Consider the following 50,996-nt stretch of genomic DNA (forward strand, 5'->3'; position numbering starts at 1 on the left):
ACGTGCCGCCGAGGTCAGGGAGGGGTTGTGAACGACCTCGAAGGCGAGGCCGAGCAGCGGCCCGCTCCGACCGTCGCCGCCTACCCGCTGGGGCCGGGCCTGGCCTCGGTGGCCCCGGTCGAGATCCCCAAGCGGCGGCTGCATCCGCTCACGCCGCTGCTGGAGAGCTTCCGGCTGCTGATGGTGGTCGTGCTGGCCTCGTCGTGGCAGATGTACATCCAGGAGAACGGCCGCATCGCGCTGGTCATCGTGATCCTCGCCGGCGGGTTCGGCGCGGTCAGCGGCCTCCTGTCGTGGCTGTTCACCGGGTATCGGGTGGTCGGCGGCGAACTCCAGATCGCCGAGGGCGTCCTGATCCGCAAGAGCCGCACGCTGCCGCTGGAGCGGCTCCAGGGCATCGAGGTGGCGCAGCCGCTGCGGGCCCGGCTGTTCGGGCTCGCGCAGCTGCGGATCGAGGTCGCCGGGGCCTCCGAGACCGAGGCGCCCCTGTCGTACCTGCGCATCGGCGAGGCCCGGGAGCTGCGGGAGGAGCTGCTGGCGATCGCCGGTCGCGGCGCGCGGGCCGAAGCCGGCGAGGCCGAGGACGACGAGGCCGCCGAGCCCGGCCCGCCGATCGCGCACGTGCCGACCAAGCGGCTCATCATCGGCTCGGCGCTCGAGGCGCTGCCGGCGAACGTCCTGGTCTTCGGGATCATCTTCGCCGTCATGGTCGGCGGCAACGCGGCCCTGCAAGCCTCGGGGGTCGAGACCGAGGTCTGGATCGCGGCCGCACCTATCCTGTTCGGCCTGGCCAGTTCGCTGATCCAGACGATCTCCTCGATCCTGCGCGACTGGAACTTCACGCTCTCGCGCGCCGACGGGCGGCTGCGGGTCGAGCGGGGCCTGACCGAGAAGAGCAGCAACATCGTCCCGCTCCAGCGGGTCACGGCAGTCAGCATGGACCTGCCGGTGATGTGGCGGCCCAAGCGGTGGCGGCGGGTGCAGGTCTCGACCGCCTCGCTCGCGCAGCAGAGCGCGGAGGCGATGCTGCGCGGCAACGGCCTGCTGCCGGTGGGCACCGTGGACGAGGCCGTGCGCGTGGCCGAGACCGCGCTGCCGGGCATCGCCTGGAGCGAGGTCGAGTCGGTCCTGACCCGCCCGCCGCGGCGGGCCCGCTGGCGCACGCCGCTGAGCTGGCGAGTCCGCGGGGCCGGTCTCGGCGGGGCGTTCTTCGCGGTCCGCTCCGGCCTGTTGAAGACGACCACGGTGGCCGTCCCGTACGCGCGCATCCAGCAGGTGCAGGTCAAGCAGGGACCGCTGCAACGGCTCCAGCGGCTGGCGACCGTACGGGCCCGGACCGTAGGAAGCCTCGAGCAGAACGCGGTGGCGGTGCACCGAGACGAGGCCGAGGCGGTCGCGCTCGCGGCCGAGCTGCGGGCGCGCGCCGACGCGGCGGCCGCGGCCGAGGAGCCACGGCTCAGCTAGAGGCGGTGTTCAAGGACCCCCGGTGTCTAGAGGCGGCAGGCGTCGATGTTGGAGGCCAGGATGCCGCGCGCGCCCAGTTCGTAGAGCGCGTCCATGACCCGGTGCAGGTCGCTGCGCTCGGTCATGGACTGCACGGCCATCCAGCCTTCCCGATGAAGCGGGGAGACCGTCGGCGACTCGATGCCGGGGGTCAGCTCGACGGCGCGTTCGAGCAGTTCGGCGCGCACGTCGTAGGCGAGCATGACGTAGGAGCGGGCCACCAGGACGCCGCGCAGGCGCCGCAGGAGCTGGCCGACCGGCCCGGTGGCGCCGTTGCCGGTCTTGCGGACCAGGGTGGCCTCGGACTTCATCAGCGGGTCGCCGAACACGGCGAGCCCGGCCTGCTTGAGGGTGGTGCCGGTCTCGACGACGTCGGCGATCGCGTCGGCCACGCCCAGGGCGATGGCGTTCTCGACCGCCCCGGCGAGCTCGATGATCTCGGCATCGACGCCGTGGGTGTCCAGGTCGCGGCGGACCACCCCCGGGTAGGAGGTGGCGATGCGGCGCCCGTCGAGTCCGGCGACCGAGTCGACGGTGCCGGGGCGGGCGGCGTAGCGGAAGGTCGAGCGCCCGAAGCCGAGGGCGAGGACTTCCTCGACCTCGACGCCGGAGTTGATGGCGAGGTCGCGGCCGGTGATACCGAGGTCGAGGTCGCCGGAGGCTACGTAGGTGGCGATGTCGCCGGGGCGCAGGTAGAAGAATTCGACGTCGTTGCCTTCGTCGATGACCTGGAGGTCGCGGCCGGACCGGCGTTGGCGGTAGCCGGCCTCGGTGAGCATGTCGATCGCGCCTTGGGACAGGGCGCCCTTGTTGGGCACGGCGATGCGGAGCATGTGGCTGGAGCCTTTCGGAGAGCGGACTAGAGGTACTTGTAGACGTCGTCGAGGCTGATCCCGCGGGCGATCATCATCACCTGCAGGTGGTAGAGAAGCTGGGAGATCTCCTCGGCGGCGGCGTCGTCCGACTCGTACTCGGCTGCCATCCAGACCTCCGCGGCCTCCTCCACGATCTTCTTGCCGATGGAATGCACCCCGGCGTCGAGGGCGGCGACGGTGCCGGAGCCCTCGGGGCGGGCGAGTGCTTTCTCGGAGAGTTCGGCGTAGAGCTGCTCGAAGGTCTTCACGTGCGGAATTCTACGTGTCCAGCGGGCGGGAACCGAGCCGCTACGCCCCAGCTCACGGCGGCGCACACCCTGAGATCTGCGTCGCACCGGGCCGGAGTGGCGGGCGGACCGATTTGTCGGAACTCAACTGGTTCACATGCTGGACATTAATTGGGTCGCATGCTCTAATTAACAAATCGATATTCCTGAATCGGGAATGCCGCAGATCGTCACGAAACGCGAACAGAAAGCAGTGCCCTCATGCGACGCAGATCTCTCCTTACCGCCGCGATCGCCGCCCCCCTCGCCACGGCCGGGGCCGTCGGCGGACTTCAGAGCGCCGCCCAAGCCGCCGCCTGGTCCTCCAGCGACCGGTGGGGCCAGTGGCAGGACGGCCCCTACACGCTCTACAACAACATCTGGGGCTCGGGCTACGGATACCAGTCGATCTGGGCGAACTCCTACAACAACTGGGGCGTGTGGGCCGACCACCCCAACACCGGCGGCATCAAGTCCTACCCGAACGTGTCATACACGCTGGGCCGCAACATATCCAACATGGGGAACGTCTCCAGCTCGGCGAACGTGTCCGTCCCGTCCGGCTGGGGCACGGCCTACAACACCGCCTACGACGTGTGGGGCAACGGCCACGACCACGAGATCATGATCTGGACGAACTGGACTTCGAACGTCGGCCCGATCGGCGGCTTCCAGACCAACGTCAACCTCGGCGGCCGAGGCTGGAGCTACTACCAGGGCAGCAACGGCGCGAATCCCGTCTACAGCTTCCTGGCCCACAGCCAGACCACGGACGGATGGGTCGACATCGCCGCCCACTGCCGGTGGCTGCGCGACACCGGCCGCATCGGCAACGTCCGCATCGACCAGATCCAATTCGGCTGGGAGATCACCTCCTCGGCCGGCGGCCACAACTTCAACGTCAACAGCTACTCCCTGTGGACGTGATCACCGGCCGCGTCCGCGGGCCGCGGCTCTCCCGCCTCACCGGGAGGCCGCGGCCCATTTCCTAGGTGAGTCGTCGAGTCAGGTGGACGGCCACTTCTTCGCCGGCTTCGCTCTTGCCGATGGCCTTGCACAGCGCGGCCCTGACCGGGAGCCAGTGCGGGCCCCCGCCCGAGGGCATGAGCGTCGCCGCGAACTCGTGGCCGTCCATCGTCCCTTCGACCTTGACGGCCCTGCGCGTGCCGAGCAGCTCAGCTGAGCCGGGCACCGTCAGGAACGTCGGGAACGCGCCGTCCTTCTCGATGGGGGCGGTGAAGGCGTGGTCGATCGCCGCTGGGAACTCACTCATGGGAGCTTCCTTTCTGTCGTCACCGATACGACGACCCGAGCGGCGCAGATTCATCGCACGGCCCGCAACGGCCGGGTCGCGCGGACCTTGCGCGCGTGTGTCCACTGCGGCATGATCGTTTCGATCCCGCCCCTCCCGACCGAAGGCCGCCATGACGACACTCCCGACGCTCCGGCCGCTCGCGCGCGGCCACCTCGTGGCCGCCTCGGCGGTGCTCGTCGCGGCGCTGGCGGCCACCAACGGCCGCTACGACTACCACCGCGACGAGCTGTACTTCCGCATGCTGGAACCGGCCTGGGGATACGTGGACCAGCCGCCGCTGACGCCGCTTCTGGCCCAAGGATCGATCGCGGTCTTCGGCGACAGTCTCTGGGCCGTCCGCGTCCCGGCCGTGCTGTGCATGGTCGCGGTGCTGTGGCTGGCCGCGCTGCTGGCGCGCGAGTTCGGCGGCGGCGAGGGGGCGCAGGCGCTGTGCGCTTGGGGCCTGTGCTTCGCGGGGGTGGCGGCCGCGTTCGGGCACCTGATGTCCACGGCCACCGTCGACCTGCCGATCTGGCTGGCGGTGATGCTGTTCGCGGTCCGGGCGCTGCTGCGCGAGCGGCCGCACTGGTGGCTCGCAGCCGGAGCGGCCGCGGGAATCGGGCTCTACAACAAGCACCTGGTGGTGCTGCTGGTCGCGTGCCTGGGGGTCGCGCTACTGGCCGTCGGGCCGCGGCGGGCCTTCGCCCGGTGGCAGCTGTGGGCGGGCATCGGCCTGATGCTCCTGATCGGGTCACCGAACCTGGTCTACCAGGTGGCCAACGACTGGCCGCAGCTCGAGATGGCCCGAGCGGTGGCCGACGACGGCGGCACCGAGGCCCGGATCCTGCTGCTGCCGTTCCAGCTGCTCCTGCTGGGTCTGTTCCTGGTGCCGATCTGGGTCGCCGGGATCGCGGCGCTGCTGCGCCGGCCCGAATGGCGGCCGGTTCGCGCCCTCGCCGTGGCCTACCCGGTCATGCTCGTCGTCGTGCTCGTCACCGGCGGCCAGATGTACTACCCGCTGGGCCTGCTGATCGCCCTCTACGCCGCCGGATGCGTCCCGGCCGCCGCGTGGGCGCGCACGGCCGACCGGCGCCGGACCCTGATCGTGGGCGTGGCGGCCAACTCGGCGGTCTCGGCGGTGATCGCGCTGCCGCTGCTGCCGGTCGGCGTCGTCGGCCACACGCCGATCCCGGCGATGAACTCCACGATCCCCGACCAGGTCGGATGGCAGACCTACGTCGACCAGATCGAAGCGGTCTACGCCTCGCTCCCTCCCGAGGAGCAGGCCGCGGCGATCATCCTGACCTCGAACTACGGCGAGGCCGGGGCGGTCGACCGGTACGGGGAGAACCTGCCGGAGGTCTACAGCGGGCACAACGAGCTGCACGACTACGGCCCGCCGCCGCATGACGCGACCGTCGTCGTGGGCGTCCAAGCGCCGCCGCTGCCGACGCCGCTGCTCCATCGGTACTTCGGCAGTTGCGAGGCCGTCGCGTACATGGACAACGAGGTGGGCGTCGACAACGAGGAGCAGGACCAGATGATCGTCGTCTGCCGCGACCCGGGCCGGGAGTGGGCCCAGATGTGGCCGGACTTCCGGCACTACGACTGAGCCCGCCCGCTCCTAGCCGAGGGAACGGATCGCCAGGGCCGCGCCGAGCGCGGCGATGACGGCCTCGTAGCCCTTGTCCTCGGTCGAGTCCGCGAACCCGGCCCGCGCGCGGGCCTGCTCCTGGTCGTCGACGGTCAGCACCCCGTGGGCGACCGGCGTCGACTCGTCCAGCGCCACGCGGGTCAGCCCCTCGGTCACCGACTTGCAAACGTACTCGAAGTGGGCGGTGCCGCCGCGGATGACCGTGCCGAGCGCGACCACCGCGTCGCAGCGGCGGGCCAGCGCCTGGGCGACCACCGGCAGCTCGACCGACCCGGCCACGCGGATCACCGTCGGCTCGACGGCCTTGGCGTCGGCGGCGGCGTCCAGGGCGCGGGCCAGCATCTGGTCGACGATCTCGGCGTTCCAGTCGGTGGCGACGATGCCGAGGGTCAGCCCCGAGGCGTCGGGGACCTTGATCTCGGGTGCTCCGTGTCCGGCCATCTCAGGCGGCCTCCGCGACGATCTTGGACGGCAGGCCCTCCAGCAGGTGGCCCATGCGGTCGCGCTTGGTGGTCAGGTAGGCGAGGTTGTCGGGCGTGATGTGGGTCGGCCCGACGACCCGGTCGATGACCTCGAGGCCCTGGCCTTCGATGCCGGAGCGCTTGTCCGGGTTGTTGGTCAGCAGCCGCATCGACTTGACGCCCAGGTCGGCCAGGATCTGCGCCCCGATCGCCCAGTCGCGGGCATCGGCGGGCAGGCCGAGCTCCAGGTTGGCGTCGACGGTGTCGCGCCCGGCGTCCTGGAGCTGGTAGGCCTGGAGCTTGTGGACCAGGCCGATGCCGCGTCCCTCGTGGCCGCGCATGTAGAGCACCACGCCGCGGCCCTCGGCCTCGACCGCGCTCAGGGCTGCCTGGAGCTGCGGACCGCAGTCGCAGCGCAGCGACCCGAAGGCGTCGCCGGTGAGGCACTCGGAGTGGACCCGGACCAGGACGTCGCTGCCGTCGCCGATGTCGCCCTTGACGATGGCGACGTGCTCGTTGCCGTCGTACACCGAGCGGTAGCCGACGGCGGTGAACTCGCCGGCCTCCAGCGGCAGGCGGGCCTCGGCCAGGCGCTTGACGTGGGTCTCGTTGCGCCGCCGCCAGGCGGCCAGCGCGGCGACGGTGATGAGCTTGAGGTCGTGCTCGTCGGCGAAGGCGCGCAGGTCGGGCAGCCGCATCATGGTGCCGTCGTCGTGCATCATCTCGCTGAGCACGCCGACCGGCTCCTTGCCGGCGAGGCGGGCGAGGTCCACGGCGGCCTCGGTGTGGCCGGTGCGGACCAGGACGCCGCCGTCCTTGGCGCGCAGCGGGACGACGTGTCCGGGCCGGGTGAGGTCGTCGGCGGTGGTCTCGGTGCCGGCCAGGACGTTGATGGTGCGGGCCCGGTCGGCGGCCGAGATGCCGGTGGCGATGCCGTGCCTGGCGTCGACGGTGACGGTGTAGGCGGTGCCGCGCGGGTCCTGGTTCTGCCCGTGCGCCGGGGGCAGTTGGAGCCGGTCGGCCCGCTCGGCGGGCATCGGCACGCAGATGTAGCCGCCGGTGTGGCGGATGGTGAAGGCCACCAGTTCAGGGGTGGCGTCCTCGGCGGCGAAGATGAGGTCGCCCTCGTTCTCGCGGCCCTCGTCGTCGGCGACGATCACGGGCTTGCCCGCCGCGATGTCGGCGATGGCGTCCTCGACGCCGTCCAGTCGGATGTCGCTCATCGGGCTTCCCCGTTTCCGTTCGCGCTCAGGAGCTTTTCGATGTGTTTGGCGGTGACGTCGACCTCGATGTGGACGGGGTCGCCGACCTGCTTGCGGCCCAGGGTGGTCGCTTCGAGGGTGGCGGGGATGAGGCCGACGGTGAAGTCGTCGCCGTCGATGGCGGTGACGGTGAGGGAGGTGCCGTCGATGGTGATCGATCCCTTTTCGACGACGTACTTGGCCAGGCCCTCGGGCAGACGGAAGGAGACTTCCTCCCATTCGGCGGCGGGGGTCCGGGCGGTGATCTCGGCGACGCCGTCGACGTGGCCCTGGACGAGGTGCCCGCCGAGGCGGGTGGTGAGGGTGGCGGCGCGTTCGAGGTTCACCCGGTCGCCGGGCGCGAGGTCGCCGACGGCGGTGCGCCGGTAGGTCTCGGCCATCACGTCGGCGGTGAGTACGTCGCCGTCGATCATCACGACGGTCAGGCAGCAGCCGTTGACGCTGATCGAGTCGCCGAGGGCGACATCGGAGGTGACGAGCGGGCCGCGGACGGACAGGCTCGATTCTCCGGTCTTGACGACCTCGCCGAGCTCCTCGACGATTCCGGTGAACATCGGGTGGTTCCCCCTACCTGCTGCTGTATCGGTGCGCACGCAGGCGGGGTGAGAGAATGCACGCGGGGCCGGGCGGTCTCCCGTGGCTCCGCGACGCGTCTGCTCCCATCCGGACTCTGACCGTCGGTCCCGGATTCTCACCGGGTCAACCGTCCGCTGGCTGCGGACGGGTCGCGGACTTGCGGCTCTGGAGCCGCTCACCGCCGGTTCGGAATTTCACCGACCCCGCTGACGCGCGATTGCTATCCAGAATTCTGCCACGGCCGCAAGTGAGAGGTCTCTATTCCGTGAGTGTTGTCTCACTCGGCGGGCTCGGGCGACCAGAAGACCGGGCGTCGGCCGCTCCCGGGCGGCCTGCCTTCGGCGAAGGCCACAAAGGGGCCCGAATGGGATTTCGCGACCGATTTGAGCGCGGTGGCCTCGGCGACCGCCTCGTAGGCGTCGGTGAAGCGCCTCCGCGTCGACAGCGCCACGCCGATCGAGAGGGTCGGGAGCCGGGAGCGGGTGACGCGCCGGTCGCGGTCGGCGTGCTCGATGTAGCCGCGCTCGACGTCGAGCGGGTCGCACAGCTCGCGGACCCGGACGGCGAAGTGGTCGTTGAGGAAGCCGGTGACGGCCTTGGCGTGCTCGGGGGCGCACAGGATGGTGAAGTCGTCGCCGCCGACGTGGCCCAGGAAGACCGGGGCGGCCCCGGCGTCGCCGGCGGCGGCGTAGACGCATTCGGCCAGGCCCTTGATGAACTCGTCGCCGCGCACGAAGCCGTAGACGTCGTTGACGGCCTTGAAATGGTCGATGTCGATGTAGCACAGAGCGAACGGGTGGCCGCGTTTGATCCAGGAGTTGAGTTCGCGCAGGATGCGGTCGTTGCCGGGCATGCCGGTCAGGGGCGACGACTCGCGGACCTCGCGGTGGCGGCGGATGGCCGAGTCGATGCGGGCCGAGACCTCGGCCGGGTCGAACGGCTTGGCGACGTAGTCGTCGGCCCCGGCCTTGAGCCCGGCGATCTTGTCGGCCGAGGTGGGCCTGGCGCACAGCAGGATGATCGGCAGGCTCGCGGTGGCGGGGTCGGCCCGCAGCTGCCGGGTCAGGGCGAGTCCGTCGATGAACGGCAGGTCGGCTTCGAGCAGCACGATCCCGGGGCGGCGGAGCGCGATTCCGGCCAGCGCCTGGTAGCCGTCGCGGGCCAGGGCCGTGTCGAAGCCGTCGGCGCGCAGCCGGGCGGCCAGGAATTCGGCCATCTCGGGGTCGGAGTCGGCTATGAGGACCAGTTCGGGGGGCGAGTTCGGCCCGCCGCCGGGGCGGTTCCGAGGCGAGGGGGGTGATGAGGACGGGGACATGCCGCGCTCATCGGGCGGCTTCGGCCAGGGCTCGCAGCCTCCGGCAGGCCTCGGCCGGATCGTCGGCGCCGAAGACGGCGGTTCCGGCCACGAAGGAGTCGGCTCCGGCCTCGGCTGCGGCGGCGATGGTGTCGTCGGCGATGCCGCCGTCGACTTCGATGCGCAGTTCCAGGTGGCCGCCGCGGGCGTGGTTGCGGGCGGTGCGGACCTTTTCGAGCATCTCGGGGATGAACGACTGGCCGCCGAATCCGGCCTTGATGGTCATGATCAGGAGCGTGTCGAACTCGGGCAGGAGGTCCAGGTACTCCTCGACGGGCGTGTCGCGGTCTATGGCGAGCCCGGCCTTGGCTCCGGCGGCCCGCAGCCGCTTGGCCAGGGTGACCGGGTCGGCGCTGGCCTCGGCGTGGAAGGTGACGTTGTAGGCGCCCAGTTCGGCGTAGCCGACCGCCCACCGCTCGGGGTCCTCGATCATCAGGTGGCAGTCGAGGGGGACGTCGGTGGCGGCCTTGAGGGACTTCACCACGGGCGGCCCGATGGTCAGGTTGGGGACGAAATGGTTGTCCATGACGTCGACGTGGAGCCAGTCGACGTCGTCGGCGACTCGGGCCCCGGCCTCGGCCAGCCGGGCGAAGTCGGCCGCCAGCAGGCTCGGAGCGATGACGGTGTCGGGCTGTGCCGCTTCGATCTGTGCCACACGCACAGTGTAGGTCGCACCACGGCGACACAGGCCCGACACCGGACGGGAAGTGAACTAAGCGGTGCATTCGACTGCGGGAACGGCGCTTTGGCCGCTGCCGATGAAGCCGAACGCGTTGCGGGTCTCATTCGATGAGATCGAGCCGTTCCAGCCGACGTCGTCGGCGGTCACGGTCGATCCGCTCTGGGACAGGTCGACGTTCCAGGAGCTGGAGACCGACTGGCCGGAGGGCCAGTCCCAGGTGAGGGTCCAGCTGTCGATGGACGCGGAACCGGCGGTGATGTGCACGTCGGCCTGCCAGCCCGAGCCCCAGTCGTTGACCACGACGAGCTCGGCGGTGCAGGCCGCACCCGGGTCGCCGGTGGGGTCGTCGGAGGACGGGTCGTCGGGAACGTCGTCGGTCGTGCCGGGGTCGGTCGGGTCGATGTCGCCGGGCCAGTCGGATCCGGCGTTCTGGGCCAGCTCGTAGGCGAGGTCGGGGATGAACTGGCCGGCCGAGCCGGCGCAGCCGTCGGCCTCGCCGGGCAGTTTGACCCACAGGAGGGCGTCGATGCCGTTCAGGCCGGGGCTGGTGGTCGGGTATTGGCCGATCGCGCGCCCGGGCGGGTCGCACCACTCGGCGTCGGAGGTCGGGCCGTTGCCGTTGCGGCTGGTGTCGATGACCGCGCCCTTGTCGGAACCGACGATGTTCTGGATCTGGTGGGCGTAGGAGGTCGACTCCTCGGTGGTGCGGTAGTTCGAGGTGTTCAGCGCGAAGCCGTCGGCGTACTGGATGCCGGCGCCTTGGAGGCGGCTGGCGGCCTCCCCGGGTTCGAGCCAGTCGGAGTTGCCGATGTCGAGGTAGACGTGTGCCTGGGAGGAGGCGCCCTTGAGCGCCTGGACGGCGTAGATCAACGACTGGTCGCGTTCGCTGCCCGCGCACGGGTGCGGGAGGGTGTCCGGTTCGACGATGATGTAGGCCGGGCCGGAGAGCCCGGCGGCGAACTGGTCGATCCAGTCGCGGTAGGCGCTATGGCTGGGCGCGCCGCCGCCGGAGTGGCCTCCGCAGTCGCGGTCGGGGATGTTGTAGACGACCATGACGGGCGCGGCCCCGTCCGCGGCGGCCTGGGAGACGACCGAGGCGACCTGACTCTGGATCTCGCCGGGGTTGTGGACTGCGAACCAGGTTCCGGCGGGGGTCTGGGCGATGCGCTCGTCGATCAGGGTGGCCCGGGAGTCGCCGGGATTCTCGGCCACCCAGTCGGCCGCTTGAGTGTTCGGGTTGGTCCACAGGGTCTCGCCCTGGGCGGACGCGTTCGGGGCCAGCAGGAGACCGGCGGTCAGGGCCGCGCCGGCGGCGCCGGCCAGCGCGGCGATCGCGGTGAGTCTGCGTCTTGGCTTCATCGTTACGCTCCTTCGAGGTCGACTCCACCGGTGAGGGCGGTGAAATTTATGTTCGTCGATTTATCGATGGTAGCGGTCCCATGCGATGATGTCGAGAGCAGGGTCGATCATTCGTCAGACGAATAACGTCAGGTAGTGCGGCGCAGCAGTGCCAGGAACATCGCGTCGGTGCCGTGCCGGTGGGGCCACAGCTGCGCGAACTCCCCTCGTTCGGCCTCGGGCACCACCGCGGTGATCGAGGCCGGTTCGACCGATTCGACCTCCGGGCGGCCCAGCGCCGCCGAGACGACCTCGACGGTCTCCTCGACTACCGGCGAGCAGGTCACGTACGCGATCACGCCGCCGGGCCGGACCAGTTCGACCGCCGCCGACAGCAGCTCGCGCTGGAGGACGGCGAGGCCGTCGATGTCGCCGCGGCGCTTGCGCCAGCGGGCCTCGGGGCGCCGCCGCAGCGCGCCCAGTCCCGAGCAGGGAGCGTCGACCAGCACCCGGTCGGCGCTGCCGGGGACGCCGAAGTCGCGGCCGTCGGCGGTGTGGACGGTGACCGGCAGGCCCTTGGCGGCCTTCGCGACCAGTTCGGCGCGGTGGGCCTGGACCTCGACCGCGTCGACGGCCGCGCCGCGCTGGGCGGCCAGGGCGCCGAGCAGCGCGGTCTTGCCGCCGGGGCCGGCGCACAGGTCGACCCAGGTCCGGTCCGGACCGCGCAGCGGCGCGTCGGCGAGCGCGGCGGCCACGAGCTGGCTGCCTTCGTCCTGGACGCTCGCGCGCCCGGTGGCGACGGCCTTGATGCGACCGGGGTCGCCGCCGTGCAGGTACACCGCGTACGGCGACCAGCGCCCGGCCTCCCCTCGGGCCTTGGCGGCCAGGTCGTCGCGGTCGATGCGCCCGGGTTTGGCGCACAGGTGGACCGGTGCGGCGTCGTTGTTCGCCGCCAGGGCCGCCGGAGTCTCGTCGGGGCCGAGGATCGACTCGAACTCCTCGACTATCCACTTCGGGTGGTTGTGGCGCAGAGCGAGGTCGGCGATGCGGTCGCCGGTGGACAGGCGGTCGATCCAGCTTTCGAGGTCGCGCGCGGCGACCTTGCGCAGCACCGCGTTGGTCAGGCCCGACACGCGCGGGCTGACGGCGGCCTTGACCAGGCCCACGGTGGTCGAGACGGCCGCGTGGGTGGGGATGCGCGTGTAAAGCAGCTGGTAGGCGCCCAGGCAGAGCGCGTCGACCAGGTCGGCCTGGAGCCGGTCGAGGTCGCGGCCGGAGGCGGCCTCGAGGATCGCCTCCAGGGTGCCGAGGCTGCGGAGGGTGCCGTAGGTCAGCTCGGTGGCCAGCGCGGAGTCCCGGCCGTCGAGGCCGGTGTTGGCCAGCAGTTTCGGCAGGACGATGTTGGCGTAGGCGTCTTCGGCGGTGACGGCTCGGATGACGTCGAAGGCGACGTGTCTGGGATTGGGCCGAGTCATTCGAACCGCGCTTCGGCGGTCTGGTGGCCGCGGCCCCAGGCGGCGGCGTCCATGCGTTTCTTTCCGGCGGGCTGGACCTGGTCGAGGCGGACCGGGTCGGTGGCGGTGCCGACGTGGACGCTGCGTTTGCCGATGGCGACCCGGCCCGGTTCCAGGTCGGGTCCGTCGGGGTCGACGGCGACCGGGCCGAGACGCAGGCGGGCGCCGTCGAACTCGGTCCACGCCCCCGGTGCGGGGGTGACGGCGCGGATGCGGCGGTCGACGGCGAAGGCCGGTTCGTTCCAGCGGACGCGGGCGTCCTCGACGGTGATCTTGGAGGCGTGGGAGACCCCGTCCTCGCTCTGCGGGCGCCCTTCGAGGAGGCCCGCGGCCAGGCCGTCGACGACTTCGACGGTGAGGCGGGCTCCGGCATCGGCGAGGCGTTCGAGGAGGTCGCCGGCGGTGTCGCGGGCGCCGATCGGTTCGGTCAGGCTCCCGTAGACCGGGCCGGTGTCGAGGCCCTGCTCGAGCTGGAAGACGCAGGCGCCGGTCATCTCGTCCCCGGCCAGGATCGCGTGCTGGACGGGCGCGGCGCCCCTCCAGGCCGGCAGCAGTGAGAAGTGCAGGTTGATCCAGCCCAGGCGCGGGATGTCGAGCGCGGCGGGCGGGACGAGCGCGCCGTAGGCGACCACCGGCACCAGGTCGACGTCGAGTTCGCGCAGGCGGTCAAGGAACTCCGGTTCGCGCGGCTTGGCGGGGGTGAGGACCTCGATGCCGTGCTCGTCGGCCCAGGCGGCGACGGGCGAGCGGGAAATCCTCCTCCCCCGGCCGGTCGGCGCGTCGGGCCTGGTCAGTACGGCGACCAGTTCGTGGTCGGAGGCGTGCAGCGCTTCCAGTGTCGGAAGCGCGACCTCCGGTGTTCCGGCGAAGACGATCCTCATTGTTTGAAGAACACACCCCTGCTCTGCTGCTGTTCGGTGTGGACGCTGGTGCGTCCGGCGGTGTACCAGTCCTGCTTTTCGAGGTCGGCGAGCATCTCGGCGCGTTGAGCGGGGTCGAGCCGGTCGATGTAGAGGCGGCCGTCGAGGTGGTCGGTCTCGTGCTGGATCATGCGGGCGAAGAAGCCCTCGCCGGGGAGTTCGGTCGGGTTCCCGTGCTGGTCGACGCCGCGGGCGACGGCCCTCATGCGCCGGGTGGTCGGGTAGTACATACCGCCGGGCAGGGACAGGCAGCCTTCGAGTTCGCCTTCTTGGAGCTCCTCGTCGGGCAGTTCGACGACGGGGTTGACGAGGTGGCCGCGGCGGCCTTCGAGGTCGTAGACGAACAGGCGCAGGCCGACGCCGATCTGGGGTGCGGCGATGGCGGCGCCCTGCTGGTCGTCGAGGGTCTCGTGCATGTCGGCGATGAGGGCGCGCAGGGCCGAGTCGAACTCGGTGACTTCGGCGCAGCGGGTGCGCAGCACCGGATCGCCGTACAGGCGCACTGGCTGGATGGACACTGTGGCCTACTTCCGTTTCAGGACTTGAAGAACACGCCGCCGGTGTCGTGGGGCGAGACTTTCACCTTGACGTCCTCGTTGTACCAGTCCTGCGCCTGGATCTCGGCCATGGCAGTCTTACGCCGGTCGGGGTCGAGTCGGTCGATGAAGATGATGCCCTCGAGGTGGTCGGTCTCGTGCTGGAGGCAGCGGGCCATCAGGCCGGTGCCGACGATCTGGAGGGGGTCGCCGTACTCGTTGAAGCCCTTGGCGATGACGTTCTGGCGGCGGACGGTGTCGAAGTACAGGCCCGGCAGCGAGAGGCAGCCTTCGGGGCCGTCCTGCTCCTCCTCGTCGGGGAACTCCAGCACGGGGTTGACGATGTGCCCTACGACGTCGTCGACGTCGAAGGTGAACACCCGCTTGCCGACGCCCAGCTGGGGGGCGGCGAGCCCGGCGCCGCCCTGGTCGCGCATGGTGTCCAGCAGGTCCCCCACGAGCTTCCGCAGCTCCTTGTCATAGGTGTCGACCTCTTCGGCCGGTGTGCGCAGCACCGGGTCGCCGAAGATGCGGATGGGCTGGATCGTCACTGTGCTGACCTCTCAAAGCTCGAACTGGCCGTTCACCAGTGTCCCACTCCTCGGCGGCCCCTCGTGACCGGTCGGTGCGGGTTGTGGCGTGCGGCCGCGGCGCGGGCCCGGCGGCCAGCAGCAGCGCCGCGACGGCGCAGACGACCGCGCACACCACCAGCACGGCCACTGCGACCGGTATCTGAGGCCCCGGCACCGTCATCGGTCAGCCCGCCTTCGGCCGGAGCGGGATGGTGCGGAGCGTGAGCGCGTAGGCGGCGATCAGGACCGCTATGAGGGCGGCCGAGCCGCCGGCCCAGGCCGCGAGGGACCAGCTGTCGGCGTCGATGGTCAGCTCGAAGAACTCGATGGTGAGCGTGCCGGCGTAGATCGCGCCGGCCGGGAGGATCACGACTCCCAGCACTGCCGCGGGGTTGCCTCCGTAGCGGGTACCCAGGGCGCCGATGGCGGCCCCGGCGAAGAAGTAGATCGGGGTGACCACGAGGTAGCGCAGCCCGGCGGCGATCGCGCCGCCCCAGGATTCCTCGGGTGAGCCGATCGCCGTCATCAGCGCGTGTTCGCCGATGAATCCGGCCGTGGCCAGGGCGGCCATCGCGGCGGTCACCAGGAGCCCGTGGATGGCATAGCCCTTGATGTACTCGCTCCGTGTCACCCCTTGGGACAGGTGGAGGCTCAGGTTGGTGTGCAGCTTCAGACCGGCGGTGACGGCGACGAACCACATGAGGATGTTGATCGTCAGCGGCCACCAGCCGCCGGGCTCGGCCTCGGGGAAGCGCAGGTCGGCCAGGATCGTCAGTACGACGAAGGTCGGGACGACCCAGCGGAGCATGCGGGCGGATGAGGCGAACAGGCGCGCCCCGAGGCGGAGCGGGCGATGGCGCAGCGGTGTTCCCATGTCAGGCCTTCTTCGCTCGTACGGGCGTCTCGAGGAGGATCGCGCGGCCGATCCAGGCGAGCGCGGCGATGACGACGACCATCGCCGCCGCGGCCACCGGCGAGGACGCGTCGCCGGAGAGGCCGGTGAGCCACCGGAACCAGCCGGGCCCCCACGGATCGGCGCGGGTCAGGGCGAAGTCCAGGGAGAACACGACCGGGGCCACCGGGACGAGGATGAGCCAGCCGCCGTCCCAGCGGTAGCACGCGGCCCCGATCAGGGCTCCGCCCGCGAAGAACAGCAGGTAGGACAGCGGGTAGGTGACGCCGTGGGTGAGGACGGCGCCGAGGGAGTCGAGCGCGAGGTCCCTGTCGCCGCGCTGGATGGCCTGGTTCCAGTCGAACAGGCCGTACCAGAGGTGCTCCAGGATGAAGCCAGCCAGGGCGAGTGCGCCGAGGATCAGCGACCACACCGGGCCGAACAGCCCCATCGAGGTGGCGAACTCGCGGCGTGTCAGGCCCTGGGCGAGTGCGTTGGGGAACATTGTGTAGAGGAACGTCCCGGCGACGATCGCGGAGAAGATCTTCCCCGAGTAGGCCGCGAACTCCCACGCGGAGACCTCGATCTCGGTCGAGCTGAACTGGAAGACGGCCGGCGGTGTCACCATCGCCAGGACGATGATGACGGCGAACCACCACTTGAAGTACTTGTGGGCCTCCCAGGCGACGCCGAATCCGATGGAATAGCGCCGGGTGGGGAGCTTGAGGTTGGTGTCGGCAGGCATGTCAGGCTCCGGTGCGGTCAGGCTCGGTGAGGTGGATGAACAGGTCTTGGAGGCCGACCGGTCCGAGCTCGATGCCGGAGGCGGCGGCCCGCTCGCGGCTCTGGGCGTCGAGCTCGGTGCCGACGGTGACGGACTTGGTGCCGCCCAGGCGCTGCTCGGCGAGGACCTCGAGCCCGGCGACGACCTCGTCGACGGCCCCGGCCGGGCCGGTCAGGGTCGCGCCGACGCCTTGGAGGGTCTCGATCGGTTCGTGCCGCAGGATGCCGCCGCGGTCGAGGATGACGACCTCTTCGAGGTAGTTGGCGACCTCGTCGATCAGGTGGGTCGACAGGATCACGGTGTGGGGCCGTTCGAGGTACTCGGCCAGGAGGGCCTTGTAGAAGCCGTCGCGGGTCGGCGCGTCCATGCCGAGGTGGACCTCGTCGTACATGGTCAGTTCGGCGCGGGCGGCCAGGCCGCAGATCGCGGCCAGGACCGAGCGCTTGCCGCGGGACAGGTCGCGGATCTTGCGGTCGAGCGGCAGTTCGAACTTCTCGGCCAGTTCGAGGGCGTAGTCGAGGTCGAAGTCGGGCCGGATCTCGCCGCTCTTCATCGCGGCCTCGACCTTGTCGGTGTCGTCGAAGTCGCCGCCTTCGCGGACGAGGGCGACGCGTGAGACGACTTCGGCGTTCTCCCAGACCGGTCGGCCGTCGACCAGCACTTCGCCGGCGGTGGGCCGGCGGAAGGCCGCGAGCAGGCTCAGCAGGGTGGTCTTGCCGGCGCCGTTGCGGCCGAGCAGACCGTAGATCTTGTCGGCCTCGAGGTCGAGGTCGACATCGGAGAGGGCTTCGGTGTCGCCGTATTTCAGCGTCACGTCGCGCAGTGTGACGGAGAAGCTCATTTGAGGGCGCCTTCCTGTGCTCGGAGGTAGTCGATGATCTCGGGCAGGGAGATACCCGCCTGCCGGGCGTCGGCGATCAGGGGCTTGAGGACGTCTTCGAAGAATCGGGCGCGGAAGTCGCCGACCAGTTTGTCTCGAGCGTCCTCGGCGACGAACATGCCGACGCCGCGCTGCTTGTAGAGGACGCCCTCGTCGACCAGGTCCCTGAACGCCTTCTGCGCTGTGGCGGGGTTGATCTGGTAGAACGCCGCGTATTGGTTCGTCGACATGATCTTCCCTCCCGGCTGGAGCGTCCCGCCCAGGATCTCGGCCTTGATCTGGTCGGCGATCTGCCGATAGATCGGCGTGCCGTCATCGAACATCTCGCCTCCTTGGTTCATTGGTTCAGAGGTTCATTACTTGACTAATGAACCATAGCACAGAGTCGTCACGATTCGTCAACCTCAGAACTTGGAGGGAACCTCGGTCGCTAAGCGCCGAGGCGGGGCATGGTTCGGCCGCCGGTGTGAATGAAGCCGGGGCGGCCGTCGCCGTCGAGGTCGAGGAACTCCGAGTGTCCGTTCACGGTGCCGTCGGCGGATACCGAGGCGAACACCTCGCCTTCGACACGGCGGAGTTCGGACGTGGACGGCTCGACTGACACGCCCTGCCGCTCGATCATGGCGGCGCCGTCGCCTCGCATCGAGAAGGTCGACTCCAACCTGCCGTCGTCTGTCACCGACACCTCGAGCCGCTGATTGTGGGTGCCGTAGACACCGGCATACGCTTCGAGATCCCCGACCGGTTCGGTCCGATCCGGAAGCGGTCGGTCCGGGTCCGGCTCAAGGTTCGCGGCTTGGTCGATCCAGGGATGGATCAGTTCGCGCAGGAGGCCCATGAAGTCCCCGCCGTTGGTCAGCACGGCGACGGCCGTGCGGTGCTCGGGAACCAGCACAAGGATCGCGGCGATCCCGAGCGTGTCACCGCCATGAAGGGCCACCGCGCCTTCGTGGTTGAGGGCCCAGGCCAGCCCGACCTCATTAGGTCGGTGCGGCGAAGCGGGAAACGCAACCTGTCCCGTGCGCATCTGCTTGGCGGCGGCCTCCGACAGCACCCGCTTCCCGCCGGGCCCAAGGCCGTCCGACAGATGCATGCGCGCGAAGTCGAGCAGCGCCCGCGCCGACATCGCCAATTGGTTCCCCGCCGCCGGATTCGACTCCGGCATGGTCGCCCATCGAGGCGTGGGGCGCAGGCCTCGGTCGCCGTAGGCCGCGTGGCCGATGGCAGCGTCAAAGCTCAGCGCTTCCTCGGCGTTGAAGGCGATCTCCTCGATTCCCAGCGGCTCGGCCAGGTGCCGGCGCAGCGCCGAAGCGAAGGGCATGCCGCGTTCGACTTCGATCAGTCGGCCCAGGACGGCCATACCCGCGCTGCAGTACGAGTAGTGCTTGCCCGGATCCAGGTGCTGAGGGGCCTGCGAGACCAGGTCCTCGACCAGGCGCCGCAGTGCGTCGTCCCCCGCGGTGGTCGACTTCCAGATGTCGCCTTCGAAACCGCCGGTGTGGGTCAGCAGATGGCGGATCGTGATCGTCGCGCTCGCCTCGGGATCGGCGGTGCGGAACTGCGGCAAGTGGGTCCGGACCGGATCGTCGAGATCCACAAGCCCCTCGTCGACCAGCTGCATGACCAGCGTCGCCGTCCAGACCTTGGTGATCGATTGGATCTGGAACACCGAATCCGGCCTCACCGCGGTCCCGGTCCGCCGGTTCAGCACACCGGCCGCGAACTCGGCGGTCTCGTCGCCGACCGCGACCGCCACGGAGACACCGGGGATGTCATGTTTAAGGACGAGTCGGGCCAGGTCGGCTTGAAGGTCGCTGCGCACCTGCGCGATCGAGAGCATAATTCGCGACGCTACACCAGGCCGGCCTCGTAGGCAGCGATGACCGCCTGGGTGCGGTCGCGGACGCCCAACTTGGTGTAGACGCTGCTCAGGTGAGTCTTGACGGTCTCGCGGCCGAGGAAGATCTCGGCGGCGATCTCGGCGTTCGACAGGCCCTTGGCCGCCAGCACCAGGACTTCGCGCTCGCGGGAGCTGAGCTCGTCGATGCCCCGCGGGGTCTTGGAAGAGCGCGCCGCGTCGGCCAGCCTCCTGATCGCCTCGGGAAACAGCAGGGCGTCGGTGCGGGCCACCAGGCGGACGGCGCTGAGCAGGTCCTCGACCTGGGTGCGCTTGAGCAGGAAGCCGTCGGCGCCGGCCCGGAGCGCCTGCCAGACGTAGTCGTCGTTGTCGAAGGTGGTCACCACCAGGATCTTCGGCGGCGAGGCGAGCTCGTTGACGATCCGCTCGGTGGCCTCGATGCCGTCGACTTTGGGCATGCGGACGTCCATCAGGAGCACGTCGGCCCGGCCCGCGCGGGCGATGTTGAGCGCGTCGACGCCGTCGGCGCCCTGGGCCGAGACCTCCAGGTCGGGTTCGGCCCCGATGATGGCGGCGAATCCGGTGCGGATCAGCTCCTCGTCATCGATCAGTGCTATGCGCAGCGGCGCCGTCATCGGTGGGCCTCTCTGTGGTGCCGTCGGTGGTCTCTTCGAGCGGGATGGTCGCGCGCACGATCCACCGGTCGCCTTCGCGTCCGGCCTCGACGGTGCCGCCCAGCACCGCGGCCCGCTCCCGCATGCCGATCAGGCCGCGGCCGCCGCGGCTCGACCGGCCCGAACGCGAGGCCGGGCTGTCGACGGTGATGCGGGCCAGGTCCTCGGCGATGTCGACGGTGATGGTCGCACAGGGCCGGTCGGCGTGGCGCAGCACGTTGGTGAGGGCCTCTTGCACGATCCGGTAGGACTCCCGGGAGGGCAGGCCGCGAACGGCCGCGAGGCCGCCGTCTACGCGCAGTTCGGCCTCGACGCCGCTCTCGACCGCCAGGGCCTCCAGGTCGTCCAGGCCCGGCTGCGGGGCGCGACCGGGTTCGCGGTCCTCCCGCAGCGCGCCGATGACGGTGTCGAGCTCGGACAGGGCGCTGCGGGCGGTGTCGCCGACGGCGGCCATGGCCTGGGCGGCGAAGCGCGGATCGGACTCGACCACGCGGGAGGCGGCCTCGGACTGGACGACCACCACCGACAGTGCGTGGCCGACCGAGTCGTGCAGCTCGCGGGCGATCCGGTTGCGCGCCGCCAGCCGGGCCGTCTCGGCGCGGGAGGCCACGAGCCGGTCCTCGGCGCTGGGTCCGAGCAGGCGCGGCGCGAGCCGCCGCATGCCCCGGCAGGTCCCGACGATCGCCCACACGACCACGAGCAGGATCGCCGGGCCGATCAGGAGCCCCCACTGGACCGGCCAGGACTCGGGCAGCATGTTGCCCGAGTCGGATCCGATCACGCCGGCGACCATGAGGTAGACGACGAACGGGATCATCGAGAGCGTCAGGCCGCTGAGCACGCCGCCGACGGCCACATGCACGGTGAACCAGGTGCCGGTGCGCCAGCGGGCGTTCCAGGAGCCGTCCTCGGCGGGCGATTCGAAGTCGGCGCCCAGGAGCCGCCGGGCCGCGGTCCGCTCGACCTCCAGGTCGGGCAGCAGCAGCGAGGAGACCGCCACCAGCGGCAGGACTCCGAGGAAGACCAGCGGGTGGGTGACGCCGGTGAGACCGTCGCTCGGCTGGAACGAGTTGTAGACCAGCCCGCCCAGCATCATGTAGGGCATGAGCAGCGCGCCGCCGAGGATCACCCATATCCACCCGCGGTAGGTGGCGGGGGTCCAGAGCGGGGCGAGCAGTCGCATGCGGCCATTCTGCCAGCGCGGACGGACCGCCACTCTCCCTCCGGAGGGCCGGGGCGCTCCCCCGAAAGGGGGATCAGGCGCCCTCGTATGCCTCGCGCATGGTCTGGACGTCGATCTTCTTCATCTTGTACATGGCCTGGATCGCCCGGACGGCGGCTTCCTTGTCGGGGCCGCCCACGTACCGGTAGGCCTCGGTCGGCCAGATCTGCCAGTTGACGCCCCACTTGTCGGAGACCCAGCCGCACTCGATCTCCTTGCCGCCGCCGGACAGGAACGCATCCCACAGGCGGTCGACCTCTTCCTGGCTCTCGCAGTTGACCAGCAGCGACATCGCGTGGTCGTGCTTGGCCGAGTCGTCGCCGTTGATGGCGGTGAACGACTGCCCGAACAGCTCGAAGTCCACCACCATCGCCGCGCCCGGGGTGCCGTGGGCGTCTTCGACGTAGGGAATGGTGCCGGTGACCTTCGCGTTCGCGAACAGGGAGCAGTAGAAATCGACGGCCTCTTCGGCATCGCCGTCGAACCAGATGTTGGTGACGATCTTCTGCATGACCTCGCCTCTCAGTGCGGGTTGGGGACCTTCTGATTGCACCAGTTGAGACGAGGGGCCGCGCCGGAATTCATCGCTCGGCGGCCGGGACCTCGCGGCCGCGGCGACGCAGGAGTTCGGCGAAGCGGAAGGCGTTGCGGATGGCCGCGCCGCCGTGGTCGTTGTTGAAGTAGACGTAGCAGTCGGCGCGTTTCGGCAGCCGGTCGTCGAGCCGGCCGCACCAGGTGTTCAGCGCCCGGTCTCCGTATTGGGTGGCGGGTTCGGCGGTGCCCTCGTGGAGGCGCAGGTAGCCCCAGGAGGCGGTGCGCCACGGCGGCGTCTGCTCGCGGCTGCGGGTGTCGGCCCAGCACAGGGCCGCGTCGTGGTCGGACAGGACGGAGCGGACTTCGTCGGTCCACCAGGACTCGTGCCGAGCCTCGACGGCGACGCGCGCACGTTCCGGGAAGCGGTCGAGGCAGGCCGACAGGAGGTCGGGGTCGGCCTTGAGGTTCGGCGGGAGCTGGAGCAGGATCGGCCCGAGGCGGTCGACGAGCCCGTCGACGGCGCCCATGAGGCGTTGTACCGGTTCTTCGGGGTCCTTGAGGCGTTTGATGTGGGTGAGGAACCGGCTGGCCTTGACGGCCATCGAGAATCCTTCGGGCACCTCGGAGCGCCAGGAAGTGAATGTCTTCGGTTTCGGGAGGCGGTAGAAGGTCCCGTTGTTCTCGACGGTGGCGAACCGGGAGGAGTAATGCTCCAGCCAGCGCCGTTGGGCGAGGCGCTCTGGATAGAGGACGCCTCGCCAATCCTTGTACTGCCAGCCGGAGGTCCCCACGAACACGGTCATGGTGTGGGGGTTTCCAGCAGGCCGGACTTCATGCCCGGAAGAGCCGGAAAGGGTGGAACGGGCTAATCGGTGAAGTCGAACTCGTTGTCCCTGGCTCCGGCGAGGAACGCATCCCATTCGGCGCGGGTGTAGACGATCACGGAGGTGTCGGGGTGCTGAGAGTGACGGAGAGCGACCCGACCAGAGCCGTCGGACAGAGGACCGACCTCGACGCATTGACCGCCGTTGCTAGAGCTACGGGTGCTCTTCTGCCATTGGATACCGGCCAGTTCCTCGGGGGTGAGGTGCTGATCAGTGGCCATGAACCGCTCCCTTGCTGGTGCCTGTGGTTGGGTTTTGTCCGTGCTGCGCTCTTGATTCACTGAGTGAAGTCGAACTCGCCGTCCTTGGCTCCGGCCAGGAACGCTTCCCACTCAGCGCGGGTGTAGACAACCGTCGCACCCTCCGGGTGATGGGAGTGGCGCACCGCAACCCGGCCCGAGCCATCCGACAGCGGCCCAGCCTCCACGCACTGACCGCCGTTGTCAGAGCTGCGGGAACTGATGTGCCAGCGGGTTCCAGCTAGCTCCTCCTGTGAGAGCCGCTGTTCGGTGCTCATTGAATCTCCTTCAGTCGGTCAGCAATCAACTGCCTTGAATCTTCCGGGCTGAGAGCCCCTTCAATCAGATCATTCCACACCTCGCTGTAACGCTGAACGGTTGGTGCCTCGATGAACAGCGGACCTGCGAGCGTGTCTACGTAGGCGACCTGAGGGTAGGGCTCCGGCATCTCGAACAGCGTGAAGCTGCCCTGATGGCCGGTGTGCGGTGCATGTTCAATCGGCATGATGCGGATTTCTATGTTCTCTCGCTGCCCCGCCTCCAACAGGTGACTGAGCTGGTCCTCCCAGACCTTGCGCCCACCGACCGGACGGCCGATCACGTACTCCTCAAGGATCACGACGAAGGAGGTCGGATTGTCATCGTTCAAGATCCGCTGGCGGTCCATACGGAGGGCGATCCACCGGGCGATCTGGTCGTCATCGGCCTTGCGCTCTTCGATGTTGCGGATCAGCGCTTCGGCACTCGCACGCGTCTGGAGCAAGCCATGCACAACCATGTTCTGGTAGGCACAGATCCGATCAGCCCGACTTTCAAGCCAGGGCAAGTTGATGAAGTCCTTGCCTAGGTCTTCACGGTGCTCATCCCACCAGTTCTTGCGCCAATGCTCATCACAGAGCTGGAGAAGTCCGTCACGAGTTTTCTCGTCTGAGACACCATAGAGAGACAGAAGGGCGAGGAGGTCGACACGCCGAAGCGGGAATTCTCCGGTTTCGTAGCGGCCTATGGTACTGCCGTCCCGCTGAATGTATTCGCCCGCGTACTTCTGGGACATGCCTTTGGACTTCCGCAGGTCGCGGATCTTCTCTCCGAGCCACTGGGAACGAAGGCTCGGCTCAGGTCCGAGGTTCGGCATGGGTGCGCTCCTGCTCTTGTCGGGTTCTCGACAGAAGATTTTTGCCTTTGAGCCTAACGCATATTTGCGTCAAGCTGAAATATATGCCATGATACCAATCAAGCACGAGATACGCGTCACGGGATTCTGGGGAACAGAGTTCGTGGAATGGGATATTTCGTGCCCTCCACAGAAACCGACCGGGGCGGGTGCCAGCTACCAACTTTCGCTCCCGCCCCGGTCCTTAGACATCGGAGGTAGACCACCGTGCCTGAGAACATTCTCCCCCACTCAGGGGGCAAGACCAACTCGCATTCGGCCACGACACACGGCCAAGCCTCTCCACCTGCCTCCATAGAGCGAGGTTCCTTCAGCGACGGCATCCGCTCCTTCACCGTCCGAACCTCCTGTGCCGAGGCTCCCGACTCCTTCCAAGTCCACGTGACCGGCCGATCCTCAGAGGTTGTCCTCGTCATCTCGGGACTCGGCACCAACGACCTGCGCGCCACCTGGGGACCGCAGTGGCGCACCGCCTCCGAAGGCTGGCGCGACTGGTTCGAGGCGACCGCCTTCATGGTCTTCTACAACGGCCAACGCCCGCACTCCGGACGAGAGCGAGTCTGCAATGGCTGACATGACAGACGCCTACTGCGGCGAGTTCCGGCGCGGCCCGGCCGTGTTCTGCGTCTTCCGGTTCGACGACGAGACCTACCGGGTCGAGGCCGACGACGGCAACGGCCCTTCTCCGGTCTGCCGCCTCACCGACGACCCCAAGGGCCCAGTGAACTGGCACGGAGCATGGAACGGCGACCGCTGGTGCTCCTGGATCGAGGCCGAGGCCCGCAAGGTCATCAAGAACCCCGAATAGCCTGCTACCGGGTGAGGAAAGAGAGGTCCGGTCGATCAGTGGGGGTCGACCGGACCTCCCAACCATTGAGGCCCGCTCAGCGAATCGCCAAGAGCTGTCACTGATGTGGGCGCACCGGAACTCGACAACCTCCGTCAACCAAGGTTGACGATACCTCGTCCGTCAACTACGGTTGACGCATGGACATCGAAGAATTCACGGCCTTGGCGACGGCGACCGCCGATCCCGACCCCTTGCTGGGGTTGCAGGCCGTCAGCCAAATGCGAGCCGAGACCGAACGCCTTGAAGCGGTGCTGGTCCGGCGAGCGCGCAACAACGGCTCCAGCTGGGCGCAGATCGCTACCATCTTGGGCGTTTCGAAGCAGGCGGTTCACAAGAAGCACGGCGGTCGCGGCCTGCTCGGGGGACGGTCATGACCCCGGTAATCGACGGAGACGAGCGGCTCGCCGCCGAACTCGGCGGACTCCTCAGGCCACGCCACCGCATCGCAGCCGCAGCCGTGGTCACGCCAGAGGAAGTCAAGACGGCCAGCATCGGCACCCGACTCGAATCCGACTTCGAGGTCGGCTCGATTTCCAAGGGCTTCACCGGACTGCTGTACGCCGATTCGATCGCGCGCGGCGAGGTCGACCCCCAGACCACCCTCAGCGAGTTGCTGCCGCTCGAAACCGCCCCGGTAGGCCGGGTGACGCTGCGATCGCTGAGCGAGCACCGATCGGGGCTGCCCTCACTGCCGTCGGCGGCGCAGCCCTATCGGCGCACGATGGCCTTGTGGCGGAAGGGCACCAATCCCTACGGCGAGGATCTCGAACAGCTCCTCGACCAGGCTCGCACTGTCAAACCCGGCAGGCCGCGACCCCGCTACTCCAATTTCGGGTTCGAGCTGCTGGGCCACGCCCTCGCCTCCGCCGCTGACACCGATTACACCTCGCTCCTTCAGGAGCGGATCGCCGCCCCGCTGGGGCTGAACTGCTGCTACACCCCGGCCACGACCGACGAGCTACGCGACGGCGCACTCACCGGCACCAGCCGAAAAGGCCATCCGCGAGAGCCCTGGACCGGCGAAGCCCTGGCTCCGGCGGGCGGCATCCGGGCCACCATCACCGCAATGGCCAACCTGACCAAAGCTCTGTTGGAAGGCACCGCTCCGGGCCTTCACGCGCTCGAACCGGTCGCGCCATTCAGCACTGGCGCCCGCATCGGCGCCGCATGGATCACCATCCGGGTGAAGGGACGGACCATCACCTGGCACAACGGGGGCACCGGCGGTTTCCGGTCCTGGATCGGGCTCGACCGGGACGCGGGCACCGGAGTCGTGATCCTCTCGGCGACCTCTGCCTCGGTCGACCGCCACGGTTTCACGCTCCTGACCGGACTCAAGACTGCGAGCTGAGCTCGATAACCGTTGAAGCACACGGGCTGAGCATTGGGATCCCCGTAGTTCATCGGAGTTGTATAGGGTCCGGCCATGACTGGATCTGGTTCGCTGCCGCAGGAAGTCCGTGACGGCTTCGCGGTCTCGTTCGCCGTGGCGTGCGCGTTCTTCACCGACCCCGCCGGAAGAGCGCTCGTGGTCAAACCGAACTACCGCGACGACTGGCAGTTCGTGGGCGGCATGGTCGACAAGGGCGAGTCACCGCATGATGCCTGCGCGCGTGAAGTCAAAGAAGAGATCGGGTTGGACATGCCGGTCGGTGACCTGCTGGTGCTCGACTACGAGCCGGACCACGCGTTCGTGGGCGCGCCGATGACGACCTACGTCTTCGACGGCGGCGTCATCGACGATCCGGACCTGATACGGCTGCAAGCCGACGAGCTCGAAGAGTTCAGCTTCCTACCGGTAGAATCGGCGGCGCGCTTGTTCGCCGACTTCAGTCGGGCGCGTCTCGGGCTGGCTGCGGAGGCTCGTCGGACGGGGAAGACGGTCTTCCAGCCATACTTCCCTGGCTGCAGGGACGAAACCTGCTTAGCGGCGATATCGTTCGGCTAAGTGGTTCGCGCGGCCAAGGCAGGCAATATGATCCGTATCCTCGGCCTCGAATACGGTGTAGGTCGACCAGCCGTCGACTCTCTGGTCACAGTAGCGCTGTTCCCAGCCGGAGGAATCCTTCATGGAGTCGCGGACGGGAACTGACGCAATCACGGCGTAGTCCGCGAACATCGAGTCACAGGAGTCCAATATCAGGTACTTGTCGACCAGATACCTGGATACACAGGTGACAGGTTCGGCGTCAGCGATCTGATTGGGAGCGGCGAGCAGCGCGGTTCCGATGAGGCCCGCCAGGCCGACCGCGCCGATGGAGAGCATCGTCGCTTTGCGCTTGCGAGGGGGCTTCACCATGCCCATCCTAGCCGCCACGGGTGTCGACCCCGTGGGGGCGGCGCCAGCGAGCCGTCAATGAGTCAAGGGCGGGGCCGATGGATGGATGATCCGGACCTGGTAGGCCGAGGTGTGGCTCACGGCCTCTGCGGACGGAACAGCTAGCCCTCGGTCCAGCGGCGGATCGCGTTGATCGTGTCCTCCGGGGAGGTGTTGAAGCAGAGCCGGATCGACGGGTTCAGCTCAATCAGGACATTGACGATCCGCTCGAACAGCAGCGTGTGCTCCACCAACGCCCGAATCCCTGCGCCGATCATTGCCAGCGGGAACGTCTCTCGTCCGAACGCCTCCCGAAGCATGGCCTCGGCCTCGTCGGGATCCTTGCCGATCATGCAGTGCTCGGCATCGATCCCCGCCTCCTCCAGTGCGGACTGCCCGGCCTCGATGCGAGCCGCGAGGATCTCGGGTGTCAACCCGTCAGGCAGGTCCCCGGGCTCGAACGCCTGCGGAGCGATCCCGACGAACAATGTCCGACCGCGGACCGGCCCTGCAGCGACAGAATCTTTGTGGGACATACGAACACCCTTCTAGCAGGCCAAGGATTCGTTGCAGAGCCACAACCCTACCGCCCCTGGAGGACCGGCTAGGGCCAATGCCGTTCGGTTCGGGCTGGGGATCGGGTGTCGAGGTCGACCGACTCACCGGAGCCCGAAGTGACCCCGGGCTGCCGCGGACCGGGCTTGCCCGGTATCAGGCACGAACGGCGCCGAGCCCGGTCGTCGGAGCATCCAGGCCCGGACCGTGCGTGCTTGACAGGAGGCAAGCCTCCTTCGCAGCAACCTGGGGTCACTTGGCTCCAGGCCGGACTCGGCCTCAGCACCAGTGCTCCAACCGAACGGCATTGCGGCTAGGGCCGGTCGGGTTCCGACTTGAATTCCGTGATCGAGCCCGTGGGCCCCCGTCACTTCTCTGGCCGCTTGCCCGGCTGAGCGGCGGGAACGCGTTCAACGACTCGTCTCGTACCTGGTCAGGCCCCGGCGGCCTCTCGCGATGCCCGAACCAGCCGTTCGACGAGGTCGTCCGGAATCGGTTTGCGCGGCGAGAAGGTGATGCCGGTCTTGGTCGCCTTGAACCCGGCGGCCGCGATTTCCTCGGCATGATCGGCGATGGCGCTGGGAAGGACATATAGCCCGCACTGCTTGCTGAAAGCCGCATAGCTCGCGACGACAGTGCCGCTGACGACGAATCCCGGCATGTTGTAGGCCACGACCTCCTCCGCCTCCGGCAGGGTGTCGGCCAGGAGCGTGCGCAAGCGGTTCAGCGATGGCCGGAACGGTTCGGGTGCCGCGGCGATATAGGCGTCGTGGTCGGCTGTCGTCATGGTCGTGATTCGCTCCTGACTCCGGCCTGCTCCGATGTGTCGTTGCTCCAGTGCCGACGCCGGACTCGGCCCCTGAACGAGACTGTACAGCTCGCTGGGAAATGCCCTCGGCTTATCGGGGCTTCGAGCCGCTCGGCGGTGAATTTGCTGGCTGAGCGGCGGGAACGCGTTCAGCACCTCGTCTCGTACCTGGTCAGGACCACCCCGCCGGGGAACGTCCGCGTCCCTGTCAGGTTCAGGTTCACCCAGTTGTCCAGCGCCGTGTAGAACGACGTGCCGCCGCCGACCAGGACCGGATGGGTGACGATCGTATACTCGTCGATCAGCCCGGCGCGCATGGCCGCCGCGGCGAGCGTCGCGCCGCCGACCCTCATCGGTTCGCCGTCCACGGCCTTGAGCCGCGTGATCTCCTCGACCGCGTCACCGGAGAACAGGCGGGCGTTCCAGTCGACCTTCTCGATCGACGAGGAGAACACCACCTTCGGTGTGTCCCGCCAGTTCCGCGCGAACTCGATCTGCGTCGGGGTGGCATCGGCCTGGCGGTCGCCGGTCGGCCAGTAGGAGCTCATGGTCTCCCAGAGCTTCCGCCCGTACAGCATCAGGCCGATCGCCAGCTCCTGGTCGAGCCACCACTGGAACAGCTCGTCGCTCGGCTCGCTCCACCCGTGGTCGTCGCCGGGCGCGGCGATGTAGCCGTCCAGGCTCACGTTCATGCCGTAGACCAGTTTTCGCGCCATGCCATCCCTTTCCGTAGGTCGGTCTAGAAAGTTGAGACCGGTTCGGCGCATCGGATTCATCGGTGCGCTGCCGGATTTTCCGGCTGTCCTCGCGGGGCCGGATCCAGTCAGCCGATCTCTCTGGGGTCGATCTGGATTCTCACCGGTTCGGCCTTCGCGTTCGCTCGCGCCGCGTTCGCCCGCGCCAAGGCGCCCGCCAGCGCGGCGCCGTCTCTTCGACGCACTCGCAGCAGCAGGCGCTCGGTGTGCTCGTCGATCGGGATCGGGCCGATCGGCTCGGCCCCCAGCTCGGGCGGGAGGTCGGCCGCCAGCTTCTCCGGGGTCCCGTTCGGGCCCGACAGCGCCGCCATCTTCATCGCGGGCGGGAAGCCCAGCTCGGCGCGCTCGTTCAGTTCCCTGGCCGCGAACCAGGCCGGGTCCCACCTCAGGAGCGCCTGCACCACCGGGAGCCCCCCGTCGGCGACCACCACGGCCGTCCCGTCCGGTCGGGCCAGCGCCATCGCGTTCATCCAACGCCGCAGGGCCTCCTCGGAGGCCGTCAGGTCGGCGCGCGTCAGCAGCGCCCACGTGTCCAGCAGGAGCACCGCGCCGTAGCCGTCCGGGGCCGGCGGCTCCACTCCGGGCGTGGCCACCACGACCACGCGGCCGCCCGGCGCCTGGTCCAGGCGGTTCTCCCCCGTCGACTCCACCACCTCGACGCCCCCGAACGCGCCCGCCATCTCCTCGGCAGTGCGCTCGGCGCCGATCACTCGGGCCCGGACCTTCGCAGACCCGCATTCCCGGCAGCGGTGGTCATGGCTGGTCTTGCCGCACCAGCCGCACACCGGGGCCCGCCTGAGCCCGGTGAGCCGCAGCGGGCCCGAGCAGTGCGGGCAGACGGCCCTGGTCCGGCAGCGCTGGCACGAGACGGCCGGGACATAGCCCCGCCTCGGGACCTGGACGAGCACCGGCCGGTCGCGGTCCAGCGCCGCCTTCGCGGTCTCCCATGCCACTGTCGGCAGCCTCGCCGTGCCCCCTGACGGGTCCCGGGCCATGTCGGACTCGTCCCCCACCGGCACGATCCGCGGGGCCGCCGAACGGATCGCCTCGCGGGAGCCGGTGACCGACACGGCCCACTTGGTGTCGACCAGGAGCTGCGCCTGCGGCGTGCGGGCATGGCCCGCCACCAGGCAGGCCGAATCAGCCAGTCCGGCGCGGGTCAGCAGGACCTCCCGGGCGTGGGGGTACGGCGCGCGGCGCTCCACGTGGGAGGCGTCGCCGTCGTCCCAGATGGCCACCAGGCCGAGGTCCTCCACCGGGGCGAACGCCACGGCCCTGGTCCCGGCCACGATGCGCACAGTGCCCCGCGCAGCCCGCAGAAACGCCCGGTAGCGCCTGGTGGGGCCGAGCTGGGCAGAGAGGGTCACATGCCGATCGGGGCCGAGCACGTTCGTCAGGGCGGCGTCCAGGCGGTCGAGGTCGGCCTGGTCGGGCACGACCAGCACCGCTCCCCTGCCGCCCGCCGCCGTCGTGGCCGCGGCCTCGGCGAGGCGCCGGGGCCAGTCCTCGCCGGGCAGGGCGCTCCATACCGTCTTCGGCGCCTTCCCGTCGCGGAGCGCGCGCAGGAATGCCTCGCCTGCGATATATCTATTCCAATGAGTGTCGGTCGGCGCGGCCACCGGCAGCGCTTCCCCGGGTTCCTCGTCCTCGACGCGTTTGCGCCGCTCGGGCACGGCCAGGCGCAGCACGTCGGCCAGGGTTCCGGCGTAGCGGTCGGCCACGGCCCGAGTCAGGCGGGCGACCTCGTCGGTCAGGACCGGCTCGGGCGAGACCAGCTCGGAGAGCCACAGGAGCTTGCCCTCGAAGTCGCTGGCGCGCTTGACGGCGATGACGTAGCCGCCGATCTTGCGGCGTCCGAAGCGGACCTTCACCCGGCAGCCCGGCGTCACCGCATCGCGCAGATCCTCGGGGATCCGGTAGTCGAAGAGCCGGTCGAGTTGCGGCAGAGGCTGGTCGATGCACACCGCTGCGATCGGACCGGACTCTGACATAAACCAGTTCTACCAGGTGTCTCCGACGTCCGGAGACCCTCGGCGGTCCTAGCCGACGGCTTCTTTGAGCGCAGCGGCGCGGCCGGTCGACTCCCAGGTGAACTCCGGCAGCTCGCGTCCGAAGTGTCCGTAGGCGGCGGTCTTGGAGTAGATCGGCCGGACCAGGTTGAGGTCGCGGATGATCGCGGCCGGGCGCAGGTCGAAGACCTCGCGGACGGCCTTCTCGATGCGCCCGGGGTCCACGGTCGCCGTGCCCTGGGTGTCGACGGCGATGCTCACGGGCTTGGCCTTGCCGATCGCGTAGGCCACCTGGACCTCGCAGCGCTCGGCCAGGCCGGCGGCCACGACGTTCTTGGCGACCCACCGGGCCGCGTAGGTGGCCGAGCGGTCGACCTTCGAGGGGTCCTTGCCGCTGAAGGCGCCGCCGCCGTGGCGGGCGTAGCCGCCGTAGGTGTCGACGATGATCTTGCGGCCGGTCAGGCCCGCATCGCCCATCGGGCCGCCGATCTCGAAGCGGCCGGTCGGGTTGACCAGCAGGTCGTAGTCGGCCACGTCGAGGTCGAGGCCCGAGACGACCGGGTGGATGACGTGCTCGGCGACATCGGGGGCCAGCAGCGAGTCCAGCGAGATGTCGGGGGCGTGCTGGCTGGAGACGACCACGGTGTTCAGCCGCACCGGCCGCAGGCCCTCGTACTCGATGGTCACCTGGGTCTTGCCGTCGGGCCGCAGGTACGGCACGGTGCCGTCCTTGCGGACTTCGGTGAGCCGCTGGGAGAGCCGGTGGGACAGGGCGATCGGCAGCGGCATCAGCTCGGGCGTCTCGCGGCAGGCGTAGCCGAACATCAGGCCCTGGTCGCCGGCGCCCTGGATGTCGAGCTGGTCGTGGTCGGTGCCGTCCACACGCGACTCCCACGCCTTGTCGACGCCCTGGGCGATGTCGGGCGACTGGCCTCCGATGGAGACGTTCACGCCGCACGAGGCCCCGTCGAAGCCCTTCTTGGAGGAGTCGTAGCCGATGCGGAGGATCGTCTCGCGCACGATGCGCGGGATATCGGCGTAGGCGGCCGTCGTCACCTCGCCCGCGACGTGCACCTGACCGGTCGTGATCAGCGTCTCGACCGCGACGCGGCTCCTGGGGTCCTCTGAAAGGAGGGCGTCCAGGATCCCGTCGGAGATCTGGTCGGCGATCTTGTCCGGGTGGCCCTCGGTGACCGACTCGGAGGTGAACAGGCGACGTGCCACGGCACTCCTCAACACATTGACGCCGCGCTGCGGCGCTGGTCCAACTGACTTCGCAGCTCACAAGTCTATTCGCTGACGATCATCTCACCAAGTCGGCGCGCTGCGGATCAGCGGTCGGAACCGCGTCCACCTGCCGGGAGACGTGCGGCGACGGCGTCCCAGATGGCGTCCGCCACCGCTTCCTTGGCGGCCTCGGTCGCGGCGGCGACCTCGCCGTCCTCGTCGAAGACGGTGACGGTGTTCTCCTCTGAGCCGAACACGGCGCCGCCGGAGACATCGTTGAGCACCACCAGGTTAGCGCCCTTCGCCTTGAGCTTGGCCAAGGCGTGCTGGGGCCCGTCGTGGGTCTCGGCGGCGAAGACGACCAGGACCTGGTCGTCTCGCTTGGCCCGGCCGACTGCGGCCGCGATGTCGTCGTTCTCGGTCAGGGCCAGGTCGAGGTCGCCGGAGCGCTTGAGCTTGCGGTCGGCGGTCTCCTTGGGGCGGAAGTCGGCCGGGGCGGCGGCCAGGACCGCCGCGTCAGCCTCCCGGGTGGCGGCGAGCGTGGCCTCGTGGAGTTCGGCGGTGGTGGTCACGCGCACGGTCTCGATCCCGGCCGGGAGCGCGGTCTCGACGTGGGCGGCGATGAGGGTCACCTCGGCGCCGCGGGAGGCCGCGGCCGCGGCCAGCGCGATGCCCTGGCGGCCCGAGGAGTGGTTGCCAATGAAGCGGACCGGGTCGATCGCCTCGCGGGTGCCGCCGGCGGTGACCAGGACCCTCCGGCCGACCAGGTCCTTGGCCGGAGAGGTCAGGAAGCCCTTGAGCAGGGCGAACAGGGATTCGGGCTCGGGCAGGCGGCCGGGTCCGGTGTCGGCCCCGGTCAGGCGGCCGGAGTCGGGTTCGACGACGTGGGCGCCCCGCTCCCGGAGCGTGGCGACGTTGGCGCGGGTGGCCGGGTGGTGCCACATCTCGGTGTGCATGGCCGGGGCGAGGACGACCGGGCAGGTGGCCGTCAGCAGGGTGCTGGTGAGCAGGTCGTCGGCGCGGCCGGTGGCGGCACGGGCGAGCAGGTCGGCGGTGGCGGGCACCACGGCCACCAGGTCGGCCTCGCGGCCGAGGCGGACGTGCCTGACTTCGGAGACGTCGGTGAAAACGCCGGAAGCCACCGGTCGGCCCGAAAGGGCCTCCCAGGTGGCTTCCGCGACGAATTCGAGCGCCGCCTCGGTCGGCACGACCGTCACGTCGTGGCCGGCCTCTTTGAGCAGGCGGAGCAGTGTGCATGCCTTGTAGGCGGCGATGCCGCCCGACACGCCGAGGACTATGTTCAACGCCCTAGGCTTCTGGGTCGTCGAACGCCTTGGTCTCGAGCAGGCCCTTGTCGAGCTCGCGCAGCGCGATCGAGAGCGGCTTCTCCTCGGGCGTGGTCTCGACCAGGGGCCCGACGTATTCGAGCAGTCCCTCGCCGAGCTGCGAGTAGTAGGCGTTGATCTGGCGGGCGCGCTTGGCGGCGTAGATCACCAGCTGATACTTCGACTGGCTCTTTTCGAGCAGGTCGTCGATCGGCGGGTTGGTGATGCCGACTGGTTCGGCGACGGTCCCTGACACGTTGATTCCTTCGTGTGCGACTTGTGGTCTCAGCGGGCTCCGGACTTGATAATTGCCGGAGAGCCGAGCAATTCTACCAGTTCCGAGGCGGCCTGTTCGATCGACACGTTGGTGATCGTGTGGTCGAACTCGGCCTCGGAGGCCAGTTCTTCGTGAGCGGCCTTGAGCCGCCGTTCGATCGTAGCCTCGTCTTCGGTCCCCCGCCCGGTCAGGCGGCGGACGAGTTCGTCCCATGACGGCGGCGCCAGGAACACCAGGTGCGACTCGGGCATGGCCCGGCGGACTTGGCGGGCGCCTTGCAGCTCGATCTCCAGCAGCGCTGGGAGGCCGGCCTGGAGCCGCTCCTCGACGGGGCCGCGGGGGGTTCCGTAGAGGTTCCCCGCATAGGAGGCCCATTCGAGGAACTCCCCCGCAGCGATCATCGATTCGAACCGTTCGGTCGACACGAAGTGGTAGTCGGCGCCGTCGACCTCACCCTGGCGCGGCTTGCGGGTCGTGCAGCTCACCGAGAGCCAGACCCACGGGTAGTACTCCTGGATGAGGGCCTTGACGCTGCCCTTGCCCACCCCCGACGGGCCGGAGAGGACCGTCAGTCGTTGGGCCGGAGCCGCGTGCAACCTATCGATGCTCACTCGACTACTACTACCCGAAGTCAGGCCTGGTCGCCCTTGAATTCATCCAGAAGCGCGGCGCGCTGGTGCTCGCCGAGGCCACGCAGGCGGCGCGAGTCCGCGATCTTCAGCTTCTCCATGATCTGCATGGCACGCTTGTCGCCGATGCCAGGCAGAGCCTTGAGGACGGCCGAGACCTTCATCTTGCCGGAGATGTCGTCGGTCGCGGCGGACTTGAGGACCTCTTCGAGGTTCTTCTCGCCGGACTTCAGCTTCTCCTTGAGCTCGGCGCGAGCCTTGCGGGCCGCGGCGGCCTTCTCGAGGGCCGCGGCGCGCTGTTCCGGTGTCAGTTTAGGGAGCGGCACGGGGTCTCCTTGCAGTCGATGGTTTCGTCCCTCTGGACCTTCACGTGCTGGTATCGCCAAAGCATACCCAGCTCGGGAAAGGTAACCCCACCTCCCGACACGCCTGCGACCGGGGGTGGGGCATTCGGGGGCGGACCGGGGTGGACGATCACTCCCCGGTCGCGGCCCGACATTCCTCCTGGAGAGCGTCGAGGGCGCTTCGAATGCTCGCCGCGGCGGGCCCAGGCTGTGCGATTTGTCGTGAATACGAAGGGATTGCGAAGTTTACGGCCGGTCCGAGTACGCGCGGCAGGTCACTCGGGCGGCCCCCCTGCGCTCCCATGCCCGGGACCAGGATGGGGCCGTTGAATTCCGACAGATCGTGAGCGGTGTCACGTTGCGAGACCGTCGCGTGAGTGATTCCGTAAGTCGACTCACGCAACCTGGCCTCACCTTCGGTAGCGCAGGCGCCGACCGTGGCGCCCATGACCAGCCCGAGCGAGCCGAGCGGGTCGGCCTCGCCGTTGAGCGTGGCGACCTCGTCGATGATGGACTGGACGACCGAGCGGCCGTCCTTGCGGCGGGCCAGCTGGATCTGCTTGCCCTCCGGATTGGAGGTGCGGGCGAGCACGAAAACGCCCTTGCCGTGAGCGGAGGCCGTGTCGAAGGCCGGCTGGAGCGATCCCACGCCGAGGAACGGGCAGGCGGTGATCGCGTCGACCGCCAGCGGCGAGGCCGGGTCGAGGTAGGCCTGCGCGTAGGCGGCCATGGTCGAGCCGATGTCGCCGCGCTTGACGTCGAGGATCACCAGCGCCCCGGCCCGGCGGCTCTCGGCGATGACGCGTTCGAGCAGGGCGACGCCGCCCGACCCGAAGCGCTCGAAGAACGCCGACTGGGGCTTGACGAAGCCGACCTCGGCGGCGCAGGCCTCGACCATGGTCATGGCGAAGCGTTCGGCGCCTTCGAGATCGTCGTCGAGTCCCCAGTGCTGCAGGATCGAGCCGTGCGGGTCGATTCCGGCGCACAGCGGGCCGCGGGCGGCCATCATGTGGTGGGCGCGTGAACCGAAATCCTTTTTGGCGGACACGGTGGTGCTCCTCTCACGAGGTGGGGTTGGGTAGTGGTCCCCGGCCGGGAGCGGCAGAGGGTTTCCTGAAACGGCGCCGGTAGCGGCGCACGCTGCGGCGGACCAGTGAAGGGCCGCTGTAGATCAGACCGGTGTAGATCTGGACCAGGCTCGCCCCGGCCTCGAACATCGCCTCGGCGTCGTCGGGGGTCATGATCCCGCCGGAGCCGATGATCGGAAGCCGCCCACCGGTCTCGCGGTGGACGAAGCGGACGATCTCGCGCGAGATCGGGCCCAGCGGCCGACCGGACATGCCGCCCGGCTGGGCGGCGACGGCCTCGTCGGCGGCGTCGACCCCGTCGCGCCCGATCGTGGTGTTGGTGGCGATGACGCCCGCGACACCGGTGTCGAGGCACACCTCCAGGAGCTGTCCGATGGCGGATTCGGTCAGATCGGGCGCGATCTTGACCAGGACCGGGTGCGGTTCGCGCCCGGCCGCGAACCGCGCGCCCTCGACCTTGAGAGCGTGCAGCAGCGCTCGCAGCGCCTCGGCGTCCTGGAGCTGCCTGAGCCCCGGCGTGTTGGGCGAGGAGACGTTGACCGCGAAGTAGTCGGCGAACGGATAGAGGACGCGCATCGAGGTCAGGTAGTCCTCGACGGCCGCCTCGAGCGGCGTGGCCTTCGACTTGCCGATGCTGATGCCCAGCGGGCAGTTGACCGGCGGGGCGGCGGCGAGCCGCTCGGCCAGGGCCTGCGCGCCGCCGTTGTTGAAGCCCATGCGGTTGACCAGGCCCTGCGAGGCGGGCATCCGGTAGACGCGGGGCTTGGGGTTGCCGGGCTGCGCCTGGGCGGTGACGGTGCCGATCTCGGCGAAGCCGAAGCCCAGGGCCGGCCAGGCGCCGATGGCCTGGCCGTGCTTGTCCATGCCGGCGGCCAGCCCGATCGGGTTGGGGAACCGGATGCCGCACACCTTCACCGACGCCTTCGCCTGGTTGGCCTTGATCAGCAGGTCGCGGGCCCGCCCGCCGGCAGACAGGCGGGAGAGCCAGCGCAGCGTGGTCTCGTGCGCCGTCTCCGCGTCTCCCCGGCCGACCCGGAACAGGACCGGCCGGGCGAGTTTCTGGTAAAGCATCACCGGATTCCCTCCACGGGTCCGGACAGAATCCGACGAATACACACTGTCACTTGAACGGCACCCGGTTCAAAGACTACTTCACGAAAGGGTATGTTAGTAACGGCTGCGACGCGAAAACCAAGCAATGCAGCCTTACCGCCGGGCTGGCGGGATGTGAAGCCTGTGGAGGTCACGTAAGACCGTTCCTTCCAAGTGCGGTGGGTACGGCGGTCGCCATTGAAGCAGGAATGCCACACGGGTGACCGGGCGGCACCGAGCCCTTCGGCGAGGGGCCAGTCAACTTCCTGTATACGTCAATTCGCCGCTTGGGCGTCACCGCCGTTGGCCGTGACGCCCAAATCATTGCTCACCCGTTGCCCCGCAGCCGCCTGTGGAGGTCCTGAAGTGGCGTCACCGTCACCTCCCCGCGGGCGAACGCCTCGATGCCCATCGTGGCCGCCGCGGCGCCCTGGATGGTGGTCACGCAGGAGACGTCGGCGACCGCGGCGGCCGAGCGGATCTCCCAGCCGTCGGTCCGGGGCCCCGAGGAGGCCGAGGGCGTGGTGATGACCAGATCGACCTCTCCGGAGGCGATGAGGCTCACCGCGTCGGGCTCGTCGCTCTTGCGGACCCCCGAGTGGCGCGCCACGGGCGTGAAATCGATCCCGTGCCGCTTGAGCACCAACCCGGTGCCGTCGGTGGCGTAGACGCTGAATCCGAGGTCCACCAGGCGCCTGACGGGGAAGACGATCGAGCGCTTGTCGCGGTCGGCGACCGACACGAAGACCTTCCCGGAGGTGGGGAGCTTCCCGTAGACGGCCAGCGTGGCTTTGGCGAAGGCCAGGCCGAACGAGCCGTTGATGCCCATGACCTCGCCGGTGGACTTCATCTCCGGGCCCAGCAGGGCGTCTATTCCGGCTCCTTCGGTGGTGCGGAACCGCTTGAAGGGCAGGACGACCTCCTTGACGCTGATGGGCGCCTCGGGGCCGACGTCGGAGCCGTCGCCGGAGGGCACCAGCATGCCCTCGGCGCGCAGTTCGGTGATGGTCGAGCCCATCGCGATGCGGGCGGCGGCCTTGGCCAGCGGCACGGCGGTGGCCTTGGAGACGAACGGGACGGTCCTGGAGGCGCGCGGGTTGGCCTCCAGGACGTACAGCTGGTCGTCCTTGAGCGCGTACTGGACGTTCATCAGGCCGCGCACGCCGAGGCCGAAGGCGAGCTTGGAGGTGTACTCACGGATCTGCTCGATCACGCCCGCGCCGAGGGTGATCGGCGGGAGCGCGCAGGAGGAGTCCCCGGAGTGGACCCCGGCCTCCTCGATGTGCTCCATGATGCCGCCGAGGTAGAAGTCGGTGCCGTCGCACAGGCAGTCGACGTCGATCTCGACCGCGTCGTCGAGGAAGCGGTCGATGAGGATCGGGTGCTCGGGGCTGGCCTCGGTGGCGCGGGAGATGTACCCGGCCAGGGTGTCCTCGTCGTAGACGATCTCCATGCCGCGCCCGCCGAGCACGTAGGAGGGCCGCACCAGGACCGGGTAGCCGATCTCGGCGGCCACGGCGCGGGCCTCCTCGTAGGAGGTGGCGGTGCCTCCGGCCGGGGCGACCAGGCCGAGCTCGTCGAGGAGCCGGCCGAATTCGCCGCGGTCCTCGGCGGCGTCGATCGCCGACGGGGAGGTGCCGACGATCGGCAGTCCGGCCGCGGCGAGGCGGTCGGCCAGGCCCAGCGGGGTCTGGCCGCCGAGCTGGACGATGACGCCGACGACGCCGGGGCCGCCGGCGGCGGTCCCGGACTCGTGCTCGGCGTGGTAGACCTCGGCGACGTCCTCGAAGGTGAGCGGCTCGAAGTAGAGCCGGTCGGCGGTGTCGTAGTCGGTCGAGACGGTCTCGGGGTTGCAGTTGACCATGATCGTCTCGTACCCGGCCCCGCGCAGGGCCTGGACGGCGTGCACGCACGAGTAGTCGAACTCGATGCCCTGGCCGATGCGGTTGGGGCCCGAGCCGAGGATCATGACCTTCGGCCGGTTCGACGGCTCGACCTCGGTCTCGTCCTCGTAGGTCGAGTAGTGGTAGGGGGTGTGGGCGGCGAACTCGGCGGCGCAGGTGTCGACGGTCTTGTAGACCGGGCGCAGGCCCAGCCGGTGGCGCAGTCGCCGCACGCCCTCCTCTCCGGCCAGTTCGGGGCGGATCGCGGCGACTTGGGCGTCGGAGCAGCCGGCGCGCTTGGCCTTCCACAGCAGGGCCTGGTCGACGACCGCGGCGGACTCGATCTCGGCCCGCAGGTCGACCAGCTGCGCGAGCTGGTCGAGGAACCAGGGGTCGATCTTGCAGGCGGCGTGGACCTGGTCGACGGTCGCGCCCAGGCGCAGCGCCCGCTCGGCGGTGTAGAGGGTCCCGTCGTGCGGGGTCTTCAGCGCCTCCAGGGTCGATTCGAGCGTGGCCCCGGCCGGGTCGGGGGCGGTCCAGAACCCGGCGGCCTTGGTCTCGGTCGAGCGCAGGGCCTTCTGGAGGGCCTGCTGGAAGGTCCGGCCCAGGCTCATGGCCTCGCCGACCGACTTCATGGTGGTCGTGAGGGTCGGGTCGGCGCCGGGGAACTTCTCGAAGGTGAAGCGCGGGACCTTGACTACGACGTAGTCCAGGGCCGGTTCGAAGGCGGCCGGGGTGGCCCGGGTGATGTCGTTGGGGATCTCGTCGAGCGTGTAGCCGATGGCGAGTTTCGCGGCGATCTTGGCGATCGGGAAGCCGGTGGCCTTGGAGGCCAGCGCCGAGGAGCGGGATACGCGCGGGTTCATCTCGATGACGATGATGCGCCCGTCGGCAGGGTCGATGGCGAACTGGATGTTGCAGCCGCCGGTGTCGACGCCGACCTCGCGGAGCACGGCGATGCCGACGTCGCGCATGTGCTGGTACTCGCGGTCGGTCAGGGTCAGGGAGGGGGCGACGGTGACCGAGTCGCCGGTGTGGACGCCCATGGGGTCGACGTTCTCGATCGAGCAGACCACGACGACGTTGTCGTTGCGGTCGCGCATCAGCTCGAGCTCGTACTCCTTCCAGCCCAGGACGCTCTCTTCGATGAGGACCTCGGTGGTGGGCGACTCGGCCAGGCCGTTCCCGGCGATGCGCTCGACGTCGTCCCAGGTGTAGGCCATGCCCGAGCCGAGCCCGCCCATGGTGAACGAGGGGCGGATGACCGAGGGGAGCCCGAGGTCGCCGATGGCGGCCTCGACTTCGTCCATGGTGTGGCACACGGCCGAGCGCGGGACCTCGCCGCCGGCCTTGATGACCACGTCCTTGAACTGCTGGCGGTCCTCGCCGCGCTGGATGGCGTCCATGTCGGCGCCGATGAGCTCGACGCCGTGCTTGTCGAGGATGCCGGCGTCGTGGAGGGCGACGGCGGCGTTGAGGGCGGTCTGGCCGCCGAGGGTCGGCAGGAGCGCGTCGGGGCGCTCGGAGACGATGACCTGCTCGATGACGTCGGGGGTGATCGGCTCGACGTAGGTGGCGTCGGCGAACTCCGGGTCGGTCATGATCGTGGCCGGGTTGGAGTTGACCAGGGTGACCCTGATGCCCTCCTCGCGCAGGACGCGGCACGCCTGGGTGCCGGAGTAGTCGAATTCGCAGGCCTGGCCGATCTGGATGGGTCCGGACCCGATGACCAGGACGTGGTGGATGTCGTCGCGTTTAGGCATCGGTCTTGGCCCCTTCTGCGTCGATGAGTGCGGTCAAGCGGTCGAACAGGTAGTCGGCGTCGTGCGGCCCGCCGGCGGCCTCGGGGTGGTACTGGACGGAGTAGGCGGGGACGTCCAGGCAGGTCAGGCCCTCGACCACGTCGTCGTTGAGGCACAGGTGGCTGACGCGGACGCGCCCGAACTCGGTCTCGAAGTACTCGCCGGACTCGGGCGCCGCCAACGCGAAGCCGTGGTTGTGGGCGGTGACCTCGACCTTGCCGGTGAGGCGGTCGAGGACAGGCTGGTTGATGCCGCGGTGGCCGTATTTGAGCTTGTAGGTGCCCAGGCCCAGGGCGCGGCCGAGGATCTGGTTGCCGAAGCAGATGCCGAAGACCGGGACGCGGCGGCGCAGCAGTTCGCGGGTGAGTTCGACCTGGTGGTCGGCGGTGGCCGGGTCGCCGGGGCCGTTGGAGAGGAAGACCGCGTCGGGGTTGCCCGAGAGGACGTCCTCGGCGTTGGCGGCGGCCGGGTAGACGGTGGTGGTGATGCCGCGGGCGGCCAGGCGGCGCGGCGTGTTGCGCTTGATGCCCAGGTCGAGGGCGGCGACGGTGTACTTGGTCTCGCCGTCGGCGACGTAGGTGTAGGGCTCGGCGCAGCTGACGGCGGCGACGTGGTTGGCCCCGGCCATCTGGGGCGAGTTCCTGACCTTGGCGAGCAGTTCGGTCGCGTCGGTCGAGCGGGAGGAGACGCCCACGCGCATGGCCCCGGACTCGCGCAGGTGGCGGGTCAGGGCCCGGGTGTCGACGCCGCAGATGCCGACCACGCCCTGGGCGGCGAGCTCGTCTTCGAGGCCGCGCTTGGCCCGCCAGCTGGAGGTGATGCGGGAGGGGTCGCGCACGACGTAGCCGGAGACCCAGATGCGGCGGGACTCGTCGTCCTCGTCGTTCCAGCCGGTGTTGCCGATCTGGGGCGCGGTCTGGCAGACCACCTGCCCGTAGTAGGACGGGTCGGTGAGGGTCTCCTGGTAGCCGGTCATGCCGGTGTTGAACACGGCCTCGCCGAAGGTCTCGCCGACCGATCCGTATGCCTCGCCGCGGAAGACGCGTCCGTCTTCGAGGACGAGGATCGCTGGTGCCCTGTTGCTCATTCGGTCTCCTCAACAAGCTTGCCGTCGAGTACGGTGGCGCGTCCGCGCAGGAACGTCGCCTGGACGGTGACCGGGAGCTCCATCCCGGCGTAGGGGGTGTTCTGGGACAACGATGCCAGTTCGGAAGGCACGACCGTCCAGCTCTCGGACGGGTCGACCAGCGTGAGGTTGGCCTCGGCGCCGGGTTCGGGGTCGCGGCCGTGCCCGGGCAGGGAGGCGATCCGGGCCGGGGCGCGGGAGGTGCGCTCGGCGACGGTGTCCCAGTCGCAGTCCTCGGGGCCGCCGAGGGCGGCGACGGTGATCGACAGGGCCGTCTCCAGGCCGAGCATGCCGGGCCGGGCGGCGGCCCATTCGCAATCCTTGTCCTGCGGGGCGTGCGGGGCGTGGTCGGTGGCGACGGCGTCGACGACGCCCTCGGCGAGAGCGGCGCGGAGCGCGGCCACGTCGCGGTCGGTCCGCAGCGGCGGGTTGACCTTGAACACCGGGTCGTAGCTGTGGGCCGCCTCGTCGGTCAGCAGCAGGTGGTGCGGGCAGACCTCGGCGGTGACGTCGACGCCGCGGGCCTTGGCCTCGCGGATGATCTCGACGGTCCGGGCGGTGGAGATGTGGCAGAAGTGGACGCGGGAGCCGACGTATTCGGCCAGGAGCACGTCGCGGGCGACGATGGCCTCCTCGGCGACGCTGGGCCAGCCGGGCAGGCCCAGCTCGGCCGAGACGGCGCCCTCGTTCATCTCGGCGCCCTCGGTCAGGCGCGGCTCCTCGGCGTGCTGGGCGATCAGGCCGCCGAAGGTCTTGACGTACTCGAGGGCGCGGCGCATCAGGCGCGGGTCGTGGACGCAGTGGCCGTCGTCGGAGAAGATGCGCACCCGCGCGGCCGAGTCGGCCATGGCGCCCAGTTCGGCCAGGCGCTCGCCGGCCAGGCCGATCGAGACGGCGCCGATGGGCTGGACGTCGGCGTAGCCGGCGGCGCGGCCGAGCGCGGCGACCTGCTCGACGACCCCGGCGGTGTCGGCGACCGGGTAGGAGTTGGCCATGGCGCACACGGCGGTGTATCCGCCCTTGGCGGCGGCCTGCGTGCCAGTCAGGACGGTCTCGGCGTCCTCGCGGCCGGGCTCGCGGAGGTGGGTGTGGAGGTCGACCAGGCCGGGCAGGAGGATCAGGCCGTCGGCGTCGACGGTCTCGGCCCCGGCGGGGGCGGTGAGCGTGCCGATCTCGGCGACGCGGCCGTCGCGCACCAGGACGTCGGCTCGGCCGCGGCCGAGCAGGTCGGCTCCCTTGATGAGCGTGCTCATGCGGAGGCTCCGTTCGTCAGCAGCAGGTACAGGACGGCCATGCGGACCCAGACGCCGTTGGCGACCTGCTCGGTGATGGTCGCGCGCGGCGAGTCGGCGACTCGGGCGGCGATCTCCATGCCGCGGTTCATCGGCCCGGGGTGCATGACGATGGCGTGGTCGGGCATCAGGGCCAGGCGCCGCTCGTCGAGGCCGAAGAGGCGCGCGTACTCGTTGGTGGTGGGGAAGAACGCGTCGTTCATGCGTTCGCGCTGGACGCGCAGCATCATGACCGCGTCGGCGTCGGTCAGGGCGGCGTCGAGGTCGTAGGAGACCTCGGCGGGCCAGGCGTCGATGTCGTTCGGCAGCAGGGTCGGCGGGCCGACCAGGCGGACATTCGCGCCGAGCTTGGCCAGCAGCCAGATGTTGGAGCGGGCCACGCGGCTGTGGAGGATGTCGCCGACGATGGCGACGGTGCGGCCCTCGATCCCGCCGAGGCGCCGCTGCATGGTGTAGGCGTCGAGCAGGGCCTGGGTGGGGTGGGCGTGGGTGCCGTCCCCGGCGTTGAGGACCGCGCCGTCGACCCATTCGGTCAGCCGCTGCGGGGCTCCGGCGGCCGGGTGGCGGATGACCACGGCGTCGGCGCCCATGGCCTGGAGGGTCAGGGCGGTGTCGCGCAGGCTCTCGCCCTTGTTGACGCTGGAGGTCTTGGCCGAGAAGTTGACCACGTCGGCGCTGAGGCGCTTGGCGGCGGTCTCGAAGGAGGTGCGGGTGCGGGTGGAGTCCTCGTAGAAGAGGTTGACCACGGTGCGGCCGCGCAGGGTCGGGAGCTTGGGGACCTCGCGGCCGGAGACGGCCTCGGCCATCTGGCCGGTGAGGTCGAGGATGAGCTCGGCCTCGTCGCGTTCGAGCTGCTTGGTCGTCAGCAGGTGCTTCATCGTTCCGCGCCTCCGGTGATGGTGACCGCGTCGGCGCCGTCGTACTCGGTGAGGTGGACCGCGACGCTCTCGGCGCGGGAGGTGGGGATGTTCTTGCCGACGTAGTCGGCGCGGATCGGCAGTTCGCGGTGGCCGCGGTCGACCAGGATCGCCAGTTGGACCTGGGCCGGGCGGCCGAGGTCGTAGAGGGCGTTGAGGGCGGCGCGGACGGTGCGGCCGGAGTAGAGGACGTCGTCGACGAGGATCACGCGCTGGTCGTCGACCCCGCTCGGGGGCAGGTCGGTCGGCTCCAGCGGACGCAATGCGTTGCGCCGCAAGTCATCTCGGTAGAGTGTGATGTCGAGGGCCCCGGCGGGGACCTCGATGTCGGCGAAGCGTCGGATGCGATCGGCCAACCGGCCGGCCAGGGCGACGCCGCGGGTGGGTATCCCCAGCAGCATCGTGTCCGGGGCGCCCTTGGTCTTCTCCAGGATCTGGTGGGCTATGCGATCGAGGACCCGGCCGATGTCGTCGGCCGAGAGGATCTGCTTGCCTTCGGGTGGCCGGTCCGGACTGTCGGACGGCGCACGGCGGGCAGGGGATGCCACGCGAACCTCCTTCTCCGCCTCACTGGACGGTCTGTTAAAGAACGGTTTCGTCGGGGCTCATCCTACGTCCCCGGTAACGGAGCGTGAAGGCAGATCGGGCCGCACCGGCTCCGAAAATTGACCGTATGACGGGTTTAGTAAGGTTTGGAGAAGCGCTATCAGGGCCTCACGCGACGAAGAACACTAGTTTCGGGGACCCCAACGGCCGATCGTCACCGACCGTAGTCAACAATAGGATTCCTCTCGTACCGAAAACTTGGAGTTGATCCCAACATGGCGACTTCTGAATACGCCAAGGCGCTGGGCAACCGGCTGCGTGACATTCGCATGCAGCAGGGCCTGTCCCTGCAAGGCGTCGAGGACAAGTCCGGCGGCAAGTGGAAGGCCGTCGTCATCGGTTCCTACGAGCGGGGCGACCGGTCCATCACCGTCTCCCGCCTCGCGGAACTGGCCGACTTCTACAGGATCCCCGTCTCGGAGCTCCTACCGGAGGGCGTGCCGCTCCCGGTGGAGCAGCCCGAGAAGATCGTCCTCAACCTCGAGGCGCTCTACGACCACCCCGACCCGGACCTGGAGCACGTGGCCAAGCTGGCCCGCTCGATCCAGCAGCGCCGCGGCGACTACAACGGCCGGATCCTCTCGATCCGCGCCGACGACCTCTACACCCTGGCGGTCATCTACTCGACGACGCCCTCCGGCCTCATCGAGAAGCTCGAGGACTACGGCGTCCTGGTGCACGACCTCCAGGCGTTCTTCGCCAGCGACGAGAACTAGCGGCGAAGGCCCGTTTCACGACACGGCCGGGGCACCCAGCGGGGTGACCCGGCCGTCGTGCTGCTCGCGCCTAGTCGGCCTTGGCGGCCGTGTCGAGGACCGCGTTGACGAACGAGGTGTCGTCCGAGGAACCGATCCGCGCCGCGACCCGCAGGGCCTCCTTGATGGCCACCGGGGTGTCGACGTCATCGGCGTAGATGATCTCGTACAGGCCCACCCGCAGGATGTTGCGGTCGACCGCGGGCATCCGCGCGACCGCCCAGCCCTCGGCGGCCCGGCCGAGCGCCTCGTCGAGCTCGCCGCGGTAGCCGTCGACGCCGCGCGCCAGCTCCTCGGCGTAGGCCGGCAGGCGCGGGGCCTCGGGGTCTTCGAGGGCGCGCCCCGCGCGCTCGGTGAGGACCTGCTCCACGGCCACGCCGCGGGACTCGGCCTCGTAGAGGATCTCCACGGCCCGCATCCGCCACTTGGTGCGGGCGGTCATCCGGTCTTGGTGCTGGTTCCCCACTGCCCTAGGCCCGCGAGAGGTATTTGCCGTCGCGGGTGTCGACCTTGATCTTCTCGCCGTTGTCGATGAACAGCGGCACCTGCACGGTGGCGCCGGTCTCGACGGTGGCGGGCTTGGTGCCGCCCGAGGAGCGGTCGCCCTGGAGGCCGGGCTCGGTGTAGGTGATCTCGAGCTCGACCGCGGCCGGAAGCTCGACATAGAGGGCCTTGCCCTCGTGCATGGCGACGATGGCTTCGCTGTTCTCGAGCATGTACTTGCCCGCGTCGCCGACGACGCCGGGCATCAGCGGGATCTGGTCGTAGGTCTCCATGTCCATGAACACGAAGTCCTCGCCGTCCTTGTACAGGTACTGCATGGTGCGGCGGTCGACCGTCGCGGTCTCGACCTTGGTGCCGGCGTTGAAGGTCTTGTCGACGATCTTGCCCGAGGGGATCTGCTTGAGGGTGGTCCGCACGAACGCAGGGCCCTTGCCGGGCTTGACGTGCAGGAACTCCTGGACCTGCCAGAGCTGGCCCTCGAGGTTGAGCACCAAGCCGTTCTTGAGGTCGTTCGTGGTTGCCACGGGCGTCGTCTCTTTCGGTAGAAGGTTCTGGGCGGACCGGCAATCAATCCTAACGGCAACCCGAACGGCCCCTCCCCCCAGGAGCAGGCCCTGTGTCCGGCCCCGCAGATCGGTCGGCGGAGTCCGGCCCGGCTAGGACTGGGCGGCGATGTAGTGGAGGGCCGCTATGTAGCCCTGGAGGCCGAGGCCGGCTATGACTCCGGTGGCGTGGGCGCTGACGTAGCTGTGGTGGCGGAACGCCTCGCGCTTGTGGACGTTGGAGATGTGGACCTCGATCAGGGGCGCTTCGAGTTGGGCGCAGGCGTCGCCCACCGCCACCGAGGTGTGGGTCCAGGCCGCCGCGTTGAGGACCACCGGGGTCCGCTCGTCGGCGGCCTCGTGGAGCCACTCCAGGAGCTCGTGCTCGGCGTTGGTCTGGCGGGCCTCCACCTCCAGGCCGATGTGCCTGCCGGTCTCGACGCACATCGCCTCGAGGTCGGCCAGCGTCTGGGAGCCGTAGACGGCCGGCTCCCGCTTGCCCAGGCGGTTCAGGTTGGGGCCGTTGAGGACGAGGACCTTCATGCGGTGAGCCTTTCGTACGCCTCGCGCTGCTGGGCTTCGGTCACGTCGTCGACCACGACCGGGCTCGCCACCTCGTCCAGGAGGACGAAGCGCTGGGTCTTGCCGACGTTCTTCTTGTCGACGAGCATCGTCGCGTGGATGTCGTCCCAGCGGCCCGGCTCGTAGGTCGTCGGCAGGCCCAGGGAGGCCAGGATCGACTTCGTGCGGTCGACCACGTCGACCCGGCCGGTGATCGCGCCCAGGTGGGCCGCGTAGACCATGCCGACCGCGACCGCGTCGCCGTGGCGCCACCGGTAGTGCTCGAGCTTCTCGACGGCGTGGGCGAAGGTGTGCCCATAGTTGAGAAAGGCTCGCCGACCGCCCTCCTTGAGGTCGGAGCCGACCACGTCGGCCTTCACCGCGATCTTCCGCTCGACCAGTTCGGCCACGACCGGCCCGTTCGCGTCCAGGGCCGCGGCGGGGTCGGCCTCGATCAGGTCGAGAATGACCGGGTCGGCGATGAAGCCGCCCTTGACGACCTCGGCCAGCCCGGCGGCCAGGTCCCGCTCGGGGAGGGTCGCGAACGTGTCGAGGTCGACCAACACCGCGCGCGGCGGGTGGAAGGCGCCGACGAGGTTCTTCCCGGCGGCGGTGTTCACGCCGGTCTTGCCGCCCACGGCCGCGTCGACCGCGCCCAGCAGCGAGGTCGGGACGTGGACGGCGGCCACGCCGCGCAGCCAGCAGGCGGCCACGAACCCGGCCAGGTCGGTCACCGCTCCCCCGCCGACGCCGACCACCAGGTCGGTGCGGGTGAAGCCCTCGGCGCCGAGCGCCTCCCAGCACTGCTCGGCCACGCCGATGGACTTCCCGTCCTCGGCGTCGGGGATCTCCATCAGGATCGCCTCGACGCTTTCGGGCATGAGCGAGCCGAGCCGTTCGGCGAGCGCGGCGGTGCTGGAGGTGTGGATCAGGGCCGCGCGGGCGGCCCGGTCCAAAAACTCCGGAAGCCGTTCGGCCGCGCCGCGCCCGATCAGGACCGGGTAGGGGCTCTCGGCGTCGTTCACCGTGACCGTCCGGGTGCTCACCTTCGCGGCGATCTCGGCGGCCAGGTCCTGCGGGTCGCGGCCGGTCGTGTCGACCTCGAAGTCGGCGACGTCGCGGTAGAGCGGCATCCGCTCGTCCATGAGCCTGCGGAGTGTGGCGCGCGGGTTGACCGCCAGCAAGGGCCTGCCGCGGTCGATCTCAGTGCGCTTGACCGCCTCGGCCAGGTCCACGCGCAGGTGGACGACCTGAACGGTCGCGAGGAGCTGGCGGGTCTCGGCGGCCATGACCGCTCCCCCGCCGAGGGCGAGAACGCCGTCGTGCTCGGCCACGGCGCGGCGCACCGTGTCGCGTTCGAGGGCGCGGAAGTGGTCCTCGCCGTCGTCGACGAAGATGTCCGGGATCGGCTTCCCGGCCGCGGCGGCGATGTCGGCGTCGGTGTCGCGGAAGGTCACGCCGAGGCGTTCGGCCAGCGCGTTGCCGACGGTGGTCTTGCCCGACCCGGGCGGGCCCACGATGACGACGAGACTCATCACTTGACCCGCAGGTTCTCGAGGTAGGACTCCAGGTTGCGGCGGGCTTCGCCGACCGAGTCGCCGCCGAACTTCTCCAGTGCGGCCTCGGCCAGGACGTAGGCGACCATCGCCTCGGCGACCACGCCGCCGGCGGGGACGGCGCACACGTCCGAGCGCTGGTTGATCGCCTCGGCGCTCTCGCCGGTCTCGGTGTCGATCGTGCGCAGCGGCCGGGTCAGCGAGGAGATCGGCTTGAGCATGGCCGAGACGCGCAGCGGCTGGCCGGTGGTGATGCCGCCCTCCAGGCCCCCGGCGCGGTCGGTAAGCCGCTCGACGCCTTCGGCGCCGGGCACGATCTCGTCGTGGGCGGCCGAGCCGCGCGCGGCCGCCTGCATCAGGCCGTCACCGATCTCGACGGCCTTGACCGACTGGATGGACATGAGCGCGGCCGACAGTCGCGAGTCGAGCTTGCGGTCCCACTGGACGTGGGAGCCGAGCCCCGGCGGGACGTTGTAGGCCAGGACCTCGACGGTGCCGCCGAGGGTGTCGGCGTCCTTCTTGGCGGCCTCGACCTCGGCGACCATGCGGGCGCTGGCCTCGGGGTCGACGCATCGCATCGGGTCGGCGTCGACGGCCTCGGCGTCGGCCGGGGTCGGCGCGAGGCCGTCCTTGATGCGGACCGGCCCGAGGGATTTGACGTGGGAGACGATCTGGATGCCGAATGCCTGCTCGAGGAAGGACCTGGCGGCGGTGCCGCCGGCGACGCGCGCGGCGGTCTCGCGGGCGGAGGCGCGCTCGAGGATGGGGCGGGCGTCGGTGTGGTCGTACTTCTGCATCCCGGCGAGGTCGGCGTGGCCGGGGCGGGGCCGGGTCAGCGGGGCGTTGCGGGCCAGGCCGTCGAGTTCGTCCTGGTCGACCGGGTCGGCGGCCATGACCTTCTCCCACTTGGGCCACTCGGTGTTGCCGACTCGGACGGCCACCGGGGAGCCGAGGGTGCGGCCGTGGCGGACGCCGCCGATGAAGGAGACCTGGTCGGCCTCGAACTTCATCCGCGCTCCGCGGCCGTAACCGAGCCTGCGGCGGGCCAGTTCGGCGGCCACCGCGCCGGTGGTGAGCTCGATCCCGGCCGGCAGGCCGTCGACGGTCACCACGAGTTCGGGGCCATGTGATTCTCCAGCAGTCATCCATCGCAACACGCCTCAAGTCTGCCATCGAGGCGGATGTGATCCGGCACCTGGTGGGAGGCGTGTCCCAATCGCTGAACGCGGCAGCGGCCGCCCTCGGGGATCCGAGAACGGCCGTCGTGGCCGAAGCGGTGTCTTCGGCTATTTCTGGTCGAACGCCTTGCCGAAGTCGACGAGTACGACCTTGTCGTGGCCGACGACCTCCGCGTCGTGCCCCGGCGGGATCTCGAACGCGTCCCCGGCGTTGATGTCGCGGTCCTTGCCGTCGTCCATGTGGACGCGCAGGTGCCCCTCCATGCAGTAGCCCAGATGGTGCGCCTGGCAGGTGTCGGTGCCAGCGATCGGCTTGACGTCGGTCGACCACCGCCAGCCCTCCTCGAACTCCGAGAGTTCGACCGGCATGCCGTCGATCATGACGGTTTCCTTCTTGCCGTGGCCGCTCAAGTCCATCGACTCATCGGGCCTGCTGAAGCTCTTGACCATCAGTTCGTGCATTGTTCTCACCCCCTACTGACGAGCGTAGGGCGGAATCGGGAGCGGTGATCGGGAATCGGCGGCTATCGGACGAACGGCTGGGGCCCCGACCGGTCAGTGCAGTCGGCGAGCGTGCCCCCGGCACCCGTTCGTGCATGATTCGCGGGCCCGGTTTCACCGCAGGGCCAAGCGACCCCAGGACTTCAGGCGATCAGCGACGGTGAGGTGAGTGGACATCCGGTGTCTGCGGCGTGCCTCGGGCCGGGTGGCCCCGGGTTGCTGTGAAGGAGGTTCGTCTTCTGTCGAGTGTGTGCGGTGCCGAGCGTGGATCGCTTGGGACGCAGCCGGTCCCGGGCGGTGAACATGAGTCTTCTCCAACCCTGCGGGTGATGGCAAACGCCGGTTCGGCTGTCACCATTGATGTAGCACAACCGGACGGAACCCGACCGGATGATCGACGACTCGGATCAAGGGGGTGTGGCACATGGCGAGGAGCGTGAAACCGGTAGAGCGGAGTGAGACCGCCAGGGAGATCCGCACCGACCTGGATGCGGCGGCTGCGGCCATCAACGCCTTCCACGCCCGAGTGCTCGCCCAAGTCATCAAGGC

General features: G+C 69.6%; 58 protein-coding genes and 1 riboswitch (1 of these 59 running past the window's edge). Of the genes, 10 read left to right on the forward strand and 48 right to left on the reverse strand.

The window, feature by feature from the left end:
* Positions 1-31: the 3' portion of a PH domain-containing protein gene (locus JFB92_RS04385; RefSeq protein WP_199035243.1), read on the forward strand. The gene continues 476 nt to the left of window position 1, outside the view; the window shows 31 of its 507 coding nt (coding positions 477-507); its start codon lies beyond the left edge, outside the window; it ends in the stop codon at positions 29-31.
* Positions 28-1,464, forward strand: a complete 1,437-nt coding sequence (locus JFB92_RS04390; RefSeq protein WP_199035251.1) for a PH domain-containing protein — start codon at positions 28-30, stop codon at positions 1,462-1,464. Before JFB92_RS04385 ends, JFB92_RS04390 begins: the two co-directional genes overlap by 4 nt.
* A gap of 26 nt (positions 1,465-1,490) precedes the next feature.
* Here JFB92_RS04390 and hisG read toward each other — a convergent pair whose 3' ends face one another.
* Positions 1,491-2,336: an ATP phosphoribosyltransferase gene (gene hisG / locus JFB92_RS04395; RefSeq protein WP_199035253.1), complete on the reverse strand. Its 846-nt coding sequence runs from the start codon at positions 2,334-2,336 to the stop codon at positions 1,491-1,493.
* A 26-nt stretch (positions 2,337-2,362) separates the two neighbouring features.
* Entirely contained in the window at positions 2,363-2,626 is a 264-nt protein-coding gene (locus JFB92_RS04400) for a phosphoribosyl-ATP diphosphatase (RefSeq protein WP_199035255.1), read from the reverse strand.
* A gap of 240 nt (positions 2,627-2,866) precedes the next feature.
* On the opposite strand from JFB92_RS04400, the gene JFB92_RS04405 reads away from it, so the two are divergent.
* A complete protein-coding gene (locus tag JFB92_RS04405) occupies positions 2,867-3,571 on the forward strand; it encodes a GH12 family glycosyl hydrolase domain-containing protein (RefSeq protein ID WP_199035257.1) in 705 nt (234 codons plus the stop codon).
* Positions 3,572-3,632: 61 nt separating this feature from the next.
* Here JFB92_RS04405 and JFB92_RS04410 read toward each other — a convergent pair whose 3' ends face one another.
* Positions 3,633-3,917, reverse strand: a complete 285-nt coding sequence (locus tag JFB92_RS04410) for a DUF1905 domain-containing protein (protein WP_199035259.1) — start codon at positions 3,915-3,917, stop codon at positions 3,633-3,635.
* Positions 3,918-4,068: 151 nt separating this feature from the next.
* On the opposite strand from JFB92_RS04410, the gene JFB92_RS04415 reads away from it, so the two are divergent.
* On the forward strand, positions 4,069-5,550 hold the full coding sequence (locus JFB92_RS04415; protein ID WP_199035261.1) for a glycosyltransferase family 39 protein: 1,482 nt from the start codon (positions 4,069-4,071) through the stop codon (positions 5,548-5,550).
* A gap of 12 nt (positions 5,551-5,562) precedes the next feature.
* Here JFB92_RS04415 and ribH read toward each other — a convergent pair whose 3' ends face one another.
* The 22 genes from ribH to JFB92_RS04525 form a co-directional block, all read right to left on the reverse strand.
* Positions 5,563-6,033: a 6,7-dimethyl-8-ribityllumazine synthase gene (gene ribH / locus JFB92_RS04420; RefSeq protein ID WP_199035263.1), complete on the reverse strand. Its 471-nt coding sequence runs from the start codon at positions 6,031-6,033 to the stop codon at positions 5,563-5,565.
* 1 nt (position 6,034) lies between these two features.
* Positions 6,035-7,276, reverse strand: a complete 1,242-nt coding sequence (locus JFB92_RS04425) for a bifunctional 3,4-dihydroxy-2-butanone-4-phosphate synthase/GTP cyclohydrolase II (protein WP_199035265.1) — start codon at positions 7,274-7,276, stop codon at positions 6,035-6,037.
* Positions 7,273-7,869 carry a riboflavin synthase gene (locus tag JFB92_RS04430; RefSeq protein ID WP_199035266.1) on the reverse strand — a complete coding sequence of 199 codons (597 nt, stop codon included), beginning with the start codon at positions 7,867-7,869 and terminating at the stop codon, positions 7,273-7,275. Before JFB92_RS04430 ends, JFB92_RS04425 begins: the two co-directional genes overlap by 4 nt.
* Before the next feature lie 93 nt (positions 7,870-7,962).
* Positions 7,963-8,106, reverse strand: a riboswitch (FMN riboswitch).
* A 62-nt stretch (positions 8,107-8,168) separates the two neighbouring features.
* Entirely contained in the window at positions 8,169-9,206 is a 1,038-nt protein-coding gene (locus tag JFB92_RS04435) for a GGDEF domain-containing response regulator (protein ID WP_199035274.1), read from the reverse strand.
* Between the two features lie 7 nt (positions 9,207-9,213).
* Entirely contained in the window at positions 9,214-9,891 is a 678-nt protein-coding gene (gene rpe, locus JFB92_RS04440; RefSeq protein ID WP_372451569.1) for a ribulose-phosphate 3-epimerase, read from the reverse strand.
* 66 nt (positions 9,892-9,957) lie between these two features.
* Complete coding sequence (locus tag JFB92_RS04445) at positions 9,958-11,286, reverse strand: glycoside hydrolase family 6 protein (RefSeq protein WP_199035276.1); 1,329 nt, start codon at positions 11,284-11,286, stop codon at positions 9,958-9,960.
* 128 nt (positions 11,287-11,414) lie between these two features.
* Entirely contained in the window at positions 11,415-12,779 is a 1,365-nt protein-coding gene (locus JFB92_RS04450; RefSeq protein ID WP_372451570.1) for an RsmB/NOP family class I SAM-dependent RNA methyltransferase, read from the reverse strand.
* Positions 12,737-13,660: a methionyl-tRNA formyltransferase gene (gene fmt / locus JFB92_RS04455; RefSeq protein WP_199035280.1), complete on the reverse strand. Its 924-nt coding sequence runs from the start codon at positions 13,658-13,660 to the stop codon at positions 12,737-12,739. Before fmt ends, JFB92_RS04450 begins: the two co-directional genes overlap by 43 nt.
* Positions 13,657-14,217, reverse strand: a complete 561-nt coding sequence (def, locus tag JFB92_RS04460; RefSeq protein WP_199035282.1) for a peptide deformylase — start codon at positions 14,215-14,217, stop codon at positions 13,657-13,659. The genes fmt and def (JFB92_RS04460) overlap by 4 nt, the downstream gene beginning before the upstream one ends.
* Positions 14,218-14,234: 17 nt before the next feature.
* Positions 14,235-14,786 carry a peptide deformylase gene (gene def, locus JFB92_RS04465; protein WP_199035284.1) on the reverse strand — a complete coding sequence of 184 codons (552 nt, stop codon included), beginning with the start codon at positions 14,784-14,786 and terminating at the stop codon, positions 14,235-14,237.
* A gap of 205 nt (positions 14,787-14,991) precedes the next feature.
* Positions 14,992-15,681 carry a hypothetical protein gene (locus JFB92_RS04470; RefSeq protein ID WP_199035286.1) on the reverse strand — a complete coding sequence of 230 codons (690 nt, stop codon included), beginning with the start codon at positions 15,679-15,681 and terminating at the stop codon, positions 14,992-14,994.
* 1 nt (position 15,682) lies between these two features.
* Entirely contained in the window at positions 15,683-16,444 is a 762-nt protein-coding gene (locus tag JFB92_RS04475; RefSeq protein WP_199035288.1) for a hypothetical protein, read from the reverse strand.
* Position 16,445: 1 nt separating this feature from the next.
* Positions 16,446-17,324 (reverse strand): ATP-binding cassette domain-containing protein, encoded by an 879-nt coding sequence (locus JFB92_RS04480; protein WP_199035290.1) that lies wholly within the window; start codon positions 17,322-17,324, stop codon positions 16,446-16,448.
* A complete protein-coding gene (locus JFB92_RS04485; protein ID WP_199035292.1) occupies positions 17,321-17,686 on the reverse strand; it encodes a GntR family transcriptional regulator in 366 nt (121 codons plus the stop codon). The genes JFB92_RS04480 and JFB92_RS04485 overlap by 4 nt, the downstream gene beginning before the upstream one ends.
* A gap of 107 nt (positions 17,687-17,793) precedes the next feature.
* Positions 17,794-19,203 (reverse strand): serine hydrolase domain-containing protein, encoded by a 1,410-nt coding sequence (locus JFB92_RS04490; protein ID WP_199035294.1) that lies wholly within the window; start codon positions 19,201-19,203, stop codon positions 17,794-17,796.
* A gap of 11 nt (positions 19,204-19,214) precedes the next feature.
* Positions 19,215-19,856 (reverse strand): response regulator, encoded by a 642-nt coding sequence (locus JFB92_RS04495; RefSeq protein WP_199035296.1) that lies wholly within the window; start codon positions 19,854-19,856, stop codon positions 19,215-19,217.
* The gene (locus JFB92_RS04500) at positions 19,822-21,078 is read right to left on the reverse strand and encodes a sensor histidine kinase (protein ID WP_199035298.1); all 1,257 of its coding nucleotides are present in this window, start codon (positions 21,076-21,078) and stop codon (positions 19,822-19,824) included. The genes JFB92_RS04495 and JFB92_RS04500 overlap by 35 nt, the downstream gene beginning before the upstream one ends.
* Positions 21,079-21,151: 73 nt before the next feature.
* Positions 21,152-21,628 carry a VOC family protein gene (locus JFB92_RS04505; protein WP_199035300.1) on the reverse strand — a complete coding sequence of 159 codons (477 nt, stop codon included), beginning with the start codon at positions 21,626-21,628 and terminating at the stop codon, positions 21,152-21,154.
* Between the two features lie 70 nt (positions 21,629-21,698).
* On the reverse strand, positions 21,699-22,454 hold the full coding sequence (locus JFB92_RS04510; protein ID WP_199035302.1) for a DUF72 domain-containing protein: 756 nt from the start codon (positions 22,452-22,454) through the stop codon (positions 21,699-21,701).
* Between the two features lie 62 nt (positions 22,455-22,516).
* Positions 22,517-22,756 (reverse strand): DUF397 domain-containing protein, encoded by a 240-nt coding sequence (locus JFB92_RS04515; protein ID WP_199035305.1) that lies wholly within the window; start codon positions 22,754-22,756, stop codon positions 22,517-22,519.
* Positions 22,757-22,812: 56 nt separating this feature from the next.
* Entirely contained in the window at positions 22,813-23,052 is a 240-nt protein-coding gene (locus JFB92_RS04520; protein ID WP_199035307.1) for a DUF397 domain-containing protein, read from the reverse strand.
* Positions 23,049-23,909: a helix-turn-helix domain-containing protein gene (locus JFB92_RS04525; protein ID WP_199035309.1), complete on the reverse strand. Its 861-nt coding sequence runs from the start codon at positions 23,907-23,909 to the stop codon at positions 23,049-23,051. Before JFB92_RS04525 ends, JFB92_RS04520 begins: the two co-directional genes overlap by 4 nt.
* 246 nt (positions 23,910-24,155) lie before the next feature.
* Here JFB92_RS04525 and JFB92_RS04530 point away from each other — a divergent pair, with 246 nt between their 5' ends.
* The 5 genes from JFB92_RS04530 (at position 24,156) to JFB92_RS04550 (ending at position 26,746) form a co-directional block, all read left to right on the forward strand.
* Positions 24,156-24,521 (forward strand): hypothetical protein, encoded by a 366-nt coding sequence (locus JFB92_RS04530; protein WP_199035311.1) that lies wholly within the window; start codon positions 24,156-24,158, stop codon positions 24,519-24,521.
* Positions 24,514-24,756, forward strand: a complete 243-nt coding sequence (locus tag JFB92_RS04535; protein WP_199035313.1) for a hypothetical protein — start codon at positions 24,514-24,516, stop codon at positions 24,754-24,756. The genes JFB92_RS04530 and JFB92_RS04535 overlap by 8 nt, the downstream gene beginning before the upstream one ends.
* Positions 24,757-24,935: 179 nt before the next feature.
* Complete coding sequence (locus JFB92_RS04540; protein ID WP_199035315.1) at positions 24,936-25,172, forward strand: helix-turn-helix domain-containing protein; 237 nt, start codon at positions 24,936-24,938, stop codon at positions 25,170-25,172.
* Positions 25,169-26,149, forward strand: coding sequence for a serine hydrolase domain-containing protein (locus tag JFB92_RS04545; RefSeq protein ID WP_199035317.1), 981 nt, complete (start codon positions 25,169-25,171; stop codon positions 26,147-26,149). The genes JFB92_RS04540 and JFB92_RS04545 overlap by 4 nt, the downstream gene beginning before the upstream one ends.
* A gap of 75 nt (positions 26,150-26,224) precedes the next feature.
* Complete coding sequence (locus JFB92_RS04550; RefSeq protein WP_199035319.1) at positions 26,225-26,746, forward strand: NUDIX domain-containing protein; 522 nt, start codon at positions 26,225-26,227, stop codon at positions 26,744-26,746.
* Here the strand turns inward: JFB92_RS04550 and JFB92_RS04555 are convergent.
* The 17 genes from JFB92_RS04555 to pyrR form a co-directional block, all read right to left on the reverse strand.
* Entirely contained in the window at positions 26,723-27,097 is a 375-nt protein-coding gene (locus JFB92_RS04555) for a hypothetical protein (RefSeq protein ID WP_199035321.1), read from the reverse strand. The two genes, JFB92_RS04550 and JFB92_RS04555, sit on opposite strands and share 24 nt — an antisense overlap.
* A 140-nt stretch (positions 27,098-27,237) precedes the next feature.
* On the reverse strand, positions 27,238-27,603 hold the full coding sequence (locus JFB92_RS04560; protein WP_199035323.1) for a 3-isopropylmalate dehydratase small subunit: 366 nt from the start codon (positions 27,601-27,603) through the stop codon (positions 27,238-27,240).
* 500 nt (positions 27,604-28,103) lie between these two features.
* Positions 28,104-28,457 (reverse strand): iron chaperone, encoded by a 354-nt coding sequence (locus tag JFB92_RS04565; RefSeq protein WP_199035324.1) that lies wholly within the window; start codon positions 28,455-28,457, stop codon positions 28,104-28,106.
* Positions 28,458-28,627: 170 nt separating this feature from the next.
* A complete protein-coding gene (locus JFB92_RS04570) occupies positions 28,628-29,194 on the reverse strand; it encodes a dihydrofolate reductase family protein (RefSeq protein WP_199035325.1) in 567 nt (188 codons plus the stop codon).
* A gap of 107 nt (positions 29,195-29,301) precedes the next feature.
* Positions 29,302-31,191, reverse strand: coding sequence for a primosomal protein N' (locus tag JFB92_RS04575; RefSeq protein ID WP_372451571.1), 1,890 nt, complete (start codon positions 31,189-31,191; stop codon positions 29,302-29,304).
* Between the two features lie 81 nt (positions 31,192-31,272).
* Entirely contained in the window at positions 31,273-32,466 is a 1,194-nt protein-coding gene (metK, locus tag JFB92_RS04580) for a methionine adenosyltransferase (RefSeq protein ID WP_199035327.1), read from the reverse strand.
* A 107-nt stretch (positions 32,467-32,573) separates the two neighbouring features.
* Positions 32,574-33,773: a bifunctional phosphopantothenoylcysteine decarboxylase/phosphopantothenate--cysteine ligase CoaBC gene (gene coaBC, locus JFB92_RS04585; RefSeq protein ID WP_199035328.1), complete on the reverse strand. Its 1,200-nt coding sequence runs from the start codon at positions 33,771-33,773 to the stop codon at positions 32,574-32,576.
* A gap of 4 nt (positions 33,774-33,777) precedes the next feature.
* Entirely contained in the window at positions 33,778-34,050 is a 273-nt protein-coding gene (gene rpoZ / locus JFB92_RS04590; RefSeq protein WP_199035329.1) for a DNA-directed RNA polymerase subunit omega, read from the reverse strand.
* A gap of 29 nt (positions 34,051-34,079) precedes the next feature.
* Complete coding sequence (gene gmk, locus JFB92_RS04595; RefSeq protein WP_307789016.1) at positions 34,080-34,682, reverse strand: guanylate kinase; 603 nt, start codon at positions 34,680-34,682, stop codon at positions 34,080-34,082.
* Between the two features lie 20 nt (positions 34,683-34,702).
* The gene (gene mihF / locus JFB92_RS04600; protein ID WP_199035331.1) at positions 34,703-35,026 is read right to left on the reverse strand and encodes an integration host factor, actinobacterial type; all 324 of its coding nucleotides are present in this window, start codon (positions 35,024-35,026) and stop codon (positions 34,703-34,705) included.
* 148 nt (positions 35,027-35,174) lie between these two features.
* Positions 35,175-36,092: an orotidine-5'-phosphate decarboxylase gene (gene pyrF, locus JFB92_RS04605; RefSeq protein WP_307789017.1), complete on the reverse strand. Its 918-nt coding sequence runs from the start codon at positions 36,090-36,092 to the stop codon at positions 35,175-35,177.
* 13 nt (positions 36,093-36,105) lie between these two features.
* Positions 36,106-37,203 (reverse strand): quinone-dependent dihydroorotate dehydrogenase, encoded by a 1,098-nt coding sequence (locus tag JFB92_RS04610; RefSeq protein WP_199035333.1) that lies wholly within the window; start codon positions 37,201-37,203, stop codon positions 36,106-36,108.
* Between the two features lie 349 nt (positions 37,204-37,552).
* Positions 37,553-40,870, reverse strand: a complete 3,318-nt coding sequence (gene carB, locus JFB92_RS04615) for a carbamoyl-phosphate synthase large subunit (RefSeq protein WP_199035341.1) — start codon at positions 40,868-40,870, stop codon at positions 37,553-37,555.
* Positions 40,863-41,996, reverse strand: a complete 1,134-nt coding sequence (gene carA / locus JFB92_RS04620) for a glutamine-hydrolyzing carbamoyl-phosphate synthase small subunit (protein ID WP_199035345.1) — start codon at positions 41,994-41,996, stop codon at positions 40,863-40,865. The genes carB and carA overlap by 8 nt, the downstream gene beginning before the upstream one ends.
* Positions 41,993-43,288, reverse strand: a complete 1,296-nt coding sequence (locus tag JFB92_RS04625; RefSeq protein WP_199035347.1) for a dihydroorotase — start codon at positions 43,286-43,288, stop codon at positions 41,993-41,995. Before JFB92_RS04625 ends, carA begins: the two co-directional genes overlap by 4 nt.
* A complete protein-coding gene (locus tag JFB92_RS04630) occupies positions 43,285-44,205 on the reverse strand; it encodes an aspartate carbamoyltransferase catalytic subunit (RefSeq protein ID WP_199035349.1) in 921 nt (306 codons plus the stop codon). The genes JFB92_RS04625 and JFB92_RS04630 overlap by 4 nt, the downstream gene beginning before the upstream one ends.
* On the reverse strand, positions 44,202-44,792 hold the full coding sequence (pyrR, locus tag JFB92_RS04635) for a bifunctional pyr operon transcriptional regulator/uracil phosphoribosyltransferase PyrR (protein WP_199035351.1): 591 nt from the start codon (positions 44,790-44,792) through the stop codon (positions 44,202-44,204). The genes JFB92_RS04630 and pyrR overlap by 4 nt, the downstream gene beginning before the upstream one ends.
* Positions 44,793-45,065: 273 nt before the next feature.
* Between pyrR and JFB92_RS04640 the strand changes: the two genes are divergently transcribed.
* The gene (locus JFB92_RS04640) at positions 45,066-45,566 is read left to right on the forward strand and encodes a transcriptional regulator (protein WP_199035353.1); all 501 of its coding nucleotides are present in this window, start codon (positions 45,066-45,068) and stop codon (positions 45,564-45,566) included.
* 70 nt (positions 45,567-45,636) lie between these two features.
* Here JFB92_RS04640 and nusB read toward each other — a convergent pair whose 3' ends face one another.
* The 6 genes from nusB to JFB92_RS04670 form a co-directional block, all read right to left on the reverse strand.
* Positions 45,637-46,047 (reverse strand): transcription antitermination factor NusB, encoded by a 411-nt coding sequence (gene nusB, locus JFB92_RS04645; RefSeq protein WP_199035355.1) that lies wholly within the window; start codon positions 46,045-46,047, stop codon positions 45,637-45,639.
* Positions 46,048-46,075: 28 nt separating this feature from the next.
* Positions 46,076-46,633: an elongation factor P gene (efp, locus tag JFB92_RS04650; RefSeq protein WP_199035356.1), complete on the reverse strand. Its 558-nt coding sequence runs from the start codon at positions 46,631-46,633 to the stop codon at positions 46,076-46,078.
* Between the two features lie 132 nt (positions 46,634-46,765).
* Positions 46,766-47,194 carry a type II 3-dehydroquinate dehydratase gene (aroQ, locus tag JFB92_RS04655; RefSeq protein ID WP_199035357.1) on the reverse strand — a complete coding sequence of 143 codons (429 nt, stop codon included), beginning with the start codon at positions 47,192-47,194 and terminating at the stop codon, positions 46,766-46,768.
* Positions 47,191-48,747 (reverse strand): 3-dehydroquinate synthase, encoded by a 1,557-nt coding sequence (aroB, locus tag JFB92_RS04660; protein ID WP_233162273.1) that lies wholly within the window; start codon positions 48,745-48,747, stop codon positions 47,191-47,193. Before aroB ends, aroQ begins: the two co-directional genes overlap by 4 nt.
* Positions 48,747-49,925: a chorismate synthase gene (gene aroC, locus JFB92_RS04665; RefSeq protein ID WP_199035361.1), complete on the reverse strand. Its 1,179-nt coding sequence runs from the start codon at positions 49,923-49,925 to the stop codon at positions 48,747-48,749. Before aroC ends, aroB begins: the two co-directional genes overlap by 1 nt.
* Positions 49,926-50,054: 129 nt before the next feature.
* Positions 50,055-50,408: a cupin domain-containing protein gene (locus tag JFB92_RS04670; protein ID WP_199035362.1), complete on the reverse strand. Its 354-nt coding sequence runs from the start codon at positions 50,406-50,408 to the stop codon at positions 50,055-50,057.
* Positions 50,409-50,996: the final 588 nt, after the last annotated feature.

Source organism: Glycomyces salinus, from assembly GCF_016428645.1.
In the GTDB taxonomy this organism is placed as follows: Bacteria; Actinomycetota; Actinomycetes; order Mycobacteriales; family Micromonosporaceae; genus Glycomyces; species Glycomyces salinus.

What these genes read in the sequence shown, in the direction of transcription:
- hisG (WP_199035253.1), bottom strand. Translation starts at nt 2,336, where the DNA reads ATGCTCCGCATCGCCGTGCCCAACAAGGGCGCCCTGTCCCAAGGCGCG.
- JFB92_RS04405 (WP_199035257.1), top strand. Translation starts at nt 2,867, where the DNA reads ATGCGACGCAGATCTCTCCTTACCGCCGCGATCGCCGCCCCCCTCGCC.
- JFB92_RS04410 (WP_199035259.1), bottom strand. Translation starts at nt 3,917, where the DNA reads ATGAGTGAGTTCCCAGCGGCGATCGACCACGCCTTCACCGCCCCCATC.
- JFB92_RS04415 (WP_199035261.1), top strand. Translation starts at nt 4,069, where the DNA reads ATGACGACACTCCCGACGCTCCGGCCGCTCGCGCGCGGCCACCTCGTG.
- ribH (WP_199035263.1), bottom strand. Translation starts at nt 6,033, where the DNA reads ATGGCCGGACACGGAGCACCCGAGATCAAGGTCCCCGACGCCTCGGGG.
- JFB92_RS04425 (WP_199035265.1), bottom strand. Translation starts at nt 7,276, where the DNA reads ATGAGCGACATCCGACTGGACGGCGTCGAGGACGCCATCGCCGACATC.
- JFB92_RS04430 (WP_199035266.1), bottom strand. Translation starts at nt 7,869, where the DNA reads ATGTTCACCGGAATCGTCGAGGAGCTCGGCGAGGTCGTCAAGACCGGA.
- JFB92_RS04435 (WP_199035274.1), bottom strand. Translation starts at nt 9,206, where the DNA reads ATGTCCCCGTCCTCATCACCCCCCTCGCCTCGGAACCGCCCCGGCGGC.
- JFB92_RS04445 (WP_199035276.1), bottom strand. Translation starts at nt 11,286, where the DNA reads ATGAAGCCAAGACGCAGACTCACCGCGATCGCCGCGCTGGCCGGCGCC.
- fmt (WP_199035280.1), bottom strand. Translation starts at nt 13,660, where the DNA reads ATGAGGATCGTCTTCGCCGGAACACCGGAGGTCGCGCTTCCGACACTG.
- JFB92_RS04470 (WP_199035286.1), bottom strand. Translation starts at nt 15,681, where the DNA reads ATGGGAACACCGCTGCGCCATCGCCCGCTCCGCCTCGGGGCGCGCCTG.
- JFB92_RS04475 (WP_199035288.1), bottom strand. Translation starts at nt 16,444, where the DNA reads ATGCCTGCCGACACCAACCTCAAGCTCCCCACCCGGCGCTATTCCATC.
- JFB92_RS04480 (WP_199035290.1), bottom strand. Translation starts at nt 17,324, where the DNA reads ATGAGCTTCTCCGTCACACTGCGCGACGTGACGCTGAAATACGGCGAC.
- JFB92_RS04485 (WP_199035292.1), bottom strand. Translation starts at nt 17,686, where the DNA reads ATGTTCGATGACGGCACGCCGATCTATCGGCAGATCGCCGACCAGATC.
- JFB92_RS04490 (WP_199035294.1), bottom strand. Translation starts at nt 19,203, where the DNA reads ATGCTCTCGATCGCGCAGGTGCGCAGCGACCTTCAAGCCGACCTGGCC.
- JFB92_RS04495 (WP_199035296.1), bottom strand. Translation starts at nt 19,856, where the DNA reads ATGACGGCGCCGCTGCGCATAGCACTGATCGATGACGAGGAGCTGATC.
- JFB92_RS04500 (WP_199035298.1), bottom strand. Translation starts at nt 21,078, where the DNA reads ATGCGACTGCTCGCCCCGCTCTGGACCCCCGCCACCTACCGCGGGTGG.
- JFB92_RS04505 (WP_199035300.1), bottom strand. Translation starts at nt 21,628, where the DNA reads ATGCAGAAGATCGTCACCAACATCTGGTTCGACGGCGATGCCGAAGAG.
- JFB92_RS04510 (WP_199035302.1), bottom strand. Translation starts at nt 22,454, where the DNA reads ATGACCGTGTTCGTGGGGACCTCCGGCTGGCAGTACAAGGATTGGCGA.
- JFB92_RS04515 (WP_199035305.1), bottom strand. Translation starts at nt 22,756, where the DNA reads ATGGCCACTGATCAGCACCTCACCCCCGAGGAACTGGCCGGTATCCAA.
- JFB92_RS04520 (WP_199035307.1), bottom strand. Translation starts at nt 23,052, where the DNA reads ATGAGCACCGAACAGCGGCTCTCACAGGAGGAGCTAGCTGGAACCCGC.
- JFB92_RS04525 (WP_199035309.1), bottom strand. Translation starts at nt 23,909, where the DNA reads ATGCCGAACCTCGGACCTGAGCCGAGCCTTCGTTCCCAGTGGCTCGGA.
- JFB92_RS04535 (WP_199035313.1), top strand. Translation starts at nt 24,514, where the DNA reads ATGGCTGACATGACAGACGCCTACTGCGGCGAGTTCCGGCGCGGCCCG.
- JFB92_RS04540 (WP_199035315.1), top strand. Translation starts at nt 24,936, where the DNA reads ATGGACATCGAAGAATTCACGGCCTTGGCGACGGCGACCGCCGATCCC.
- JFB92_RS04545 (WP_199035317.1), top strand. Translation starts at nt 25,169, where the DNA reads ATGACCCCGGTAATCGACGGAGACGAGCGGCTCGCCGCCGAACTCGGC.
- JFB92_RS04550 (WP_199035319.1), top strand. Translation starts at nt 26,225, where the DNA reads ATGACTGGATCTGGTTCGCTGCCGCAGGAAGTCCGTGACGGCTTCGCG.
- JFB92_RS04555 (WP_199035321.1), bottom strand. Translation starts at nt 27,097, where the DNA reads ATGGTGAAGCCCCCTCGCAAGCGCAAAGCGACGATGCTCTCCATCGGC.
- JFB92_RS04565 (WP_199035324.1), bottom strand. Translation starts at nt 28,457, where the DNA reads ATGACGACAGCCGACCACGACGCCTATATCGCCGCGGCACCCGAACCG.
- JFB92_RS04570 (WP_199035325.1), bottom strand. Translation starts at nt 29,194, where the DNA reads ATGGCGCGAAAACTGGTCTACGGCATGAACGTGAGCCTGGACGGCTAC.
- JFB92_RS04610 (WP_199035333.1), bottom strand. Translation starts at nt 37,203, where the DNA reads ATGCTTTACCAGAAACTCGCCCGGCCGGTCCTGTTCCGGGTCGGCCGG.
- carB (WP_199035341.1), bottom strand. Translation starts at nt 40,870, where the DNA reads ATGCCTAAACGCGACGACATCCACCACGTCCTGGTCATCGGGTCCGGA.
- carA (WP_199035345.1), bottom strand. Translation starts at nt 41,996, where the DNA reads ATGAGCAACAGGGCACCAGCGATCCTCGTCCTCGAAGACGGACGCGTC.
- JFB92_RS04625 (WP_199035347.1), bottom strand. Translation starts at nt 43,288, where the DNA reads ATGAGCACGCTCATCAAGGGAGCCGACCTGCTCGGCCGCGGCCGAGCC.
- JFB92_RS04630 (WP_199035349.1), bottom strand. Translation starts at nt 44,205, where the DNA reads ATGAAGCACCTGCTGACGACCAAGCAGCTCGAACGCGACGAGGCCGAG.
- JFB92_RS04640 (WP_199035353.1), top strand. Translation starts at nt 45,066, where the DNA reads ATGGCGACTTCTGAATACGCCAAGGCGCTGGGCAACCGGCTGCGTGAC.
- nusB (WP_199035355.1), bottom strand. Translation starts at nt 46,047, where the DNA reads ATGACCGCCCGCACCAAGTGGCGGATGCGGGCCGTGGAGATCCTCTAC.
- aroQ (WP_199035357.1), bottom strand. Translation starts at nt 47,194, where the DNA reads ATGAAGGTCCTCGTCCTCAACGGCCCCAACCTGAACCGCCTGGGCAAG.
- aroB (WP_233162273.1), bottom strand. Translation starts at nt 48,747, where the DNA reads ATGAGTCTCGTCGTCATCGTGGGCCCGCCCGGGTCGGGCAAGACCACC.
- JFB92_RS04670 (WP_199035362.1), bottom strand. Translation starts at nt 50,408, where the DNA reads ATGCACGAACTGATGGTCAAGAGCTTCAGCAGGCCCGATGAGTCGATG.